This window comes from Spirosoma gilvum (assembly GCF_054776815.1).
Map to the genome: position 1 here is coordinate 288,358 of NZ_BAAHBH010000004.1, position 57,671 is coordinate 346,028.

Annotated in this window: 46 protein-coding genes (2 of these 46 only partly in view); 29 read left to right on the plus strand and 17 right to left on the minus strand. The window is 49.0% G+C overall.

Going from position 1 to position 57,671, the window contains the following annotated elements; genetic code table 11:
• Both ACYVFD_RS12630 and nfi read left to right on the plus strand, forming a co-directional pair.
• Positions 1-5: the end of a S41 family peptidase gene (locus ACYVFD_RS12630; protein ID WP_461090451.1), read on the plus strand. 1,516 nt of this gene lie to the left of the window's left edge; 5 of the gene's 1,521 nt are visible here — the last part of the coding sequence; its start codon lies off the left edge, out of view; it ends in the stop codon at positions 3-5.
• Positions 6-122: 117 nt separating this feature from the next.
• Positions 123-812 (plus strand): deoxyribonuclease V, encoded by a 690-nt coding sequence (nfi, locus tag ACYVFD_RS12635; RefSeq protein WP_461090452.1) that lies wholly within the window; start codon positions 123-125, stop codon positions 810-812.
• On the opposite strand, the gene cydB is transcribed toward nfi, so the two are convergent.
• Both cydB and ACYVFD_RS12645 read right to left on the minus strand, forming a co-directional pair.
• Positions 809-1,843: a cytochrome d ubiquinol oxidase subunit II gene (cydB, locus tag ACYVFD_RS12640; RefSeq protein ID WP_461090453.1), complete on the minus strand. Its 1,035-nt coding sequence runs from the start codon at positions 1,841-1,843 to the stop codon at positions 809-811. The genes nfi and cydB overlap by 4 nt on opposite strands.
• A gap of 79 nt (positions 1,844-1,922) precedes the next feature.
• Positions 1,923-3,305 (minus strand): cytochrome ubiquinol oxidase subunit I, encoded by a 1,383-nt coding sequence (locus tag ACYVFD_RS12645; RefSeq protein WP_461090454.1) that lies wholly within the window; start codon positions 3,303-3,305, stop codon positions 1,923-1,925.
• 179 nt (positions 3,306-3,484) lie between these two features.
• Between ACYVFD_RS12645 and ACYVFD_RS12650 the strand changes: the two genes are divergently transcribed.
• Together ACYVFD_RS12650 and ACYVFD_RS12655 are read left to right on the plus strand one after the other, a co-directional pair.
• A complete protein-coding gene (locus ACYVFD_RS12650; protein WP_461090455.1) occupies positions 3,485-5,530 on the plus strand; it encodes a hypothetical protein in 2,046 nt (681 codons plus the stop codon).
• A gap of 110 nt (positions 5,531-5,640) precedes the next feature.
• Complete coding sequence (locus tag ACYVFD_RS12655) at positions 5,641-5,988, plus strand: winged helix-turn-helix domain-containing protein (RefSeq protein ID WP_461090456.1); 348 nt, start codon at positions 5,641-5,643, stop codon at positions 5,986-5,988.
• 15 nt (positions 5,989-6,003) lie between these two features.
• On the opposite strand, the gene ACYVFD_RS12660 is transcribed toward ACYVFD_RS12655, so the two are convergent.
• From ACYVFD_RS12660 to ACYVFD_RS12670, 3 genes are all read right to left on the minus strand, one after another.
• Positions 6,004-7,212, minus strand: a complete 1,209-nt coding sequence (locus ACYVFD_RS12660) for a rhomboid family intramembrane serine protease (protein ID WP_461090457.1) — start codon at positions 7,210-7,212, stop codon at positions 6,004-6,006.
• A gap of 240 nt (positions 7,213-7,452) precedes the next feature.
• Positions 7,453-8,817 carry a PQQ-dependent sugar dehydrogenase gene (locus ACYVFD_RS12665; protein WP_461090458.1) on the minus strand — a complete coding sequence of 455 codons (1,365 nt, stop codon included), beginning with the start codon at positions 8,815-8,817 and terminating at the stop codon, positions 7,453-7,455.
• A gap of 508 nt (positions 8,818-9,325) precedes the next feature.
• Positions 9,326-9,535 carry a hypothetical protein gene (locus tag ACYVFD_RS12670; protein WP_461090459.1) on the minus strand — a complete coding sequence of 70 codons (210 nt, stop codon included), beginning with the start codon at positions 9,533-9,535 and terminating at the stop codon, positions 9,326-9,328.
• 596 nt (positions 9,536-10,131) lie between these two features.
• Between ACYVFD_RS12670 and ACYVFD_RS12675 the strand changes: the two genes are divergently transcribed.
• The 7 genes from ACYVFD_RS12675 (at position 10,132) to ACYVFD_RS12705 (ending at position 18,410) form a co-directional block, all read left to right on the plus strand.
• Entirely contained in the window at positions 10,132-11,838 is a 1,707-nt protein-coding gene (locus ACYVFD_RS12675) for a PA14 domain-containing protein (RefSeq protein WP_461090460.1), read from the plus strand.
• Between the two features lie 106 nt (positions 11,839-11,944).
• On the plus strand, positions 11,945-12,286 hold the full coding sequence (locus ACYVFD_RS12680) for a tRNA-binding protein (protein WP_461090817.1): 342 nt from the start codon (positions 11,945-11,947) through the stop codon (positions 12,284-12,286).
• An 83-nt stretch (positions 12,287-12,369) separates the two neighbouring features.
• Positions 12,370-12,651 carry a GIY-YIG nuclease family protein gene (locus tag ACYVFD_RS12685; protein WP_461090461.1) on the plus strand — a complete coding sequence of 94 codons (282 nt, stop codon included), beginning with the start codon at positions 12,370-12,372 and terminating at the stop codon, positions 12,649-12,651.
• A 70-nt stretch (positions 12,652-12,721) separates the two neighbouring features.
• Positions 12,722-14,746 (plus strand): plastocyanin/azurin family copper-binding protein, encoded by a 2,025-nt coding sequence (locus tag ACYVFD_RS12690; RefSeq protein WP_461090462.1) that lies wholly within the window; start codon positions 12,722-12,724, stop codon positions 14,744-14,746.
• Positions 14,747-14,895: 149 nt separating this feature from the next.
• Positions 14,896-15,429 carry a hypothetical protein gene (locus tag ACYVFD_RS12695; protein ID WP_461090463.1) on the plus strand — a complete coding sequence of 178 codons (534 nt, stop codon included), beginning with the start codon at positions 14,896-14,898 and terminating at the stop codon, positions 15,427-15,429.
• A 156-nt stretch (positions 15,430-15,585) separates the two neighbouring features.
• Positions 15,586-16,989, plus strand: coding sequence for a M28 family metallopeptidase (locus ACYVFD_RS12700; RefSeq protein WP_461090464.1), 1,404 nt, complete (start codon positions 15,586-15,588; stop codon positions 16,987-16,989).
• Positions 16,990-17,129: 140 nt separating this feature from the next.
• Positions 17,130-18,410 (plus strand): aminotransferase class V-fold PLP-dependent enzyme, encoded by a 1,281-nt coding sequence (locus ACYVFD_RS12705; RefSeq protein ID WP_461090465.1) that lies wholly within the window; start codon positions 17,130-17,132, stop codon positions 18,408-18,410.
• 24 nt (positions 18,411-18,434) lie between these two features.
• Here the strand turns inward: ACYVFD_RS12705 and ACYVFD_RS12710 are convergent, their stop codons facing one another.
• Positions 18,435-19,727 (minus strand): caspase family protein, encoded by a 1,293-nt coding sequence (locus tag ACYVFD_RS12710; protein ID WP_461090466.1) that lies wholly within the window; start codon positions 19,725-19,727, stop codon positions 18,435-18,437.
• A gap of 267 nt (positions 19,728-19,994) precedes the next feature.
• Between ACYVFD_RS12710 and ACYVFD_RS12715 the strand changes: the two genes are divergently transcribed.
• The 3 genes from ACYVFD_RS12715 (at position 19,995) to ACYVFD_RS12725 (ending at position 23,221) form a co-directional block, all read left to right on the plus strand.
• A complete protein-coding gene (locus ACYVFD_RS12715) occupies positions 19,995-21,989 on the plus strand; it encodes a S9 family peptidase (protein ID WP_461090467.1) in 1,995 nt (664 codons plus the stop codon).
• Between the two features lie 138 nt (positions 21,990-22,127).
• The gene (locus ACYVFD_RS12720) at positions 22,128-22,580 is read left to right on the plus strand and encodes a hypothetical protein (protein WP_461090468.1); all 453 of its coding nucleotides are present in this window, start codon (positions 22,128-22,130) and stop codon (positions 22,578-22,580) included.
• A gap of 158 nt (positions 22,581-22,738) precedes the next feature.
• Positions 22,739-23,221 (plus strand): response regulator, encoded by a 483-nt coding sequence (locus ACYVFD_RS12725; RefSeq protein ID WP_461090469.1) that lies wholly within the window; start codon positions 22,739-22,741, stop codon positions 23,219-23,221.
• Between the two features lie 19 nt (positions 23,222-23,240).
• Here ACYVFD_RS12725 and ACYVFD_RS12730 read toward each other — a convergent pair whose 3' ends face one another.
• On the minus strand, positions 23,241-24,056 hold the full coding sequence (locus ACYVFD_RS12730; RefSeq protein WP_461090470.1) for a response regulator transcription factor: 816 nt from the start codon (positions 24,054-24,056) through the stop codon (positions 23,241-23,243).
• 320 nt (positions 24,057-24,376) lie between these two features.
• Here ACYVFD_RS12730 and ACYVFD_RS12735 point away from each other — a divergent pair, with 320 nt between their 5' ends.
• From ACYVFD_RS12735 to ACYVFD_RS12755, 5 genes are all read left to right on the plus strand, one after another.
• The gene (locus ACYVFD_RS12735; RefSeq protein ID WP_461090472.1) at positions 24,377-24,529 is read left to right on the plus strand and encodes a hypothetical protein; all 153 of its coding nucleotides are present in this window, start codon (positions 24,377-24,379) and stop codon (positions 24,527-24,529) included.
• A 160-nt stretch (positions 24,530-24,689) separates the two neighbouring features.
• On the plus strand, positions 24,690-25,070 hold the full coding sequence (locus tag ACYVFD_RS12740) for a response regulator (protein ID WP_461090474.1): 381 nt from the start codon (positions 24,690-24,692) through the stop codon (positions 25,068-25,070).
• The gene (locus tag ACYVFD_RS12745; protein WP_461090475.1) at positions 25,067-26,113 is read left to right on the plus strand and encodes an adenylate/guanylate cyclase domain-containing protein; all 1,047 of its coding nucleotides are present in this window, start codon (positions 25,067-25,069) and stop codon (positions 26,111-26,113) included. Before ACYVFD_RS12740 ends, ACYVFD_RS12745 begins: the two co-directional genes overlap by 4 nt.
• Positions 26,114-26,718: 605 nt before the next feature.
• A complete protein-coding gene (locus ACYVFD_RS12750) occupies positions 26,719-27,681 on the plus strand; it encodes an Ig-like domain-containing protein (RefSeq protein ID WP_461090476.1) in 963 nt (320 codons plus the stop codon).
• A 58-nt stretch (positions 27,682-27,739) separates the two neighbouring features.
• Complete coding sequence (locus ACYVFD_RS12755) at positions 27,740-28,315, plus strand: ribonuclease HII (RefSeq protein WP_461090477.1); 576 nt, start codon at positions 27,740-27,742, stop codon at positions 28,313-28,315.
• A 58-nt stretch (positions 28,316-28,373) separates the two neighbouring features.
• On the opposite strand, the gene ACYVFD_RS12760 is transcribed toward ACYVFD_RS12755, so the two are convergent.
• Positions 28,374-28,862: a nuclear transport factor 2 family protein gene (locus ACYVFD_RS12760; protein ID WP_461090478.1), complete on the minus strand. Its 489-nt coding sequence runs from the start codon at positions 28,860-28,862 to the stop codon at positions 28,374-28,376.
• A gap of 119 nt (positions 28,863-28,981) precedes the next feature.
• On the opposite strand from ACYVFD_RS12760, the gene ACYVFD_RS12765 reads away from it, so the two are divergent.
• On the plus strand, positions 28,982-30,034 hold the full coding sequence (locus tag ACYVFD_RS12765; protein ID WP_461090480.1) for an AraC family transcriptional regulator: 1,053 nt from the start codon (positions 28,982-28,984) through the stop codon (positions 30,032-30,034).
• A 31-nt stretch (positions 30,035-30,065) separates the two neighbouring features.
• Here ACYVFD_RS12765 and ACYVFD_RS12770 read toward each other — a convergent pair whose 3' ends face one another.
• The 5 genes from ACYVFD_RS12770 to ACYVFD_RS12790 all read right to left on the minus strand — a co-directional run bounded on the left by ACYVFD_RS12770 (position 30,066) and on the right by ACYVFD_RS12790 (position 37,755).
• On the minus strand, positions 30,066-32,249 hold the full coding sequence (locus ACYVFD_RS12770; protein WP_461090481.1) for a 3-hydroxyacyl-CoA dehydrogenase NAD-binding domain-containing protein: 2,184 nt from the start codon (positions 32,247-32,249) through the stop codon (positions 30,066-30,068).
• A 131-nt stretch (positions 32,250-32,380) separates the two neighbouring features.
• Positions 32,381-33,589, minus strand: a complete 1,209-nt coding sequence (locus tag ACYVFD_RS12775) for an acetyl-CoA C-acetyltransferase (RefSeq protein ID WP_461090482.1) — start codon at positions 33,587-33,589, stop codon at positions 32,381-32,383.
• A 216-nt stretch (positions 33,590-33,805) separates the two neighbouring features.
• Positions 33,806-34,807: a hypothetical protein gene (locus tag ACYVFD_RS12780; protein WP_461090483.1), complete on the minus strand. Its 1,002-nt coding sequence runs from the start codon at positions 34,805-34,807 to the stop codon at positions 33,806-33,808.
• An 83-nt stretch (positions 34,808-34,890) separates the two neighbouring features.
• Entirely contained in the window at positions 34,891-36,465 is a 1,575-nt protein-coding gene (locus ACYVFD_RS12785) for a flavin monoamine oxidase family protein (protein ID WP_461090484.1), read from the minus strand.
• Positions 36,466-36,582: 117 nt separating this feature from the next.
• The gene (locus ACYVFD_RS12790) at positions 36,583-37,755 is read right to left on the minus strand and encodes a pyridoxal phosphate-dependent aminotransferase (protein ID WP_461090485.1); all 1,173 of its coding nucleotides are present in this window, start codon (positions 37,753-37,755) and stop codon (positions 36,583-36,585) included.
• 440 nt (positions 37,756-38,195) lie between these two features.
• Here ACYVFD_RS12790 and ACYVFD_RS12795 point away from each other — a divergent pair, with 440 nt between their 5' ends.
• From ACYVFD_RS12795 to ACYVFD_RS12820, 6 genes are all read left to right on the plus strand, one after another.
• Entirely contained in the window at positions 38,196-39,128 is a 933-nt protein-coding gene (locus ACYVFD_RS12795; RefSeq protein ID WP_461090486.1) for a metallophosphoesterase family protein, read from the plus strand.
• Between the two features lie 175 nt (positions 39,129-39,303).
• Positions 39,304-40,614 (plus strand): esterase-like activity of phytase family protein, encoded by a 1,311-nt coding sequence (locus tag ACYVFD_RS12800; RefSeq protein ID WP_461090487.1) that lies wholly within the window; start codon positions 39,304-39,306, stop codon positions 40,612-40,614.
• Positions 40,615-40,747: 133 nt separating this feature from the next.
• The gene (locus ACYVFD_RS12805) at positions 40,748-42,385 is read left to right on the plus strand and encodes a tetratricopeptide repeat protein (RefSeq protein WP_461090488.1); all 1,638 of its coding nucleotides are present in this window, start codon (positions 40,748-40,750) and stop codon (positions 42,383-42,385) included.
• Between the two features lie 277 nt (positions 42,386-42,662).
• Positions 42,663-45,437, plus strand: coding sequence for a TonB-dependent receptor (locus ACYVFD_RS12810; protein ID WP_461090489.1), 2,775 nt, complete (start codon positions 42,663-42,665; stop codon positions 45,435-45,437).
• Positions 45,438-45,501: 64 nt separating this feature from the next.
• Positions 45,502-46,767 carry a right-handed parallel beta-helix repeat-containing protein gene (locus tag ACYVFD_RS12815; RefSeq protein WP_461090490.1) on the plus strand — a complete coding sequence of 422 codons (1,266 nt, stop codon included), beginning with the start codon at positions 45,502-45,504 and terminating at the stop codon, positions 46,765-46,767.
• 121 nt (positions 46,768-46,888) lie between these two features.
• Positions 46,889-47,926 (plus strand): phytase, encoded by a 1,038-nt coding sequence (locus tag ACYVFD_RS12820; RefSeq protein WP_461090491.1) that lies wholly within the window; start codon positions 46,889-46,891, stop codon positions 47,924-47,926.
• 90 nt (positions 47,927-48,016) lie between these two features.
• On the opposite strand, the gene ACYVFD_RS12825 is transcribed toward ACYVFD_RS12820, so the two are convergent.
• Positions 48,017-48,250 carry a hypothetical protein gene (locus ACYVFD_RS12825; protein ID WP_461090492.1) on the minus strand — a complete coding sequence of 78 codons (234 nt, stop codon included), beginning with the start codon at positions 48,248-48,250 and terminating at the stop codon, positions 48,017-48,019.
• A 163-nt stretch (positions 48,251-48,413) separates the two neighbouring features.
• Complete coding sequence (locus tag ACYVFD_RS12830) at positions 48,414-49,598, minus strand: glycoside hydrolase family 1 protein (RefSeq protein WP_461090493.1); 1,185 nt, start codon at positions 49,596-49,598, stop codon at positions 48,414-48,416.
• 275 nt (positions 49,599-49,873) lie between these two features.
• Between ACYVFD_RS12830 and ACYVFD_RS12835 the strand changes: the two genes are divergently transcribed.
• Positions 49,874-51,070: a glycosyltransferase family 1 protein gene (locus ACYVFD_RS12835; RefSeq protein ID WP_461090494.1), complete on the plus strand. Its 1,197-nt coding sequence runs from the start codon at positions 49,874-49,876 to the stop codon at positions 51,068-51,070.
• A gap of 82 nt (positions 51,071-51,152) precedes the next feature.
• Positions 51,153-52,310: a zinc-dependent alcohol dehydrogenase gene (locus tag ACYVFD_RS12840; RefSeq protein ID WP_461090495.1), complete on the plus strand. Its 1,158-nt coding sequence runs from the start codon at positions 51,153-51,155 to the stop codon at positions 52,308-52,310.
• 88 nt (positions 52,311-52,398) lie between these two features.
• On the opposite strand, the gene ACYVFD_RS12845 is transcribed toward ACYVFD_RS12840, so the two are convergent.
• Together ACYVFD_RS12845 and ACYVFD_RS12850 are read right to left on the minus strand one after the other, a co-directional pair.
• Positions 52,399-53,769, minus strand: a complete 1,371-nt coding sequence (locus tag ACYVFD_RS12845) for a sensor histidine kinase (protein ID WP_461090496.1) — start codon at positions 53,767-53,769, stop codon at positions 52,399-52,401.
• 76 nt (positions 53,770-53,845) lie between these two features.
• Positions 53,846-57,001 carry a cyclic nucleotide-binding domain-containing protein gene (locus ACYVFD_RS12850; RefSeq protein ID WP_461090497.1) on the minus strand — a complete coding sequence of 1,052 codons (3,156 nt, stop codon included), beginning with the start codon at positions 56,999-57,001 and terminating at the stop codon, positions 53,846-53,848.
• Positions 57,002-57,549: 548 nt separating this feature from the next.
• Here ACYVFD_RS12850 and ACYVFD_RS12855 point away from each other — a divergent pair.
• Positions 57,550-57,671 carry the beginning of a 2-oxoglutarate dehydrogenase E1 component gene (locus tag ACYVFD_RS12855; protein WP_461090498.1) on the plus strand. It continues 2,659 nt past the right edge of the window, so the window shows 122 of its 2,781 coding nt (coding positions 1-122); the start codon lies at positions 57,550-57,552; its stop codon lies beyond the right edge, outside the window.

The window sequence follows — 57,671 nt, forward strand, 5'->3', positions numbered from 1 at the left end:
ACTAGCCCATTTTTCTGCCAGGATTTGCAAGATGGAAGCGATAGACAATCTTGCAAATCCTGGCAGAAAAATAACTCTTTAGGCTTTTTAAGCGTTATCCTATTACACAAACTTACCCCAGCATGGCTACCTACCAACCCCTTCATGACTGGAATGTAACGCCTGCCGAAGCCGTCGCTTTACAACAGCAATTGCGCTCTCAGATACGGATTGAACCGTTATCGACCCCGCCCAAAACCATTGCTGGCTGCGACATCTCGTTCAATAAATTTGAAGAAACTGTGTATGCTGGTATCGTCGTATTACGGCTCGACACCCTGGAAACTATTGACGAAGCAGGCGTAGTCGGAACAGCTCCATTTCCCTATATTCCTGGATTGCTGTCTTTCCGCGAAATACCGGCCCTACTCAAAGCCTGGCAAACCTTACAGACCGAACCCGATGTGGTGATGTTCGACGGTCACGGTACGGCCCACCCCCGCCGAATTGGCATTGCCTCCCATGCGGGTCTTTTTCTGAACCGACCGACATTCGGCTGTGGCAAATCGGTGCTGGTGGGTAAGTACGAAGAGCCTGCGCTCGAGCGCGGTGCCTGGTCGCCCATGAGACATTACAACGAAGTAATTGGCGCTGCCCTGCGAACGAAAAACAAAGTCAACCCGGTCTATGTATCGCCCGGCCATCTGATCGATCTTGAAACAGCCATTGCCCTAACCCTTCAATGTGATGGGGGCTACCGTATTCCTGAACCGACCCGCCGGGCGCATAATCTGGTAAATGCTTTACGAAGAGGTGAACGGGTAATGGGTTAGTAACTGTGTTCTTCCAGCTTAACTTTCCCCCGGAAGGTCCAGAACATAAATACGGTATACGTGCCCACTAATGGCATCCCAATAGTGGCAAATAAGAGCATCGTTCGTAGCGAGCTGTCGGAGGAAGCGGCTTCGTAAATACTGATATTGCCTTTTGGATCAATGTTCGACAGGACCAGGTTCGGATATAAACCCATAGCAAAGAGAATCAGCAGTAGGGCCGTCGTAATGGAAGACGAGATAAATCCACGTCGATATTGCCGCTTTTCGATGCTCCTGCGAATGTTAAGCACGATCAGCACGGCCGCCATTGGCAGTACAAATAGCTCAGGATGCGCTTTGAAAATACTGGTCATGTGCGGCACATAAATCAGGGTCGCGTTGGATGTAGCGATGAAGCACAGAATGAAAAACTTGCTGGTGTTATTGGCAATGATCGTCAGTCGGGCATAGAGTCGATCTTCGGTTTTCATGAGTAGATACATGGCCCCATGCATCATAAACAGCGACAAAACGGTGATGGCGATCAGTCCGGCATACGGATTGAAAAAGTCGCGCAAACGCCCAACAAACTCATGATTCGCGTTTAATGGCAATCCCTGAATAAGATTACCCAGAACAAGCCCAAGCAGCAACGAAATGACAATGCTGGAGACGCAGTAGCTAGTATCCCAGAGCTGGTGCCACCAACGCATGGTTTCCTTACTCCGAAATTCGATGGAAATAGCCCGGAAAATCAGCGCGACCAAAAACAGAATAAATGGCAGATAAAACACCGACAGAATGGTGCCATACACCAGCGGAAAGGCAGCAAACAAAGCACCGGCGCCAATTACCAGCCACACCTCATTGCCATCCCAGACCGGTCCAATGGCATTAAGCGCAATCCGGCGGCTCTGCTCCTTCCGGAAGAATAAATGCAAAGCCCCAGCTCCTAAATCGAAGCCATCCAAAATTCCATAGCCAGTGATCAGTGCCCCTATCAGCAAAAACCACCAGGTAGGAAGGTCTATTCCGAGAACGGTATCCATAGGCTTAATTTTGAATGAGTGAATGATAGAATGATTGAATAGGCTGACGCCAGCAAAACTTATTCGATCATTCTATCATTCACTCATTGAGAATTGGAGAAAACGACGGGTTCATGCGTGACGAGGTTTCGCCATTATGGGCTACATCGGGTCCGTGTTGTATTTTTTTATTGAGTAAGTACAGAAACAGGCCAAACAGCATGATGTAGATCAGCGTGAACAGGATGAGGGAGGCCAGTACATGTTCGGCTTTTACGGCCTGCGACAGTGCATCCGATGTTCGAAGCAATCCATACACGACCCAAGGTTGCCGACCAACTTCGGCCGTATACCAGCCCACCTGATTCGCGATCTGAGGCAGCAACACCGCAACGACAAAGACCTGCATGAGCCAACGGGTTTCGAACAACTTTTTTCGGTATAGCATGAACAGACCAAAAAGCGTCAGAGCTATGAGCGTCATACCAATGGCAACCATCAGGTGATAGGTTTGAAAGACGAAATTGATAGCCGTCGGACGGTTTTCGGGTTTGAAACTGTTCAGGCCGGGGATGGGCGCTTTAAAATCCTGATGCACCAGAAACGAAAGGCCACCCGGAATTTTCAGGCCGGTTGTTTTCTGCTCTTTAGCGTTTACCCAGCCCAGCAAGTACATGTCGGCCGGGGCCGATTTGTCAAAGTGCCCTTCCATCGTTGCCAGCTTAGCCGGTTGGTATTTTGTAACGACCTCCGCTGACCTGTGCCCGGTAAATAACTGCCCCAGAGCCGATACTCCCGCAACCCAGAGGGCAATACGAAAAGCCGCCTGTGCATGTTCCTTGTATTTATTTTTCAGAATATACCAGGCGCTGACACTCAACACCAGAAACGAACCTGCTAATAACGCCCCAATCAGCACATGCGAATACCGTTCGATGGACGAAGGGTTCAAAACCATATCCCAGAAGTTGGTCACGATGGCGCGAGCCCGCATACCTTCACCCTCAATCCGATAACCCGACGGCGTTTGCTGCCAGGAATTCGCGACGACAATCCAGAGCGCCGAAAAAATGGACCCCAGCGCCACCAGAACCGTAGCCATGAAGTGAACGCGAGGACTTACTTTGTTCCAGCCAAACAACAGGATTCCCAGAAAAGCCGATTCCAGCGCAAAGGCAAAGATTCCCTCGGCAGCCAGTGCCGACCCGAAAATGTCGCCCACATAGCGGGAATAGACAGCCCAGTTGGTGCCAAACTCAAATTCCATGACGATGCCGGTCGCTACGCCAATGCCAAAAATCAGGGCAAAAATGCGAACCCAGAAGCGGGTCAATTCTTCGTAAACTTTATCCTTTGTTTTCAGAAAAAGCCCTTCCATTATGACCAGGCAAACGCCTAACCCAATACTCAGAGGAGGGTATATGTAATGAAACGCAATGGTGAAGGCAAACTGAATGCGGGAGAGTAATTCAACGTTGTCCATAACCATAATGATAGCGGGGACAAATCGCCGTGGTCGCAGACAGGCCGTGCGATTAAGGGCGAACAGGGCGAGAGAACTATCGGCCGAAAGGTACAACCCACAGCGCAAAACAGCCAGATATACAGGAGATTTTTTGATAAATAGTTCTTTACGCTACAATCTGCCGTATCATTCCTTTCATGAAACCTGTACCCAATTCACAAAACATCCGGCACCGCTTCCGCAACTACCTGGTGGCCTTCTACCAAACGCAGCGAAATGCGTTTGTGGTCCTGCTCACCCTGCTGCTGGCGCTTTATATTCTGACAGGTCCCGACCAGGCCACCGACATGATCAATGCGGTAATTTATACGGGCGTATTCAGTCGACTTTTTCAGTTTATTCTCTTTAGCGCTTTCATCTGGAGTTGGGTGGTTTATACCAGTACCCGTTTGATTCTATACATTTCACCGGTTGGGCTTCAACTTACCGACGAATGCATCTGGCTCCTCCGCTGGCTTCCAAAAATTGGGGGCCTGGTACCTACGCTGATTCTGGCCTATGCCTTTCGGCAGCCCGACCAATGGCAACCGTATCTACTATTGCTGGAAAGTGGTTTGTTACTGTTTCTGTTCCTGAAAGCGGAACAAAACATCCCGATTTTTGCCTTGCCCGCCCATTGGGAAACCTCTGATGCGTATACGTCGCTGAAGCACGACATTCAGGTGCTGTGGCAACATCGCTTTAGCCGATATGTACTCCTAACCAACTTCGGCCTGACCGTTTTTTTACTCTTCCTGTTCAGCCTACCCGTCGAACTGGGTATTGCCCGGCAATTGCGCCCTACCGCCGTTATCATCTTTGGTATTACCGTAATTACTTTTTGGGGAAGCTTACTGGTTTACCTAAACGATTACCGCTACCGACCGCTTATTTTAGTGGTGATCGTATATAGTGTACTGGCCAGCATTCTTAACGACAATACTGCCGTTCGACGGTCGATTGGCAGATCAATACCGCCTATCAGTCAACGCCCAACCGTCGACGCGCATTTTCGGCAATGGGTAGAAGCCCGTAAGCAGGAAGATCGGGATACAATTCCGCTGGTATTGGTTGCGGCCGAAGGTGGGGGCATCCGAGCCTTAAACTGGACAGCCGAAACCCTTATTCGGCTCGACTCCATCATTCCGGGCTTTAGTCGTCATGTGTATGCACTGAGTGGTGTGTCGGGCGGTGGAGTTGGTACGGTATTTTACACGGCCTTTCTGCGCGATTTCATCGAAACCCAGCGCGTTGGTCAGTTCGAGCAGTTTCGGAAAGTGATCCGCGATGATTATTTGTCGCCTGTATCCGTAGCCTTGCTTTTCCCGGATGCCGTTCAGCGATTGTTACCCTTTCCCGTCGCCCCCCTGGAACGGGCCAAATGGCTCGAAGATTCCTGGGCGGTTTCATATCGCAACAACCTCAACATAAACACACTGGACTCTTCCTTAACGGCTCTCTACCAGACGAAAACTGGTTACAATTACAACCTACCTTCGCTATTACTGAACGGAACAATGGCCGAATCGGGCCAGAAAATTATCACGTCGAACCTGAAACTCGATCCGCACTATTTTACCGATGTGGTATCGACGCTGGATGTACTGGGTTCGGATGTACCGCTCAAAACAGCGGCATCGCTCTGTAGCCGCTTTCCGATCGTTACTAATGGTGCACTGATCCAGCGAGATTCGGTCGATAGGGATGGCAGGAAACAACGGTACGGCGGGCATGTGGTGGATGGTGGCTACTTCGACAATTCGGGCGTTGAAACCTGCATTCAATTGCTCAATAACCTGGTCCCTTCGATTCGGAAGCTGGATACTATCGACCATGTTATCGTGGTTCCCTATATTCTCTTCATCAAAAATAGCAGCACCGACAGTCAGCTTCCGCATAAAAAATCGGTATTGCAGGAAGTGCAGGTGCCCTTACTGGCCTTTTTCAACGCCTGGGACAACGGTTCCAATACCCGTGATAAAATGTTCGGCTCATTCATGGATCGATTTGCTAATCCGAAAACCAATTACCTGACGCTCCGGCTGGCCTATAACGATAAGTATCCGTTAGGCTGGTTTCTTTCCGACAGTATGGCCCGTAGCCTAAGTCGACAGGCCAAAGACTCAATCAGTTTGAAGAATAAAGAGCTGGTCCGATTGAAAAGTACGTTCCGCCGATTGGGCGTCGTACGCATGGCGAAGTAGACGATTAGATAATGCTCAGGGCATTGTGCTGTATTGTGCTGCCAGACGAGAGCATCTGACAGCACAAATAAGAAACTAGCGTATTTTTGCTCTGCACTGTCAACTCTGTAATGAACATTCGCATTAACGGCCGCATCTGGCTCGAAACGACATCGGCTGATTCGGTCGACCGGTTTATGGGTATTGGTCGGCTCGAACTGCTGGAGCACATTCGACAAACCGGCTCTATCAATCAGGCGGCCAAAGCCATGAATATGTCGTATAAACGCGCCTGGGATCTGGTTCAGTCCATGAACACACAGGCTGAATCCCCCTTGGTATCGACGCAGACGGGTGGTGAAAAAGGGGGCGGCACGATCATAACTGAAACGGGTCAGAAATACCTCACTTACTATCGTGGTCTTCACGAACGATTTCAAACATTCATAGAGGCCGAATTGGCTAAGCTGCCGGTATGATCATCGCTTCTTTTTTCACTTGGACTTCGGGTTCTTTTTCAACTGGTTCAGAACCGTTTCGATGCGTCGATCAATATCTTCGATCTGTTTGTCGTATATATGGGTTGTATCGGTAAGCGACCGTCCTATAAGGTTGAAACTATTGATTCGCAGCGTGCTATACTGACGTAACAGCTTATTTCGATCACGATATTTATCAGGCAATTCGAGTTTATCGACCTCATCCAGCACAGTAGCGGCCTGTTTCCAGGCAACAATTCCTTTCTCATTTATGGCTTTGGCCACACCCGATGCAGGTGTGTTGCGGGGCAATTGAAAAATTGACATGGCTTCTTTTTCCAACTCGCCAAATCGGGTCATGAGCCGATCATACTCAGCATAGGGATTTGAGGTAGTTTTGTACACAACTCCGGCCACAACAAGTATTATGGCTGTTGGAATCAGCATAGGCCACAAAACCGGGCTACCCCTTCGACTGGGATGTAGTGCAGCAAAATAGAACGCATAGCCAAACATCACCCCTGCCAATAGACCACCTATATGGGCCGCATTGTCGATACCAGACTGTAGGCCAAACAGCAGGTTATAGCCCATAAAAATCAGAACACTTCTCAGTAAGGAACGACGGGTTTCGGCCTCGAGCCAATTGGTTGTTAATAGTGCAAAGAATACGCCATATAACCCGAATATAGCGCCCGAAGCTCCGGCTCCCAGGACAATATCGTGCCACCAAAGACTTACCACACTACCCAGCAACCCGGCCATCAAATACACACCAATGAACAGACGGCTACCCAGCACCGATTCGATAACCATCCCAATCTGAGTCAGTGCGTACATGTTGAACAGCAGGTGAAGAATACCAATATGCAGAAAACAACTGCTCAGCAATCGCCAGGGCTGCCCGTCAAGCGTTAGTGGGGTATAGTTGGCTCCCCATCGAATAAGCGCATCACCGGCCGGTTGCAGAATATTGACGCCCGTTACCGCCATCAGTAAAAAGACGCCCACATTCAGCCAGATCAGCACAGGGGTTACTGTATATCCTGGAGCAGGTTTGAGCAGATCAAGTGGATTAGCCTTTTCATCTTGTAGAGGTTCCTGACTGAAAGCCTGCTCACGTTGATAAGCGGCCTCTGGCGAATCAGTCTGATCAGACGGAAAACCTTCTTCTGTAGGCTTAGGCTTCTCTGGGTTAGGCGACTCAGGAAATTCGTTGGTCATACTCGTTGGTGGGATTAGCGAGAAAGATTATGCTGGCAATATAGTAACGCAAAACGACCTGCTTAGCGCACAATTCCAGCCCAGCTCGTCCGCGATTGCATCGCGGATGCATGAGGTTCGCGTCTGCGACGCGATTACAAGAATACTGAATGGTTCGTGAACTAGAAATCCTGTTGTTCGCGTCGCAGACGCGGTCCTCGCTCGTCCGCGATGCAATTGCGGACGAGCGAGGACTCTACCTTACCGCTTTGCTGAATACATGACCCGCCAGACTTTTCCTTTTACCGAATCGCTAATGTACAGCGAGCCATCGGGGCCCTGCGCTAAGCCAACCGGACGGGCAACAGCATCGCCGGGGCTGGCAAGATCGAGTTTACCAGCGTTGACACTGGTACCGGGCGTACCCTGTTCCGCCACGCCGGCAAAATTCTCCGCAAACACTTCGTATTTACCCGACGGACGCCCATCGCTCCCGAAGGGAATAAAAGCGACGAAATACCCACCCTGTTTCAGCGGAGCTCGGTTCCAGGAGCCGTGGAAACAGACGAACGCGCCGTTTTTATAGCGAGCCGGAAATTGCGTACCCGTATAAAACAATAAATCATTGGGAGCCCAATGGCCTGGAAAAGCCATTATGGGTTTGTCTTTTCCGGCGCAACGGTCCTGCTTGGTCCCATCGCCACCATACTCAGGAGCCAGGAATTTTTTACCCCTGCCATTGTCATAATAGCAGTAAGGCCAGCCAAAATCTGAGCCTTCTTTTACCATCAGAAACTCTTCAGAAGGCAGTTCGGCACTTACTTCATCGGTAAATACACCACCCCAGTTGTTCAGATTGTCGCGGCCATGCTGTAAGGCGTAGAGCGTATTGGTTGCCTTATTCCAGTCGAGGGCCACAGCATTCCGAATGCCGGTCGCATACCGCTTGCCATCGGCCTTATGTTGATTCATTTTATTGGCATCGAACTGCCAGATGCCACCATATTCTTCCAGAATGGGGCAAGGGTCCATGCCCATCGAGCCTTTCTGACGATCTTTCTCCTGGCAGGCATTAGACGGGGCACCGAAGTTGACAAACAACTTACCATCGGGCGAAATGGTCAGGGATTTACTGGCGTGCTGGCGCTGTAAGGTCAGACCCGTGACAATGGGTTCGGCCGGGCTGGTTTCCATCACCTTACCATTGGTCAGTTTGTAGCGGTATACCGACGTATCGGACGACGCATACAGGTAGCCATTGTAGATGTCCATGCCGGTACCGGTATTATTCCCAAACATAGCCGTTTGGTCGGCTACGCCATCGCCATTCGTATCGCTGAGCTGAACAATACCTTTGCCGCTATTGAGCTTTTCCAGCTTCACAAACACTGTTCCGGTATTGCTCACAATGACGTGACGGGCTTTGCCCAGATTATCGGCAAAAACCGTTGCCCGAAAGCCATTTTCCAGTTTAATACCTCCATTTTCAGGGGGAGTAACTGGTCGGGCCGAGACGGACTTCCTGCCCGAAACAGGTCTGGATTTTACTGGATTGCCTGGAAAGGCACTCACTGCTCCGGCGGAGGCTATGGTTATACAGGAGACCAGTAACAAGGTCGATTTCATAAGGGTAGTTTTTGTTGACAGGATGTATTGATGATGTCCACAGCTAAACGGCCTGCTTATGCAGAAAGTTTGAGCCGTACCCAAAACAGGAAAGACCTTCTTGGATACAGGCTACTCATTAAAATACAAGCAAAAGGTCAGGGTAAATTTGTTATCGGCAGTTGTATAAGCCGCTCATTTCCTGCGTCAATTTAGTTAGCTCTAACTATTTCTGATGGGGGCAAACTTCCGGAATTTCAGTTTACTATTCCTTGGAAGCATTGCTCAGTTAGTGAATCGAACCGTCGTAAAAGTTAACCTGTCGGGAGTTGTTTTAAAAATTATCAGGTTCAGTACGAACGAATTCTGACACCCCGCAGCACGATTAGGTTGACAGCTGGAGCTTCGATCAAAGCACCATTGCGTTTAAACAGGCTTTACTGGATCAGTATGGTGAAAATAACGATGCGGTAAGAGCCATTGACCAGACGCTGTTCAACAAATACACCGGTACGCTCGAATACCGGTTTTACTTTAGCGGAAGTGCACCAAGAGTGAGGTTGATAAGCGAATCTTTAATGACATAAAATTTCTCCTGTGCTATGGCATAGCCGGAGTAGTCGCCTTTCGCTTTCAGAAGATCGGCATAGTATTGGTAAAAATACAGTCTCGAAGCTGTGTACTCCCTATTTTTCAGCTTAGGCTTGTACTGACTGAATACCTGATCTGCTTGCGCCAATCACCTGCTTAGCTATTGTATTTGGCCGTAAACAACGTATTTCCCTCCCGAAGGCCAGTAGAGTCGAAGAGCTCGTTCGAAACACTGGCGCATAATCGTGGTATCGCCCTGCAACGAAATCGCCCGAAAGGTATTGATAAATGACAGGTTCTCCCGGTCATTTGCCCTTAGATACTTCTGTTCACCCCATCAGTAATACGTGTACCCATGCCCGATTACCCGTCTTTTTTACTAGCGGCACATATTCGGCCAGCATTTCGTAACTACGATTGATGTTGGTACGGCCAGTTTTCTGCATCAGGTCGCAGGCGGCCCGGAAAGTTTGTTCGCTAATGGGCTGGCGTTTCAGTCAATTCCACGCTGCCTGCCCTTCCTGATTGGTCCTCGCTGCCACGCCGAACAGCAGGCAGCACACTGCTCCTAGAATCCGTAGCATGGTACTTAATGAGGATATGGGTTGACTGTCAGGCAGCTAATCAAATGTAACGAGAATTTCGACGTAAAAACGACTGCATTTAGCCAACGTCATCGATAAACCCTCGACTTTACGTAATTTTGATGGGTACAATCGATGCCTTTACATCTTTTGCTCTTGTATGCATACATTCTTTCCTTCCGTCGTACGCCGAACAGCCCTACTGCTACTTATCTGTTTGTCGTCGAAATCGCTTCAGGCTCAGAGTGATTTACCGCCTGTATCCCTTGCTCAACTCGCCCGACCCAATAGCTGGCAACTCGTTGGCTCTGTATCGCCCACGGCCGATGCTTCGTCAATGCGTACCCAATCCGGCAGCAATGTACTGGTAGGCTCAAACGAACCGCTCACCTTATTGACACCCACCGACGATTTCCGGCTACGCTTCGAGGTCATGCTCTCGGCCGGGGCCGATGCCGTATTGACGCTGCCAACGGGTCAACAGATCAGCTTTGCCAATTCGCGTGAATCGGCACGGTTAGTTAAAGCGCCGGGCTTATGGCAAACCATCGATGTCTGGTATAAAACCAAAGGGCCCAAAAGCTCCTCAACGCTGGAGAAACTAGCTCTGAATGGCGTTACCGTTCGCGAAAGCCAGACCCTGGCCAATAATAAACTAGGCCCACTGACGGTAATGACACGAAAAGGGACAATAGCCCTGCGCAAGGTGGGTTACCGGGTTATGTCGCCCCGAATGGTAGCCCAGTGGAGCAGCCCGCTGAGTTATACCATTGTTGAGGGTGGGTATATTCAGAACCCACAGGATGCCATGCGCCGAAAAGTACTAAAGCAAGATACAACCAGCCAGCTCACTTACGAAGTGTCCTATGGCCAGTCTCGCCAGTACACCATCTTTTTTGCCGGTAAGCTGAACGCGCTACAAACGGGCGATTACCAGTTTGATCTGAACCAGGGTGGTCTGGCTGCTCTCTGGATCGACGGCAAAGAAGTTATCCCCATCAATCACCTGGAGTTGGGTATGCCCAATCCTGGCACGGTTTCGCTAACGGCTGGTCCACACGACGTGAAGGTTTACTTCTCCCGCTCCTGGTTCCGGCCGGGTTTGGGGCTGTTCGTTTCGCAGGCCGGTACACGTCCGCAACCTCTTCATGCTCAGTCGTCATTACCCGAACCTGACCCCGTCGCTGTTGTCAGCATCAACCCCGACTATAGCGACCCTATGAATCAAGTGCAGCGGATACGGTCGTTTGTGCAGATGCCGGGCGAGAAAACCAAGCGTACCCACAGCCTGTCGGTTGGTTCGCCAACGGGTATCCACTACACTATTGACCTGAATCAGATGGCGCTGTTGCAGGTCTGGAAAGGTGATTTTGCCAATACAACCGAAATGTGGTATGAGCGCGGTGAGCCCCAGTTGCTAAGTCCATTGGGAGCCGTAGTTCATCTGCCCGGCCAAACACCCTTGATGGTACTCACGAACGACTCGGCTACCTGGCCCGACAGCGTCAGTGAAAATACGTTACAATACAAAGGTCTTACCATCGATAAACAGGGCAAACCCACGCTTCAGTACATGCTGGCTGGTGCAATTGTTACCGATGATCTTCGCCCGGAAGGCGATGCGCTGGTTCGAACGTTAACCCTTATAGGCTCGCCAAACGGAACACCGTATTGCCGGGTAGCGGCTGGCACATCCGTCGAAGAGGTCGGTAAAGGGCTGTACGCTATCAACGATCGCAGCTACTACGTCCGATTCGACCCTAAAGCCAAAGTTAAGCTGCGTCAAAGCAATGGCAAGCAGGAACTACTGTTGCCGGTCGAGTTGAAAAATGGCGCAGGTTCGGTGCAATATTCGATTGTATTCTAAATAACTCTGTGAATCTCCGTGTTGACTCTGTGTATCTCTGTGGAATAATAAATTGTAGCACAGAGATACACAGAGTCAACACGGAGATTCACAGAGCTAATTTATGATGAGTAATAACGATTTAGCCTGGCAGGACTTCGAGAAAGTGGTAATTCGTACGGCTACCGTTGTAGCTGTCGAAGCGTTTCCACAGGCCCGAAAACCTGCTTACAAACTAACCCTTGATTTTGGTGAGTTTGGGATGAAGCGTACGTCGGCCCAATTGACCAAGCTCTATCAGGCAGATGAACTGATCGGTAAACAGGTCGTAGCTGTCGTCAATTTTCCACCGAAGCAGATTGCTACATTTATGAGTGAATGTCTGGTACTGGGAGCCGTTGCCGATGATGGCACAGTAACCCTGCTCCAGACTGAACGCCCAACCCAAAATGGTTTACGAATTGCCTGATTTTTTTGTCATTCCGACCAACGGGAGGAATCTCAAGTTACCTAATAAGTAGTGTCTCTTTTATGAAGAAGTTAAACTAGTATGTGTATATCACAACTAACGACACTTGTAACGTACTCTACATTGGAATGACTAATGACCTAATTAGACGAATGCAGGAACACTTTGAGAATAAAGGCAAACCAGAAACGTTCGCAGGAAAATATTGCTGCTACAATTTGGTCTACTGGGAACCTCATCAATATGTATTAAATGCTATTGACCGCGAAAAAGAGATTAAAAAATGGAGACGAGAAAAGAAAGAGGCTCTTATTCGAGAATTCAACCCCGAAATGAGATTCCTGAACAAAGAAATTATGGGCTAAATACCCACAATCACTTGATTAATCTATGATGCTTGAGATTCCTCCTATCGTCGGAATGACAATCGTAAACATGAAAAAATTACTTTATTTAATCATCACTCTTTCACTCTTTCACTCTTTCACCTTTGCTCAACGTCCGGCGAGTGAAGAGGATTATTACCGGATTGTCACTTTACCCATTCCCGAAGACATTAAGCTGGAAGTTGGGGGACTGGCTCCGCTGCCCGACGGTCGACTGGCAGTTTGTACACGTCGGGGTGATGTCTGGATTATCAGCAACCCATATATGCAGGGAAGCCGCGTGCCTACTTACAAAAAGTTTGCATCGGGGCTGCATGAACCGCTGGGCTTGATGTGGCATCCTAAAGGTTATTTCCTGTGTACCCAACGGGGCGAAGTGACCAAGCTGGTCGACAAAGACGGTGATGACGTAGCCGACGAATACAGTTCATTTTATAAGTGGCCCCTTTCGGGAAACTACCACGAGTATAGCTATGGCCCGGTTCTGCTGCCTGATGGCGAAATGATCATTACGCTCAACCTCGACTGGATTGGCTATGGAGCTAGTCTGGCCAAATGGCGCGGCTGGATGCTGAAATTACGGGAAACGGCACCTGGTCAGGTTGAAATGACCCCCTGGGCTACGGGCCTCCGCTCACCAGCCGGATTTGGTGTGTTGACCGACGGCAGCATTTTTTATACCGAAAATCAGGGCGACTGGGTTGGCTCGGGTCGGATGACACATCTGGAAAAAGGCTCATTTGCCGGTAATCCTGCCGGTCTGCGCTGGAGCAGCGAACCGGGTTCCCCTCTGACCCTGAAACCAGAAGATGTGCCTAGCACGGGTAAGCCGATGTTTGAAGTGGCCAAAACCATCAAAAACCTGAAAGTGCCCTCGGTCTGGTTCCCGCATACGCTGATGGGAATTTCAACTTCCGATTTTCGGCAGGATACTACCAAAGGCGCGTTTGGTCCCTTTGAAGGCCAGTTGTTTGTTGGCGATCAGGGTCATAGCAAAATCATGCGGGTGGCGATGGAAAAGGTTGGCGGTGAGTGGCAGGGCGCTTGTTTCCCGTTCCGCGAAGGCTTTTCGTCGGGTATCATTCGCACAACTTGGGGACAAGACGGTTCTCTGTTTGTGGGTATGACGAGCCGGGGTTGGGCCGCAACGGGGAAAGAACCCTATGGCGTTCAACGGCTCGTCTGGACGGGTAAAACTCCTTTTGAGATCAAAACCATTACCTCAAAACCCGATGGCTTCGAGGTGTCGTTCACGCTCCCCGTCGATCGTAAAACTGCCGAGGATCCTGAAAGCTACAGCCTGAACAGTTTCACCTATCGGTACCATCGAACCTACGGCAGCCCAATTGAAGATGCCCGTCCGGTACCCATCCGGGGCGTTGTAGTCGCTCCCGACGGGCTTAGCGCCCGCATCGTGGCCGATACAGCCTTGCGTGAAGGCTATATACATGAAGTGAAGGCCGAAGGTATTCGCTCATCTTCAGGTAATGCCCCCTTACTGCATTCGGTGGGGTATTACACACTTAACGCCATTGCACCGGGCGAGAAACTGAACCTGCCAGCACGCGCTGTGGCTATGGCCAAACATGAACATGCCGAGATGATGGCAACGGAGAAAAAAGCCGCTACCACAGCCGCTAAAAATGTGAAAGCTGTCAATGCCAAACGGACAGTTACCATGCCTGCTGACTGGACAAACGGCCCCGACCAGACGCTTACTATTGGCACCAAACCGGGTCTTAAATTCGACGTTGAGAAACTGGAAGTGAAAGCCGGTAGCCGCATCAAACTCGTATTCAATAACAACGACGATATGCTGCATAACTGTGTCATTACCAAACCCGGTGCCGCCAATGCGGTTGGCGAAGCGGCTCTACGACTGAACCTGAACGGCCCGAAGATGAACTACGTTCCGAACTCACCCAACGTACTGTATCACACGAACATTCTTCAGCCCGAAACCTCCGAAACCATCTATTTCATGGCACCAACCGAAGCGGGCGATTACCAGTTCGTCTGTTCCTTCCCTGGCCACTACTCTGTGATGCAGGGAACCCTGAAAGTAGTGAAGTAGTGTAGCGCGGACATCCTGTCCGCACTGCTAAAAGAAAATATAGTTAGTTAAGGAAGTATACTATCAATACTCAATGACGCCCATAAACAAGGCGTCATTGTTTTTTAAGCCGTTAACCGCTAAATCGTGTTGTTTTTCGTTCTATCCCTATGCGAAATATTATTTGGCTCATCTTACTTGGTATACTTTCTTTTTCGGCCCAAGCCCAACGTCGACGCGATGACGACACCTCACACTATCGCTCAGTTCCCATACCCGCCCATCTGCTCCCGATTGAGCGGGCCTATGGTTCATCGTCGCTGGGGAGTGTTTACTTCTATGGCGGAAAAAAGCTTTCATCGCCCTATTCGCTGGAAATACCGTTCTATGAACTGAACGATCCGGAAGTGAGCCATCGATTTCAGGCGTTCCGCACCTTAACTACTTTAGGTCGATTGACGGCACTCGTACCGTTGGCGTACATCATTTTAAGCAGCAACAAAAGCAACGGCACCTACTGGACCGTTTACGGGGGTTCTATTGCGGCTACCCTTACGTTCACCATTATTGGAAACGGGCAGATCAACAAAGCCGTGACCCGGTATAATACACTGCTTCGCCAACCTCGGATCGGTATGTCACTTGCCCCTATTCCCCTTACGGGTTTGCGTGCTGTGGGAGCCGGAGCGGCCTGGACGTTTTAAATCGTTTACGATCCACTGTTTCAAGTTCCAGGTTTCAGGTTGGCTGACGCATCAATTCTTTGCGCATCAGCCAACCTGAAGCCTGGAACTTGAAACAGTAAACTCATTTCTTCTGCTTTTTTGCTAGTTTAGCTAGCTCAATCATCAATCAAACTCATGCGCACAACTACCTTAGTGTCCTTCCTCCTTTTTTCATTTTTTATCGCTCCATCAGTCAATGCCCAAACCGCTATCGTTAATCGAGATCAGCAAATTGCCGATCTAGTAGCACAGATTTCAGCCGATAGTTTACGGGCGCACATCAATGGGCTGGTTAGTTTCGGTACGCGTCATACGCTGAGTGTACCTGCCGATGCATCAGCTCAGGTAGGGAAGAAAGGGCTTGGCGCGGCCCGGCAATGGATTCTGGGCAAATTCAATCAATATGCTAAACAGTCGAACGGGCGCATGACCGCTACGCTCGACACATGGACACTCCAGCCCGATGGTCGGCGGGTAGATAAACCGGCTAATATGGGGAATGTAATGGCAACCTTAAAGGGAACCGACCCAAACGACAACCGGATTTTCATTGTACAGGGGCACATGGACAGCCGGGTTACCAATGTCATGAACCGAGAATCGGACGCTCCGGGTGCGAACGACGATGGTTCCGGTACGGCTGCCGTGATCGAACTGTGCCGGGTCATGAGCAAGTCGTCGTTTCCGGCTACGGTTATCTTCGTAACCCTAACCGGTGAAGAGCAGGGTTTATTGGGAGCCGAACACCTCTCGGAACGAGCGCTGAAAGAAAAGTGGAACGTAGAAGCCGTGCTGAACAACGACATTATGGGCAGCAACAACAGCAGCGATACCCGCATTATCGACAACACCCGTCTGCGCGTATTTAGCGAGGGCCTGCCATCGAGCTTACTAAAGGACACAACGGGGCGCATCGGACAGATTCAACGGTTTGGTAATGAGAACGACGGCAAAGCCCGCACACTGGCTCGCTACCTGAAAGAAATTGGCGAGCGCTATGTCGAAAATATGGAAGTTGTAATGGTATATCGTAACGACCGGTACCTACGTGGTGGCGACCACACGCCTTACGTTCAGCGTGGCTTTGCGGCCGTTCGGATTACCGAAATGAACGAGAATTACGAGCACCAGCATCAGGACCTACGCACCGAAAACGGTGTCGAATACGGTGATTATCCAAAGTTTATGGATTTCGAATACCTCCGCAAAAACACGGCTATAAACCTCGCAACGCTGGCCAATCTGGCGAAAGCTCCGGCTGTTCCTCAAAAGGTAACCGTCGATGTTCGGAATCTGACCAATTCGACGGTGCTGTACTGGCAGGCCCCGCAAGCGGCCGGGATTGCGTCCAACAAAGTAAAAGGGTATTATGTACTGATGCGCGAAACGTACTGGCCCTTCTGGCAAAAGAAGTTTTTCACCACCAAACTCGGCATGACGCTTCCCTACTCGAAAGACAATTACTATTTCGCGGTGCAGGCGGTGAGCGAAGATGGCAACGAGAGTTTACCCGTATTGCCAGTACCGAACCTGCGGTAAGCAATAAGTCTGGTTATTAGTCTAGGTATGACCCCGATGGGGTCACAGGTCTATAGACATCACGGTTTCTATAAACATGTGACCCCATCGGGGTCATACTGAATTATTAAACTGCTCCTTAATAAACCCATTCCGCTCTCATGCCTAAGCTCTCCAAACGTCAGTTTCTAAAATCTCTTACCGGAGCTACAACCTTATTGACTGGTGAATGGGCGGCAGTGGGCGAAACCCTGGCAGGCTCAACTCATGTAGCACCCGAAACAGTAGCAAGTGACGAAGATTTCTGGGCGAAGATCCGGGCGGCTTACCCTGTCACCAAAGACTTTATCCAGCTTGAAAACGGCTACTATTCGCTGGCCGCCCAGCCCGTTCTCGACAGTTACCTGAAGCATATTCAACAAATCAACTCGGTATCGTCATACTATATGCGAACGCGTCAGTTCGACGATAAACGGGAATCGCAAACGCAACTGGCCAATCTACTGGGCTGTACCGCCGACGAATTGATCATTACCCGAAATACGACTGAGTCGCTGGATACCGTCATTGCGGGTTTGACCTGGAAAGTCGGGGATGAAGTGGTGATGGCCCAACAGGATTACGGCGCTATGCTCGATATGTTCAAACTTCAGGCACGTCGACATGGCATCGTAAACCGGATAATCTCGATTCCGGCCCACCCAAAATCCGACGAAGAGATTGTGCAGGTGTATGAAAAAGCCATTACACCGAAAACTCGATTGCTGATGGTTTGCCACATGGTCAACATTACGGGGCATATTCTACCGATCCGAAAAATTACCGAGATGGCCCACCGACATGGCGTGGAAGTGATGGTCGATGGAGCCCATGCGTTTGCCCAGTTGACTTTCAAAATCGGCGATCTGGGCGGTTGCGATTATTACGCCAGTAGTCTGCACAAGTGGCTGGGTACTCCGCTGGGCGCAGGTATTTTGTACGTCCGTAAAGATAAGATCAAAGGAATCTGGCCGATGTTTGCGGATAGCAGTTTTGCCGACGAAGACATTCGGAAGCTCAATCACACGGGCACACATCCGGTAGCCACCGACTTAGCCATTCAGGATGCCATTCGCTTTCACCAAAGCATTGGCCCTGAGCGAAAAGAGGCCCGACTAGGCTATTTACAACGTTACTGGACCGATCAGGTACGCCAGCATCCGGGTATTGTGCTGAACACGCCCGACGATCCAGCCCGGTCCTGCGCCATTGCCAATGTAGGCATTGCCAAACTGGCTCCTGCCGATCTGGCTAAAACCTTACTCAGCAAATACCGGATTTTTACCGTCGCCATCGATAGCCCCGCTGCCAGCGTACGAGGTGTTCGGGTGACGCCACACGTTTACACGACTACAGCTGAGCTGGATACGTTTGTAACAGCCTTAAAGGAACTGGCTGGCTAAATAGCTATTCATTTGTAGGCTGTTTCACTTAATATCCATCCAGTAAACAGGTGTTTGGAGGATAGATACAGCCACTTTGGCGTTCACTGTGTCGTCAACGGTTTGCTGTTTGGCTTTATCCATGATTGTTTTCCAGCTAGCTGGCCCGCTATGATCGACAGCCACTTCACTCAAAAAAGCGCCTAAGAAGTTGGCTCGCCAGACCCCTCCGACCAGTTGATAATACCAAGAACTCTGATTCCGCGCAGCGGTGGCCACAATACCGCTTCCGTGCTGGCAAAACAACCCTTTTAAAGCCCCTACGTTGAATACATTTCCAGCCGATGGCAGCGAACCCCGGTCGGGTCGTAAGGGTGTATTCTTGTTAATATCTTCGTTGCAACATTCACCAATGACCAGCGTAAGTCGACTCCCTTTTTTAATCAATGGCTGATAGATGTCGTAATTCAGATTCAGGGTATTATCATCAATACTCGCATACATACTGGGTCGTAAAATCAGTTGCGGGTAATCAGTTACACTATTTGAATAGCGGAAACCATGGCCTGAGTAATAAAAGATGACGACATCATTAGCCATCGGCCTTACCTCCTGAACGGCATTCTGTACGCTAAGTTTGCCAAATTTATCGCCGGTCACTTCAATTGGACGAAACTGCATACCGCATGATAGAGCTACGTCCTTGAAAAATGCATACAGCGTCGTATGGTTGTTCTGAAAACTCGGCCCGAGCGTATAATCGTTCGTATTCGAAACCAGAATCAGGTGTAGGGTCGATGCGTCCAGATTACATACCGTCGATGTATTTTCTTTCCATCGCCAGCACCATTTTGCCAGATAGGAGTCGGTCACGTCGGCCTGGCTTAGCGACCTGAACGAAACCACTTTGGCAATAGCTCCTCCAGCATCGTCTATATCAACGGGCTTATAATCCGTTTCACCGAGTGCTTTTTTAAAATAGAATGAGTCGGGTTGATAATCACCGCCCGTTGGATTGCCGCAAATAGTAACATATCGCGGGTTAAGGCCTGTCAGTCGCCAGTTGAATTTGCCGTCGGTACCTACCCAGTATTGACTTTTCACCTTCTGTTCAACAACCGGCTTACCCGAACTGGTTTGATAGGTGCAACGAATAACGTTATCGGGCGAATTGTCGGAATAGTAAAACAACAGCGCTTCGTAGAAAAAGCCCTTTTGCCATTGACCACTCTTATCTTTTACGTAAAACTGGTAGCTCAGTTCATACATCTTCTGGGCTGTACAAACCCGGATTAGAACGAGCTGCCCCAAAAGCAACCACAAAAGACATCGTTTCATAATCTGTAAATCGCCCCGAGGAAGGCAGGAATTTCTGTGATAGAAACATGATAGTCAGACAGTTTCGAACTTAATGAAAAGTATCGACATCTCCTCGCCTTTGTTTGCAATCGTTTTCCCGAAAATTGTCTACGTTATAGCATCGGGTCTGTATTATTCGTAAAAAAAGGGCATTAACCATCGGGAATCGGTCCGAAGATTTTATCTTCAAAGCTTCATAGATTATACAACTCGAAATACTCTTATAATCCATCAACATACTCAAGCATGATCTTCCGATCGTTACTCTGCTTATCCATGCTAGCCAGCCTTACCGGCACCGCGCAAACACCGGTCAAAAAACGGCCGATCTCTCCTAAAGACATGTACCGACTGCAAACCGTCAGCGATCCGCAGGTGTCGCCCGATGGGAAGTGGATTAGTTACGGACTGGCCACCATCGACACGACCAAGGATAAACGCAATTCCGACTTATGGATGGTCAGTTGGGATGGTAAAGAAACCGTTCAACTCACCAACAGCCCCGATGGAGAATCGAGAGCCCGATTTAGTCCCGATGGTAAGTACCTGTCGTTTGTATCGGCCCGGCAGGGAGCTACTAAAGGCCAAATCTGGCTGATGGACCGGCGGGGTGGTGAAGCGAAAAAATTAACCGATCTGAAAACCGACCTGGAAGACTACGAATGGTCGCCGGATGGCAAAAAGATCGCCTTTGTACTGCGCGACCCCGACTATGCCGATTCAGCCAAAACCAAAGTTCGGAAACCTTACGTACTGGATCGCTACCACTTTAAAGCCGACATAAAAGGGTATCTGGAACGTAGCCCGGTCCATTTGTACGTCTTCGACCTGGCCACTAAAAAGCTGGATACACTCACGACTGGCGCTTATGATGAAACCTCGCCCGTCTGGTCGCCGGATGGGCAATACCTGGCGTTCGTCAGCAACCGGACCGAAGACCCCGACCGGAATGAGAACACCGATATTTATGTGATCGCGGCTCATAAAGGCGCCACCATGAAGCAATTGACCACCTGGACCGGTACGGACAACAACCCAGCCTGGAGTCCCGATGGCAAACGGATTGCTTACTTACGCTCTACGTCTTCGAGTAACTTCATTATGTACGACCAACCCGTTCTGTGCGTCATTGGCCAGGAAGGGGGCGAACCCAGGCTGTTATCGAAAGCGCTGGATCGCCCGGTTCGAACGCCGGTCTGGGCAAAAGATGGGCAAAGTATTGGTGTTATTGTACAGGACGACCGCCAGGCCTATATTGGTCAGTACACACTGGCCGATGGCAAATTCAGCAAAGTGACCAGTGGCAATCGGGTATTCAGCAACCTCAGCGCCAGCACTGCCGGAAATTGGGTAGCGCTTGTCAGCGAACCACAAATCCCCGGCGAAGTGTACGCCATTGAAGTCGGAAACACCCGCCGACTCACGCATGTACAGGACGCCTTTCTGGAACCGCTCGAACTGGCCACGGTAGAAGGGTTTACGTCGAAAAGCAAGGATGGTGCCCAGGTCTCGAACGTGTTATATCGACCCGCCAACACGCCAGCCGGAAAAAAACTGCCAACTATCTTCTACATTCACGGTGGACCGGTGTCGCAGGATGAGTTTTCCTTCGACCTGACCCGCCAACTCCTATCGGCTGGTGGGTATGCGGTGGTAGCCGTTAATTACCGGGGCAGCAACGGCCGGGGACTGGACTTCACCAAAGCCATTTATGCCGACTGGGGAAATAAGGAAGTGCAGGATATTCTGGGAGCAGCCGATTACCTGGTTGAGAAAGGCATTGCCGACCCTGACCGACTGGGTATTGGTGGCTGGAGTTACGGGGGCATTCTGACAAACTATACGATTGCGACGGATACACGTTTCAAAGCTGCTGCCAGTGGGGCCGGAAGCTCACTGCAACTGACCATGTACGGCATTGATCAGTATACCAATCAATACGAAAACGAATTGGGTGCTCCCTGGAAAAATCCTGAGAAATGGCTGAAGTTGTCGTACCCATTCCTGAAAGCGGATCGAATCAAAACACCAACGCTGTTTATGGCCGGAGAGAAAGACTTTAACGTACCCGCAGCCGGTAGTGAGCAAATGTTTCAGGCACTTCGTTCGTTGGGTATTCCGACGCAGTTGATCATTTATCCGGGTCAGTTCCATGGAATCACAGTGCCCAGCTACCAGAAAGATCGGGTTGATCGGTATTTGCAGTGGTTCGATAAGTACCTAAAGCCGAAAAATCTGTAGTTTCCGTATACCTATACAGAGAACCGTGCATCAAAAAGTCTGGTTTGTGCGTATCAATTCATGTTGCATTATTCGTTTTTTTTGTAGTTTACGGTTCCTTGTTCTGTTTTAACTCAGAATCCCTAAAATCAACTGATTATGAAGCGTTACGTTTATCACGTGTATGTGCTCTTCCTGGTGGTGTCCTTCGCGGGCCTAGTTTCCTGTAGTAAAAGCGATCCCGCGCCTGCCTCACCTGTTGTAGGACGCTGGGAATTAAACAGAGGGTTATTAAGTGGTTTCCCAACTTCGGCCACCTCGAATATTAATGGAGCTGGCGTCGATCTCTATTACCTTGAATCCTACGCATCAACCATCGATATTTATTCCGATAATACATTCAATGAAAACTATCGCCAGTTGCAAGTAGTTGATGCCTCTGGTACCTGGGATTTTTCCAACAATACGCTCACGCTGAAATATGACGCGGGCGGTCAGGATACGTATACGTATGCTAAAAATAAAAATATTGAAGAACTGACGATAAGCGCACCGACTCCTTATACCATAGGTACATCGGTGGGTAAAATTCAGATAGTTTACAGGAAATAATTTTCTTTCATCCAGATTGTTGGAAGCCGGTGACTAGTCACCGGCTTTTTTGTTGCTGTCCCATTCCCTCACAATCCTGGGGAATTTTGTTAGCCTTTTTGTTTGACAATGGTTGGATGAGGGAGAACTCTTCCTTGAATTACTCGTTTCCTGAACCCATGTTACCAACTACGTATTACGAACAAATACGCTCTAATTTTAAACAGCCTAAACTACTGATTATTGAAAACAGCGCTCATCATTGGACGCTTATCAGAAAGGCTATGCAGCAGTGCCTGCCCGAAGTAACGCTCGTTCACGTCAATACCCCTGGTCAGGCAGTCGGGTTGCTTCGGGACTGGAGTACACAGGAATGGGAATTGCCGAAGTTGATTTTACAGGATGTGTTTCTGCCTACCCGCGAAGACGGCTGGAATTTGCTACGGCAGATAAAAGCGATGCCTTCTGCCTGCAATCGTATTCCGGTTGTCATTCTGAGTTCATCGAGCCATCCGGCTGATGTCGAGGAAGCTTATCAGCAGGGCATTGCCTCTTACCTTATCAAACCCGTTGACCTGCGAGGCTGGCTAACTTATTTCATGGCCCTGCGGTCTTACTGGTGGGAAACGGCCACCTTACCACCCATTCAATTTTCCGTTTAGTATAGCTCCAGATATAACCTTATCTGGCCATACTTGGCAGGGTGACGATTTGCAGCCAATACTGCAGCATACGCTCAAAGATAGCGTCGATAAAGCCTGTTCCAGGTGGTATTGCCACCACCGAATTGGCTTTATACTGGTATCCATTCACAATAGCCTGATCGGTTGCCGAGGTTAGCAGAATAACGGGAATCCGCCCAAGCGCTTTGTTATTTTTTAGCCGTTGAAGGGTATTTAAACGCTCCATGGTAATGGTTCTGGCGTCGAGCAACAGTAAGGTTGGATGTTCAGTGGATGGCATCTGACCCAATATATCAGGTAAGATGACACTGCTTTGACTGGTCTGGAATAAATAATCAGGCCATTTTTTCTGAATCACATGCTCTACTGAAGAAGCCATTTCCTTATCCTGCGTAATCAGGAAAATAGAACGTGTTGCCTGCGCTCTGGGTTGCGTAGATACCGGTCCATCATCTCCCGCAAGCGCATCCTGAATGGCATCAGAGGCATTAATCGCCAGGGTACGACTCTGCAAAGCCTCGACCACCTGTTGCCACCGACGACGGCTAACCGGAAAGACATCGCCACTATCCAGATGTACTTTACCCGACATTTTCCGATGTGGTGGTTCATAAAGATGCTTGATGTATGCGGGATTAATTAAGGCCGTTTTATGTACCCGTATAAAATCTGGGAGCTTGCCTTCCAGATAGCTGATTGGTTTGGCCAGCAGCTTTTTCTCACCATCCTGAAAACAGATCCAGCTATAGTTATTAGCACCCGAAAGGTAGATGATCCGCTCGGGATACGATAGGGCAGGTTTTATGACACTCATAGAATAATATTACTGGGAAAGCCAATGTTCTACAGAAAGGAAGTCATAAACGTAACCCGGCGATACCAACGAAAGTTATTCCAAGATAATATGAAGAAGTGTTTATATTGAATTAGTGAGCGAATGGTCCTCAGGGGATGATAATGCTTTAAGTAAGTTAGAAGTTAATGTCTGAATATCAATAAATTACTCAATACTACCTCAGCAAACGCTTCGATACGTACGTTTATGCTGAACTTTCCTTCAATACCGAAAAGAGTGGATTGCCCATTGCTTTCTGGCAAAACTCAACGGGTTTATCGGCCGATGTTATCAAGCGCATGTCGATAACCGTTTATTACATCTGGCAACCCGAGTTGCAGATCAAACATGCCCAAACCAAACATATTGTAGGTCTAAGTCTCAATTTCGAACTCAAACCGGGCGCTGGTAACCAGAAGGATAAAAAGCTAAACGTCATTCCAGAGTTTTAGAAGCTGTAGCTTTTTAGTCGCCGGTGGCCCTATTTTCTGTAGACATCCGTTTGGGTGACCCTGGACAACCAGGGCTAAATTTGTTATTATCCAGCCATCATTCCAACTGATTACATTCGTAATACAGCAAAATGCTTATCTTTGGCTAACACCTTAGCTAATGATGAAAATTTTAGTCGTTGATGACGAGATCGACGTAAAAGATCTTTTTGAACAGCGATTTCGGCGCGAAATCCGTAATGGCGAATTTTTGCTGGATTTTGCAAACTCTGGCGAGGAGGCTTTAAGCTATCTGAATGGTCATTCGTCGGAAGTCATTCTGATTTTATCCGATATTAACATGCCGGGGATGAGCGGTTTCGAACTTTTACGACACATTCGGGAAGATTTCAAGACGCCCCCTCCCCCCGTTGTGATGATGATCACGGCCTATGGTGACCCCAATTCACAGCAGGAAGCCATTTCGCTGGGAGCGAATGATTTTCTCACAAAACCGCTTGATTTTGCACTTCTGAAACAAAAACTTCGTGAGTTGGAATGAAGGCTAAAATATTAGTGGTTGACGACGAAACTGATCTTGAGTTACTCATAAAACAGAAATTTCGACGGCAGATTCGGGAAAAACAGTACGAGTTTATATTTGCCCATGACGGTGCCGAAGCCCTCGAAACCCTCGCTCAGGAGCCCGACACAGACATGGTGCTGACGGATATTAACATGCCGGGCATGGATGGTCTGACGTTACTCGTTAAGCTCCACGAAACCAACCCTATGCTAAAAGCCGTCATCGTATCGGCTTACGGCGATATGGATAATATCCGAACGGCCATGAACCGGGGTGCTTTCGACTTTGTAACGAAACCTGTCAATTTTGAGGATCTGGAAGTGACCATGCGAAAGACCATGGACTATGTGGCTCAGATTCGGCAAACACTGCAGGCTATTAAAGAAAATAACATCCTACGGATGTATGTCGATGAATCGGTGCTGACCTTCATGAATCGGCCTGAGTTTGAAACAGCCTTGTCGGCCAGCGAAACCGTAGTAGCTACTGTTCTTTTCATCGACATTTGCGGATTTACAGCTATTTCCGAACGCGAATCGCCCGATACCGTCGTGAAAATGGTGAACAACTATTTTGATGTGATGGTCAAAGAAATCATAGCGCAGTCTGGTCTGGTAGACAAATTCATGGGTGATGCCATTATGGCTGTTTTTCGGGGAGAGTACCATCTTGACCGGGCTATTGAAGCGGCTCTGGCCGTACGAGCGCAGATCGCCAGGATTGAAGAAAACCTGTTAAGCAATCCGGGTTACCACCCTGAAGTGTCCATCGGTATCAACAGTGGCGAAATGGTATCGGGCAATATTGGCTCAACGACCCTCCGTCGGCTAGACTATACGGTTATTGGCGATGCTGTTAACACAGCACAGCGGCTTCAGTCTGTGGCCAAACCGGGCCAAATTGTTATTGTTGAGTCGGCACAGCAGCAAATTGCCGAATCCTTTTCCTGTGAGCGCATCGGCGAAGTAACGCTGAAGAATAAAGCTGAGCCGGTGATCATTTACAATGTACTCGGCTAACGACATCAGCTACCAATTGCCCCTCCATATCCCAGCCAGACCGATTGCATAGGAATACAAAAAGCATGCTAGACTAAAAAATCCTATATAATACAAAGCTATACTATTCAATAACCACACCTATAACTAACTAAAAAACAATCTATTACCAGTAAGAAAGTATTCTAAATAAGCTATCTTTTTACTATTCAATTGGCGGCAAATCTGCTGGCACAATAGTTGCCATTTAAAAACAAACGAAAACAAATAAGGAACTATAGAACAGGTTTCATTACATAGTAAGTTATTCTTCGGCTGTAGTTTTCCTTGTTATCAATGCTTTAGCCAACTCAGTTTCATGTATGTTATGTGTGCGAAATCCACCTTAGGTGGGCCAGCTCAGCAATAAAGGCATATTCCATAAATGTAACTGGAGTTTTTCTAAACTCACATCTGATTGGCAACAGGCCGTTGATTTCAGGTAACCATGAGCCTGTCGTCAACGGCTTGTTGTTTGATTTCGGTCATCTCAACAGCAGCTCAGAAGCTATTCTACACCACCAACTCAATCGTATTTATGTCGTAATGCTTCTGGAGATCGAATCTCCGTAATGTACCAATGTGATATGGACAGAGAACGATCACTCCCTTCACCTGCTTACTTGCGAGGATCACTATTCCGTGTACGCTTATCGATTGTTCTCATCGGGCTAATGCCATTTCTGGCCAATGCAGCGCATACACGGCAGCTTCAGGCCCCAGCCAACCCTGCTGATAGCCTTGCCTTTACCCTGACGACCTGCGCACAAAATTTTAGTGTTTTATCCTCTTTTTCGGCCATCGGATCGGGGCAGATTGATCCGGCCACACTGCAATTACTCACACAACCTCCAACCGGAAAAGTAAGCCTAAATCCAGATGGAACCATTCATTTTCAACGGACTACTTCCGTAGCCGGAACAGCCACGTTTACGATCACGGCGGCTTCAACCATGACGGATTCAATTACGCAGCGTTTTTTAACAACGTCCGGTTTAACCGTCAGCAATAACCTGGCTTGCGAGCCAATTCCACTGGCTACATTCTGTCCGATTGTTGATCGCAACAACATCACCTCTCCTGACCTGACCGATTTTGCCCACCTCGAACAATCAGCGCTTTTGGGGGAAACCACGCTCAAAGCAAACCTTTCTGGAACAGGGCAGCCGGGCGATCTGGTCGGTTTTCTCATTCATAATCCTAGCCTGACATCAACAACCGCGATCCCAACCTATACTATCAATACTTATTTAAGTACCGATCCAACATCTACTGTTCGGGATTCAAAAACATTCACGAACCTGACTGATATTCAGCTACGTCCCGACGGGCTACAGGAGCTAAGCTTTCCAACCACGCAGCCGTTCGATCAGGTAGAGTTGGTCATCACGACTGCCGATGGTGCGCTGCTTGTCAACAACATCTATTACGGTTTCAGTAAACCCGCCACAACCCTCGTCCAGAAAGTCGTAACGATCAGCTTTGGCGTCGATTGTACCTGTGTAGCATCGCCCTGTTTACCCATACAAGTAACGATCATTCGCCGATGATACGTAGTGCTCAGGTAATCGGCTATTTTTGCGGCTAGTTTATCTGAATTGTAATCACTTGTTACGATCTTATTATAACGCCAACGTCATTGAGGCCGGATTAGATGAAGTGGGACGGGGTTGTCTGGCAGGGCCGGTTGTAGCCGCTGCGGTTATTTTACCGAAAGACTATACGCATCCGATCCTGAACGATTCGAAGCAACTGTCACGCTCAAAACGCGAAACCTTACGTACGCATATCGAGCGTGACGCGCTAGCCTGGGCCATCGCGGAGGTATCGCCCGAAGACATAGACCGAATCAATATTCTGAAAGCCAGCTTTTTGGCGATGCATCGCGCTGTTGATGCCCTGAACATACGCCCGGAGCACCTGCTGGTCGATGGAAATCGGTTTGTTCCCTACCCAATGATCCCACACACTTGCCTGGTTAAAGGCGATGCGCACTTTCTGTCGATTGCGGCTGCTTCGGTTTTAGCCAAAACCTACCGGGATGATTTAATGGAAAAGCTAGGCAACGAATTTCCGGCCTATGGCTGGGCACAAAACGTAGGTTACCCAACCTCTATCCACCGCGAAGCCATCCGGCAATTTGGCCTCACGAAACACCATCGAATGAGCTTTCGGCTGGTATAGTTCAAAAGAAATGCGTGACACGGTTTAGAACCGTGTCACGCATTCGCTCCAACTGGGACTATTTCAACCAGAAATTATCTTCCTGCGCAATATCGGCTGAGTATACTTTAGCTTGTACAATTTGTCCATTTTCGACCGTATACACATCGATATTATCCACATCCAAAACCCCACCGTTGGGTTGAACGGCTTTCCAGTGAACCAGGCAGGCTACGCTATTGCCATTCGCCGTCAGTGTCTTTATATCGGTCAACCTGAGGCTATTTCCCGATACCTGAAACATCCCTCCTACCATCTGGAAAACTTCGGCACTTGATTTTTTCAGGCCAGAAAAGCGATTACTCCCCGGTTGGCTCCATTGGATATTAGGGTGAATGAGCGAGGCTAATTTCGCCTGATTGCCCTGCTGAACAGCAGTGAGAAAATCGTGGATAACCTGAATCGATTGCGTTTCCATGGTGATTGTATTAGCGTTTTTTACGTTAATTACCTGGGGGTTTTCGAGCTGGTTCATAGCGAACATAAGGGTGATAATGATTGCGTTCATGGCGTTTTTTTGACAAAATTACCGGACACCCGTCGGCTGGCCTTTACCATCTTCCGCCAACTCATTACCACTTGACGCCAGCAAAAATCCGGGACCGAATCGTTCATTACCTTTACGGTATGCAAGCCTATCAGAAACAGTTAGTGACCAATTTGCTGGCCTACGCCGTCCAGAAAAATATATCGGTGGAGGTTCTTTGTGCCCGTTCAGGAGTTGAACTAGCCCAATTGAAACAGAATGGGACTACTCCGGTAAGTACAGAACAGATTGGTGCGCTTTGGCTGAACGCTACGGATTTAAGTCATGACAACTTATTTGGGCTACACTTTGGCGAGTCACTGCAAATTGCCGCGTTAGGAGTTGTCGGGGAGCTTATTCGGAATAGCCAAACGGTGGGCGAAGGCCTGACACATGCCGTTGCGTTTGTTCATCTAATTACGGATGTCGTCGAAATGAACATAATCCATACCGATCAAACATTTACCATCCAATTGGTACCAAACGCAGTTTACCAGACCAATGCACCGGACGTAACCCGGCAGATGATGGATTTTTTTATGGCCTTTACGCTACACGAACTGGATGGGATGGTTCTCAAGAAAATTCGACCCGTTTCTGCAAAACTTCCGTTCATCGAAGCCGATCAGCCTGAATACGAACGCGTTTTCCGGTGCCAGCATATGGTCAATAGTGCTAGTTATGAGCTATCGTTTGAGCAAGACTATTGGAGCGAGCCCATCCTGACGGCCGATTATGAATTACAGCGTGTGTTTTTGCGGAAAGTGGCTACGCTGGATGAAGCCTTTGGACAGACAAAGAGCATAGCCGAACGGATTACCAATTATTTACTGGCCAATGCGTACCTGGGCATTCCTACGCTCGATGCCATTGCTGCTAATCTGAATGTCAGCAGTCGAAGTTTACAGCGCCGGTTGCAACAAGAAGGAGTAACGTATCAACAACTCGCCGACTCCATTCGCAAATCACTGGCCATTCATTACCTGACCTCAGGACAACATCCCGTCAAAGAAATCTCCTACATTCTGGGCTACAATGAGTTGAGCGCTTTCAATCGGGCCTTCCGTCGCTGGACAGGCACCACACCCGTGAGCTATCAAAATAAGGAGTTAGGACCGGGCCGCCGGTGCGGTGAGAATGCTGGCGCAAATTAATAACTGGCGTCCGCATTCTCTCTGCTCACTCTTAACTCCTAGCCCCCTGCCCCATGCTCCCTGCTCCTTGTTCACGTAGGCGAGTTGTCGGCCGGAAGCGTTCACCGTAGGTATCAGCCAATCTATCAAGCGTTTTTACGAAGGTTTCGAGCCCTACAAAATTGACGAAGGAGAGCGCACCACCGGTATAAGCCGGGAATCCCCAACCTAAAATAGAACCGAGGTCAGCGTCTAACTTTGTGCGTAGAACACCTTCTTCAAAACAACGTACAGCTTCGATAGCCTGACGATAAAGCAGCCGGGTCTTCACTTCATCGAGCGTCGGCTGCACTTCGGCCAGCGGGAATAAATCCTGTAAGCCCGGCCATAATTTCTTGCTGCGGTCGTCGGCATATTCATAAAATCCAGCTTTTGCTTTCTTGCCCAATCGGCCGAGGTTAACGAACTGGTTGGCAATCTGATAGCTGGTATCATCTTCGGGGAGAGCTCCATCCTGAATACCCTGGCCCGAAATTTTGTACACCAGATCCAGCGACACTTCATCGGTTACGGCTAATGGCCCTACCGGCATACCGGCATCTTTGCCCCCATTTTCAATCAGTATTGGATTGACACCTTCTTTGAGCAACTCCATACCTTCGGCTGTGTACGTACTGAAGCAGCGTGACGTATAAAATCCGCGTGAGTCATTGACAACGATTGGGGTTTTACGAATTTTCCGAACATAGTCGATCGCTACCGCCAGCGCGTAGTCAGATGTTTGGCGGCCCATAATGATTTCGACCAGCGCCATTTTATCAACGGGCGAAAAGAAATGAATGCCGATAAAATTCGCTGGTTTCTTCACTGTCCGCGCCAGGCCACTGATGGGTAAGGTAGACGTGTTCGACGCGAATACATTCAGGCCGGTGTCAGCCAGCATAGGCTCGGCTTCCTGCGTTACCTGCGCTTTTAGCTCCCGATTTTCAAATACCGCTTCAATAATCAGGTCGCAGCCTTGCAAATCTTTGGTATCGGCTGTCGGTTTGATCAGGTTAAGCACCCGTTCAACCGTTGCCTGATTTACTTTTCCCCGTTCCAAGCCTTTCTGAAGCAAACTTTGCGAATACGCTTTCCCTTTCTCAGCCGCTTCAATCGATACATCTTTCAGGATGACTTCGATTCCGGCCTGTGCCGACACGTAAGCGATTCCGGCTCCCATCATACCCGCTCCCAGAATCCCCAGCTTTTTTACGTCTGTTTTCGGAATGTCTTTTGGTCGGCTAACTCCTTTATTGGCTTCGTTCAGCCCCAGAAACATCGTCTGGATTAGGTTTTTAGCCACTTTTGAGGTAGCCACCTCGGCAAAATAACGGGATTCAATGACCAGCGCCCGGTCGATGTTTACCTGCAAGCCTTCATACACACAAGCCATTATAGCCAGTGGAGCCGGGTAATTACCCTTTGTTTTATCCATGAGCATGGCCGTTCCAGCACTAAAGGTCTGCGCACCAACCGCACTCTGCACCGTACCACCCGGCACGTTGAAATTATCTTTTCCGACAATCTTCCCGGTTTTTCGATCGATTTCATCCCAGGGTTTTACCGGTTTGGGCCGGGCGGACGTTCCGTTCGCTTCAATCCAGGCCCGTGCCTGTGCCAGCATATCGGCGGGTGTATCGGCAATGGCATCGACCATACCCAGACTTTTCGCTTCCTGAACACCTACTTTTTTGCCTTCCAGAATCAAAGGCAAAGCCGCCTGGATTCCGATCATACGAGGCAGACGTTGTGTGCCACCCGCTCCTGGCAGCAATCCAATCGTTACCTCGACTAAGCCAATTAATGTTTTAGGATTATTTAATGCGATTCGATGGTGACAGGCCAGGCAGATTTCGTATCCACCGCCCAACGCAGTCCCATTGATGGCCGCTACAGTTGGCTTGCCGGATGTTTCGATGCTACGAAATACCCGGTTCAACTCCAACGAAACCTTCTGCATCTCTGCGGGGTCTTTGTCGTTGTTCCTCAGGATCATTTTCAGATCGGCACCGGCTACAAATTCGGGTTTATTGGAGCTGATGATGACGCCTTTGACCGACTCGTCGCTGTAGGCGCGTTGCAGAGAAGCCTCAAATTCGGGTATCGACTCATCATTGAGCACATTCATCGGGCTGGATGTCATTTCCCAAATGATGTGTGCTATAGTATCGTTGACAGAATAGTGAATTGCCATTGCTTAGATAGTATTAGTCAATACGTTATATAGAACCGTACGGGCGGCCCCGACGGATTTTTATGATGATCATGATTCACACAGATCTTTAATAAATCATAATCATCATAAAAATCTGCGTTCTATTATTTTCAGCTTACCCGTTCAAAAATGGTGGCGATACCCATACCTCCACCAATGCAGAGGGTTGTCAAGCCAACCTGCTTGTCGGTACGCTCCAGTTCGTCGAGCAGCGTGGCAGAAAGAATGGCGCCGGTGGCACCTAAGGGATGCCCCAACGCGATGGACCCTCCATTGACGTTTAACTGGCTATGCGAAACTCCAAGCTCATCCATGAATAATAAGGGCACAGCGGCAAAGGCTTCGTTGACCTCAAACAGGTCAATATCACTGATTTGCATCCCAGCTCGTTTGAGCACTTTGCGGGTAGCCGGAACGGGCCCTGTGAGCATAATGGTTGGTTCAGAGCCAACAACGGCGAAGGATTTGATCCGGGCACGTGGCTTTAGCCCCGTTTTTTCGCCAAATTCCTTACTGCCAATCAGCAAACCAGCCGCTCCATCCACAATTTGCGAGGAGTTTCCAGCGTGGTGAACGTGGTTTATTTTGTCGTATTGGGCGTATTTGAGCAATGCAAGCGCATCCAGGCCCATCTGGCCTATTCCTTCAAAAGCAGGTTTGAGTTTGCTTAAGCTCTCAACCGTTGTACCGGGCCGCACACCTTCGTCACGATCAAGTAGGGTCGTCCCCACTACATCTTTAATGGGAATTAACGTTTTCTGAAACCGATTAGCCGCCTGTGCCTCTACGGCTCTTCGGTACGACTCAGCCGCAAAGGTATCCACGTCCTGCCGGGAATAGCCGTATTTTGTAGCAATCAAGTCGGCCGAAATTCCCTGAGGAACAATATTATGCCGGGCTACAATCTGCGGATTCATAAACAAAGCGCCCCCATCGGACCCCATCGGCACCCGTGACATTGACTCCACTCCACCCGCGACAATAGCATCAACCTGGCCTGACATCACATAGGCAGCAGCCATGTTAATCGCTTCCAGACCTGATGAGCAAAATCGATTGAGTTGAACGCCAGCAACTGATTCGGCATAACCTGCCTCAATGGCTCCAGTCCGGGCAATATCGGCCCCCTGTTCGCCAATAGGCGTTACGCAACCCATAATCACGTCATCGACCAACGACGTATCGAGGTCGTTACGGTCCCGAAGTTCGCGCAGAACGGTGGTCAGGAGTTGAATGGGCTGCACGTCATGCAATGAACCGTCGCTTTTGCCCCGCCCTCGCGGTGTGCGAACTGCATCATAAATGAAAGCTTCTGCCATGATTTTGTTGCCTGAATTAGTATGCGAGCATACAAGTTTATCAAGCAAATGTACAGGCAAAAGCAGAATAGGGCAATGGGAATCACGGAGTATTTAGTGAGCCCGTATAATTTGATGTCTCCCTCTATTCCTGTTTTATAGCTATACCAGAACGGGTATAAATCTGGTATAATTTACCAAATCTATACCCGTTCTGGTATAATTTAACTATTTATTTTACTTGTCGAGCACTACTGTCTCACCAATAAGGTAAGCTCCCGACTCGGTAGCCAGATTGAATACTTTTTCAACAGAACGAACAGACGTTTCGAGCCGGACAACTTTGTAGGCGACTACGCCCTGAGCCGTGGCATCATAGCGATATAACACCTCACTTGCCTTTACATCACCCAATGCTTTCCGGCCAGTAGCGGTCAACACGGGATGGTTTGCTGTAGCCTCGAGCAACACGGGGGCGGTAAGTATAGTGCGGGTATCGGCCGTTACTTCCTGAATAGGGGCTAGCCATACACCAGCTAACGCGAATGAGCCGGTATGTACGTCGACGCGGGTAACATGCGTTGGTGTAAGGGTTTTCGTTTGAGCATCGTAGCCCATCACCACATCGTTTACGGCAATGTCCTGAATTGCTTTGGTAGAACCGTCAGCCAGGGACACCGGAGCGCCAGCGGCAAAGCAGAAGTTATATTCTTCTTTCTTCTTACCGCTTCCTTCATCCGATTTACCGGCCCCGCCCGACAACAAGCCAGCCATTTCACGGGAAAGAACAAATGTTAAGGTCGACATCAGGCCCGGTTCTTTTTCACCGACGTATTTTAAGTCATCAATATAGGCATCCCAGGCTTTGCGGTCGGCCGAGGCTCCGGGAATAACAAACGGTTTTACCGCTCCCGACTTCTCGTTTTTATAAATCGCCAGCAATCCCAGTTCTTTGGTGTCTTCGGCCGAGAACACTTTATAGAGGTAAATTTTTCGGGTTATACCATCGCTGTAGGCAAATACATAAGCCGGACGTTCTTCGTATCGGTCGAGGATAAAGCCCCCCGATTTGAAATAGGTATCCTTATCAAGGTTCGCGATTTTAATGCCTTTGATAGCATTCAACTGCTCAACAGTCATGCTGGCAGAAGTCGTTTGCGCCCATACACGCTGACTGATCAACTGCGTGGCGATGGCGCAACAAACGAACAATAAAATAGAGAGCAGGTTGTTTTTCATAGTTTTAGTCTTAGCCAGGTTAACACCAGACTTTTGTTTTAAGCTATTATTCACTGACCAGGCTCTTGCCTGGTCAAGGCAGATTACTTCTTTGTGTATTCGCCCACGCGAGCGTGGATAGATTCAACGACGCGACGGGCCGATGTAAATGCACCTGCCATCCAGGCCGTTAGGTACGTGGTGTGCTCACCCGCAAAGTAGATATTCCCATCAGGTTCGAGCAAAGCCGGGTAATATTTCTTCCGGGTCGTATCATCATAATTGGCCCAGCCGCCGTTGCTATACGGAATCCGATGCCAGGCCAGTGAGAACGAATTTTCGAACTCAGCCGAATACTGGGGGTGAATCCTCCCACCCTCTTCCAGTGCTAACTTCTCACGTCCAACTACGGGTAAAGCGCCTACAGCCTCCGCCCGGCTATAAAAGTTGTAATAGCCAATCAGCACTCCTTTCTTCTCCTGTAAGCCAAATGATGGGTACCAGATCTGATTGATGTCCATATTGGTTCGGGAAATGCCTCCGTAAATACCGTCATCTTCCTCCCAGAACCGGCGCTTGAATTGCAGGCCAATTTTGCCGGTTTTCATGTACGGAACAAAATCGGCTGCCCGTTGAACCGTAGCCGAAAGATCCGATTCCAGGTTTTTGAGCATCGGCAAGGGCAGCGTGCAAACACAAAATTCGCCGGTCAGCTCAACGGGTTTACCGTCTTTCTGATAAATTATCCGTACTCCATTTTCGGTTTTCCGAAGCTCTTTTACCGGCGCATTGAACAGAATCTTACCAGCCAGCTTCTTCTCAAAAGCTTTCGGGATCATGTCCATGCCGCCAACAGGTTGCAGCAACGTAGCCTGTTGCTCATAGGCATAATCGCCCACGTTGTAGAACACCGGCTGCATAAATCCAGACCGGAGCAAGTCGGTAAGACCATAGGGATCGGTTAATACACCCGGATTATGTCCAGCGCCTGGATGGCTTTTGTCTTTATACCCTCGGCGGTTTGTGCCTTTGTAGAGATGTGCCGTGTTCAGGTCGCCTTCGTTTTTCAGGAAGTCGATGAGCTTTTCAACGTCTTCCTTCGTCAACTGTTGATCCAGCGATGATTGGTCGAGGGCTTTAGCCAGCAATTCAGACGTATAGCCACGCATGTCATGGTGGTAATCGCTAATACGCATGCGACGATTGGCAAAATTGCCGGTCCCACCGTGATTATACAGGTAAGCCGATTCATTGGCCCCGTTGAAAATTTGTAATGGAACCCCTAACTCCCGGCAATAATGAAGGGTAATGTGGTGACGATGCGGAATACGGGCGGCTCCGCCATTGAAATACAATCCATCTTCGAACGAGCAGGTTTGCGGTGTCCCGCCACCCAGTTCGGTCTCTTTGGTACCACCCCGTATGGTCCATACCCGTCCACCTGAGCGAGATCGAGCTTCCAGTATGGTACAATCGTAACCAAGTTTACCAAGCTCATAAGCGGCTGTCAGGCCAGCCAGTCCTGCACCCAGAATTATTACTTTTCGCCCTTTACCATCCTGCTTCTGTCCATTGGCGGGTAAATCAAATGCCGACGCTGGAGCCGGATGAATCATTTCCCACGCCATCAAACTGGCATAACTGGCACTGGTAGCATTAATAAAATCGCGTCTTGTCATATTTTTTAGGAGTGAGGAGTTAGGAGCGAGGAGTGAGAAGGCTGACGCCTATTTTTTCTTGATGCGCCAGCCTTCTCACTCCTCGCTCCTAACTCCTCACTACTTTATCCAACTACTTTATCCAACCACTTTTTTAAACCCATCTATGAAAATGGCCATTTCGTCCATGGTGCCGACGCTGACCCGGCAATAGGGCTGTCCATTGAAGTCGCGGGTTTGGATACCGATGCCCTGGGCAAACATCTGATTGCTGAACGGACCGGTTTTCATGCGAATTGGGAATAGGATAAAGTTGGTCGACGAGGGAATAACTTCGTAACCCATGCCGGTCAGGGCTTTGGTTGTATAGGCCCGCGCTTTGGCGTTTTCGGCCCGGCAGTGGTTTTGCCAGTCTTTGTCCTGATAGCTGGCGATACCGGCCATCAGCGTAGTGATACTAACCGCAAAATCAGCGTTGGTATAATCGCGCAGGGTTCTGAGCATGGCGGGCTGCCCTATGGCATACCCCAGACGCAAGCCAGCAAATCCGTGAATTTTCGAGAACGTCCGGGCCAGAATTACGTTCAGCCCTTCCGACACCAGTTTACCCAGTTTCGGGCGGTCGGCAGGTTCGAAGAAATCAATATAAGCTTCGTCGATGAATACAGGAACTTTAGGCGCTACTTCGCGACAGAAGGCTTCCAGTTCAGCCGTTGGCACGATGGTACCCGTTGGATTGTTCGGATTGACGATGTAGACCATTTTCACATCGGGCGTAATAGCCGCCTTGATAGCAGGCAAGTCATACTTATAATCCTTCGTCATCGGAAGCGCCTTGATCTTTGCCCCAAACTTTTCGGCCCGTTGAAGCAGGTCATCGTAGGTCAACACGCTAGTCAGGATGGTACCGCCCCCTTTGGCAAAGTAATCGGCAGCCGCCATCAGCACATCCGACGATCCTGGCGACATCATGATGTGTTCGGGTTTTACGCCTTCGTCGGGTGCAATCAGTTTTTTCAATTGACCGAACTCTATAAAGGCATACCGATTCCCAATTTCGGCCGCTTTCACCAACGCTTGCTTCGCATTCGGTGATATACCCAGCGGATTTTCATTCGCCAGCAACCGGGCTCGTAGACTACCCATTTTTTCGAATGGGTCATCGGCAAATGCAAATTCATTTGTAAACCCCGACACCAGTGGAGCAGCAGGGTAAGCCGCTTCAACGGGAGCAAATTTACTTAAGCTTACGCTGGCAGTCAGAAGGCCACTGGCACGAAGCCAATCCCGGCGGGTTAGTTGTGATGACATGAGTTTTTGTATTTATCCCGGATAAAATTAGAGTAAAGTCAAATATAACTCCTTAGTAGATAGGGTGTTGTGAAAGTACGAATTAATACTCACAAAAAAAGTATCCTATAGACTAAAGTTCTTAGAAATAATTTTGTAGTGATAACAAACCACGAAATTATTATACAACAACTCGCAACTTATCAAAATAATTTTCTAGGATTTCATGAATTACTCATCATCAAGTGCTATTTAGGAAACGGCCATTTCGCTACTATTGAACCGGATCGCTATAGGCTGATTCGGTTCATTCTTCAACCAATCTTACTTCCTTCTTTTTAACAGGGCCAGAAATTATGAAATCGTTAGTCATCAGCCTATTACCTAATACAAGCGTAACCCTGATTTAATCAACAGTTCATAGTCAGGCACTTATTTTGCGTAAACCAATACATGCCTGCATGAATCGTCGTCAGCTTGTTAGACGAATGGGTATGGGCCTTGCGGCTCTTTCTGTAAATGAACTCGCTACCGCTCAGGTGGCTCCCCTCGCCAAACAACGGGTCTTACGCATCGCTCACGTCACCGACGTACATATGCAACCGCTCATCGGTGCCGCCAAGGGGTTTGAAAAGTGCCTGCATCATCTACAAAACCTCCCCGAAAAGCCTGATTTGTTGATCAACGGGGGCGATGCCATCATGGAAGCGCATGGCCGTAGCCAAGATAGTGTCCATCGGCAATGGAAACTTTATCAGGAGGTGATGACCGGGGAGAATGCACTACCCATCCTGAGTTGTGTTGGTAATCACGACATCTGGTGTAAGCAGGAAACACAAACCGCCTTCAACGACGGTAAAAAGTGGGCGATGGACGAATTGCAACTGGCGCGCCGTTATTACAGCCTGACCCGCAACGGCTGGCATATTGTTGTGCTGGATAGTGTACAACCCAAGGCAGACGGAAGCTGGTATACCGCCCATCTCGACGACGAACAATTCGACTGGCTGGAAGCAGACCTGAAAGCCACTCCAGCCAACATACCTGTTTTAATTGTCTCACATGTTCCTATTCTGGCAGCCTGTGTCTTTTTCGATGGGCCACGCTACGCCAACGAAAACTGGACTATACCCGCCCGCTGGATGCATAGCGATACCGTTCGCCTTACCGGCTTATTCAATCGTCACCCGAACGTAAAGGCAGCTCTGAGTGGCCATATTCATTTAGTGGACCGGGTCGATTATAATAATGTGAGCTACTTCTGTAACGGAGCCGTAAGCGGTGCCTGGTGGTTTGGCAACTATCATCATACGCCAGCCGGGTATGCACTAGTCGATTTATTTGACGATGGCTCAGTCGTTAATACGTATATGCCCTACACCGACCAGATCTAACCTATCCCAATACTTCTTCGCCACTAATTGAACCGCTTTCCATCAAAACATAAACTACTATTAATCAATTAGTTAAAATTTAATTTTCCGTTAACAGTAAACGCTATTTTATCATATTCAGGTAATGTAGCACGCTATAGCTTTGTGCATTTTCCAATCGCTAGTTTTCTCCTTTATGAAACCACTTTCTATAGCCTCTTTCGTAACTACTACTGTTGTCGCCAGCTTATTAGTGGCAGGCTGCGATGATCACCGCATCCCTTCGCTGACCAGCTACCCAACATTCTCCGAAGCCTCTAATCCTAAAACCCTGGCTATTTCACCCAATGGGACCACTATTTACAACGGCGGCTTTGGATCGGCCCTCGCCCCTGACCCGAACGATCCGTATGCATTTTACCTCATGACCGACCGGGGCCCTAACGCTGCCGGAGCTGCCGCCAACTCGATCATTTTCGGAAAAGCTGATTTCACTCCACAAATTGGCCGGTTCCGTGTCGTTGGTAACCAACTGGTTTTGGAGAAAACGATCCTGATGAAAAACGCGGCTGGTCAGTTACTGACTGGGCTACCTAACCCGTCGGGTCAGGGCAGCACTGGCGAAACAGCACTTGACCTCAACGGCCAACCTATTGCCCCGAATGCTGACGGTATTGACTCTGAAGGTCTGGTACTGGCTTCTGACGGTACGTTTTGGGTGAGTGACGAGTATGGCCCCCACATTGTTCACTTCGATGCCACTGGCAAAACCATTGAACGGATCAATCCATTTGGTACCGGTACGGGCGGCCGTACATTACCCAAAGTACTGGCTACGCGTCGGCCCAACCGGGGTATGGAAGGACTGACCATTACACCCGATGGCAAAACGCTGGTCGGTTTGATGCAATCACCTTTGTATAATCCCAACTCGGGCGCGGTAACGGGTTCAGTAGTACTGCGTGTGGTAACGTTCGACATTGCTACCGGCGCTACCAAACAATATGTGTATCTGATGGAAAATGCCAGCCTGACAGGTTGCAGCGAAATTGCCGCCATTACCAATACAACCTTCCTGGCTCTCGAACGCGATGGCGACTACGGCGGCAACCCAACCAAACCAGCTACCTTCAAGCGAGTCTTTAAATTTGACCTGGCGGGGGCAACCGATATTTCGGACCCAACCAATGGAACCAACGGCAAGCTATTTAGCGGGCTGACGGTGGAACAGTTAAAAGACAAAACTGGATTGCAAAACGCGGGTATTACGCCAGTCGCCAAGACGCTGGTCTTTGACATTCTGACCGGTTTCAACCCTGTCTACCCCCACGACAAAGCGGAAGGTATTGCCCTGATTGGTACTAACATTCTGGCGATTTCGAATGACGACGACTTTGGTGTCGTTGATAACGGACAGAACGGATTCACCACTAAAACTTTACCAGCTACGGGTAAAGTCGATGTCAATCGAATCTATTTTGTGACGTTACCTACGCCACTCCGATAATGACTTCTGTTCATATAGTAAAAGCCACTTCTGATAGGAGTGGCTTTTTTGGCTCTGATCGGTTCCTGACAAAAAATAATACTATCTGGCCAGGGAGTGCCTATTTTTTATGTATCCATTGAACACATACAGCATGTGTCTACGTATATTTTTTTTATTACTCTGCGCAGTCACGAGCAGTTTTGCGCAGAGCCTCAGCACCGCCGAACAGTTATCTCGACAATATCCGGATTCGGCTTATCGCCTTAGCAAAGCTAAGCTTGACCAGGCCATCCTGCAACATAACAAACTATCCGAAGGCGATTATCTCCAGCATATTGGATTACTATTTTACCATCAGAGTAGTTATGTGCAGGCAATCGATTTTCTGTTGCAGGCACAAAAAATCTTTATCGCCGAGAAGGATGCCAACCGGCTGGCTCGTAACCAGAATGAACTCGGTACGGTTTATTATTACAATGAACAGGTTGATCAGGCGTTGGTTCAGTTTAACGAAGCCCTGGCTTTCTACCAACAGCAACGTAACCGGGGTGGCCTGGCCCAGACCTATGCTAATATTGGGCATATCTACGAAAAACGTCAGTCGCCTAATCTGGCTTACCAATACCAGAAATTAGCCCTGGCCAACAGCCTGGCAGCTCGGGACACCAATAGTCTTGCCAAAATTTACGAGAACCTGGGCAGTATTTTTGAAGATGAGGCCCGGTACGATTCGGCTCATTATTATTACCAAAACGCATTAACGCTCGCCCAACAAACGCACGATGAAATTGGGCAACTGGAAATTCTCAACAATCTGGGTGATGTTTTCCGGAAGACTGGCAACTATCAGCAAGGGTTAGCCTACTCCCGAAAGGCGCTTCGGATGTCGCGGGAAAAACGAGAGTTGTATCAGGTAAGTGCAGCCCTCAGAGACATCGCCAAAACCTATCGGCTAATGAACCAGCCCGACAGTGCTTACGCATACATTGAGCGGAGCCGGGATTTGACCGATGAAATCTATGGTATTGAAAACAACCGACAGATTACCTTACTCCAGACGCTGTACGAAGTTGAACGGAAAGATAGCGAGATAGACCAGCTCAATGCCCAGAAACGAACCGACCTTATCATCATCATTGCCACCGTTGTTGTCTTATTGCTCATTGGTGTTTTAGGGGTTGTTATCATTAGTCGGCAGCGGCTGAAGCTCCGAAACCAGCAGGCGCTCCATCAGCAAAATCAGGCGATATTCCGAACCCAGCATGAACTCATCCAAGCCGAACTAAAGAACAAGCAACTGGAAGAAGAAAACCTAAAAAGTCAACTAGAGCTGAAAAGCAAAGAGTTAACAGCCCATACACTACAGATCATTCAGAAAAATCAGGTGCTGGAAGAATTGAAAAACGACCTGACGGCTATCCTGAAAGATGATAAGCGGGATCAGAAAAAACTCCTCCGCCAACTCGCCCAGAAAATCGATCTGAGTTTCAATCAGGATAAATACTGGGATGATTTTCGAAACATTTTCGATCAGGTACATCCCAACTTCTTCCATACACTGACGCAGCAATTCCCGGAATTAACAGCAACCGATCTACGGCTTATTGCCCTGCTCAAGATGAATATCAACTCAACGGATGTGGCTACCTTGCTGGGAATTTCGCCCGATAGTTTACGCGTTGCCCGCTACCGATTGCGCAAAAAAATTGGTCTCGCCGAAGGCGAATCACTGTCTGCCTTCATCCAACGGTTCTCATCGCCCATACAATCTTCTCCCGAAAAAATATAACATTCCATAGGCTCTATTGCGGCTTCACAATTAGGAAACACATTGTTAACAATAAGATAATGGCGTTTCCCCAACATAACAATGCACTGAAAATCAACAATATAATTCCTCGCCATTCATAATGTTGCCTGGTTGTTCACGGCCCGAAAGAGGCTGTTGCCTTTTTGTTCACGGGTATAATTTGTCTGGTTCTCTTTCCTGATTCCACCTTTGCGGCATCAATCACCAACGCAATCGAGTGATCGCAACGCAGGGAATATTTTTTTCAGGAAACCGAATGAATCGACTTGTACTTATTACTGGTTTTTATCTGCTGATAGTGCTGCACGCATGGGCTGGCAATATCCGGGGTAGGGCAATCGACGCAGCTACTGGCCAGCCGGTCATTGGCGCTACGTTAATCATAGAAAACACGAAGCTCTATAACGTTTCGGGACTGGACGGGTCTTACCTCATAAAGAATGTACCGACGGGCACGCATACAATCCGAATCAGCTACGTATCGTACCGGACGATGAGCCGCGACGTAATTATCCAATCTGATGATCAAACCGTTACACTCGACTTGCCCCTCGAAACGGATACCGATCGCCAACTAACTGAAGTAACCGTAACCGCCAAGCGGGATGGTTCCAGCGATCGCACGGCCCGCGATCTGGAACGGAATGCGTTGCAGGTCACCAACATCGTGTCGGGCCGTACCATCGAACTCTCACCCGACCTTACGGTTGCGAATGTTATCCAGCGGGTTTCTGGTATTTCGATTGAGCGCAACAGTAACGGCGATGGCCAATACGCCATTCTGCGGGGCATGGACAAACGCTACAACTACACCCTCGTCAATGGCGTCAAAATTCCCAGTCCTGATAACCGCTACCGTTACGTTCCGCTCGACATTTTCCCCGCCGAACTCCTTGATCGACTGGAAGTTTACAAAGCCCTGACACCCAGTATGGAAGGCGATGCAGTTGGCGGAGCCATTAATATGGTGATGAAAGATGCGCCTAACCATCTGACCATTCTGGCGAACGTATCAACCGGTTACAGTGAACTGTTTTTCAACCGTCCGTTTGTCAGCTTCGATACAAAGCATATCAACGCTCAATCGCCATATGAGCAGTTTGGGAGCCAGTACAGCGCTAAATTCACCGATTTCAATAAAGCCTCGGCAAGCTATACCCGACAAGCACCACCACCGAATTTGCTTGGTAGTTTCGCCATTGGCAATCGGTTCTTCAACCAACGCTTTGGGGTAATCCTGGCGGGTAGTCTTCAGAATACGTATCGCGGTAATAACAGCTTGTTCTTCAACGGCGATGTGGTGGATACCCTTCGGGGTGTTACGCTCACGAAGCAAAGTGAACGCCAATACTCCGAACGGCAAACCCGCTATGGGGTGCATGCCAAGATGGATTTTCGGGTGAATGAATCAAACAAAATCCAGTGGTTCAACGCACTCATCAGCCTGACAAACGAGCAAATCCGCGAAACCAAATCAACCGAACTCGGCATTGGCGGCTTCGATCCTGTACTGGGAAACGCAACCCTCGGTTACGAAACCCGATCGCGACTGACGAAGCAGAAAATCTACAACAGCACACTTCAGGGCACACACCAGCTAAACTCCAAGCTGGGGCTTAACTGGTCGGCTGTTTATTCGACAGCCACCAACGAAGTACCCGACCAAACCTACGTGCCGTTGTTGGGCATTCGGCAGAATTTTGTTGAAAAACGCACAACGGTTCAGGATGGACAGCGTCGATGGGAGCATAATTCAGATACCGATCTGGCTGGTTACCTCAACCTAACCCTGAAAACAAACCTAATCGGTGTAGCCGTCGAATGGATGGCAGGCGGACTGTACCGGGACAAACAGCGCACCAATTTTTACAACAATTACACCCTTCGCCCGAGCAATCCGTTTGCGCAGTACGGCGTCGATTTTACGGACTATACGCAAATCGTCTGGACCATTCAGAACCCGCTTGGTTCCGTAGCTTCGGCCCTGAATTATGATGCCAGCGAGAAAACGGCAGCGGGCTATCTCCAATTCCGCACGACCGACCAACCGCTCGAAATCACGGGTGGTGTACGGGTTGAACATACGGATCAGGGCTACGCCATGAAATTCCCGATTGGTGAAGACAATCCAACCGGCAGCCAGATTTACACCGATATTTTACCTAGCCTGCACTTCCGGTATCGCCCTACCGAGCAGACCAACTGGCGGCTATCATACTTCCGGTCGCTGAACCGACCCGGTTTTTTCGAAATTGTCCCCTATCGGATTGTCAACGAAGAATACCAGGAACGGGGTAACCCGAACCTGAAGCGGGCTGTTGCCGACAATGTAGATCTTCGCTATGAGTTTTTCCCGCGCCCGCTGGAGCAGTTTATGGTCGGTCTGTTCTATAAGCACATTCAGGACCCAATCGAATACACGCTGAAAAAAGATGCCATTCGGGGTCAGGATTTGTACTATGGTCCTGGCAACTTCGGCAACGCCACCAACTTTGGTCTTGAACTGGACGCTATCAAATATTTCCGCCAGTGGGGCCTTAAAGCCAATTATACCTATACCAACTCCAGCATTACTACGCCCAAATCGAAGCGAATTCGCAATACCCAGGGCGATCTGGAAACCATTACGGTCAACCAAACACGAGCGCTGTATGGGCAGTCGGCACACGTAGCCAATTTATCACTGCTCTACAAAGACACCGAACATGGCTTCGATGGCCAGCTTGCCGCCAGCTATACGGGGAGCCGCATCAATACCGTATCGCAGTTTGTCGATAACGACTTGTACCAGCGGGGCTTTGTTCAGATGGATGCCTCGATCGAAAAGCGGCTCAGCCGGGCCAGTTCAGGCCGGGGATTCCTCCTTTTTGCCAAAGCGAATAACCTACTGAATACACCCACGGAGATTTTCATCAAGAACGTCAACAGCAAAAATTCAGACGTACCGAATCAGGATATATCGGGCAAAACGCTCATCCGTCGTGACTTCTATCAACGCTCTTATGTGCTAGGGATTCGCTACAAACTATAACCCTACTCGCAGACTCTACTGCGCTCAACCAAAGAGAGAAAACAGATTCATAACCAAAATAACTATGAAACAAGTATTCATCCTGGCCGCGCTATCAGCGGCTGTATTGATCGGCTGTTCGAAGAGCGACGATACAACGACAACGGTAACCCCAACGCCGGTAGTGAAAGATGCCGTTTCGGGCGATGTATCGGGTACCTGGACCAAAGGAAGTACCTACAAAATCACCGGCCATTTGCAGGTTCCGGCCAGCCAGTCGCTGGTCATTGAAGAAGGGGTTAGTGTTATCTTCAGCGATTCAACCGTAAAGCCTGAGTTTATTATCAAAGGGAATCTGTACGTGATGGGTACGTCGGCCAACCCGGTCAAGTTTACCGTGCCCGATGCCTGGAAAACGACGGCCAATCAGTGGGGTAGCCTGTGGGGTGGACTTATTGCAGCGCCTACCTGTGCTGAACTGCTGCTCGATAACGCCATCCTTGAATACGGTGGAGCCGTAACAACCGAAAGTTCGCCTTCGGTGAAAGCTGGCTTGTATAAGGCCGCTGCCGGTAACCACGTTCCGGCCATCAACTACTCTAATGTAAACGGTAAGCTGGTCATCGTCAATAGCCGTTTGAACAACCAGAACGAAGATGGTTTTTACATTGAAGGTGGTAAAGTGATCATTGCCAACAACAAGATTTACACGCAGGGCGTATCAGGTGGCGATGCCATCAATATCAAGTCGGGTGTTCAGGCCGATGTAGCGTTTAACCTGGTTTACAGTCCAAACACCAACGCGCTCAAGCTCTCCAACACGGGCGACCGCACTCCACAGACTTATGTCATTGCGTATAACAACACGATTGTGAATGCGGGCTGGCGTCGTCCGACTATCAAAGGGGGCTCCATTTGGGTAGAAGTAGGCGTTCGGGCTGAACTCTACAATAACCTGCTGGCCAATGACCGGTTTGGGGTAAAACGTGACCCGAAAAACCCCGAAGACAGCCGAACCAAAGTAAGCAACAACCTGTACTATGGCTATACGCAGGATGGCGTAACGGGTTTCCAGCCGACCACCGAAATTCTGACTGGTACCAGCGACATCATCAGTAAAACCGTTGGCGACAATGATCCGAAATTTGTAAGTTATCCGCTCAATACGGCTTCTTCGAATGCGATCTACAATACAGCCTGGGATTTCCGTCTGCAAAGTGGTTCACCGGCCATTGGTAAAGGCACCACGAGCTTCACCCGGCTGTATGCCGATGGCATCTCGTTTGCCAACGGTACGCTCTATAAATCACCGGCTCCATCAACAACGATCGGCGCTTTCGGAACGAACTAGGCTTTTACCATTGTGACACAGAGATGCACAAAGAATAGGGAGATACACAGAGTAGCTTTTTACGTTCTCCGTGAATCTCTTTTTTCTCTGTGCATCTCTGTGTTATAACTTTTGCATATCCATGAAGTATTATTTAATCATAAGTCTGTCCCTGATAGCCTGCCAGCCAACGCAATCAACGGCGCAGCAGGTCGTGCAGCCGGTCGTAATTACCGATACCGTCCGTCACGATACCGACGATCCGGCCATTTGGATTAACCCTGCTGATCCGGCAAAAAGTCTGGTGATCGGTACCGATAAAGATCAGGATGGTGGTTTGTATGTATTCGACCTCAACGGAAAAATCGTACAGGAAGTCCATAACCTGAAGCGCCCTAATAATGTCGATATTGCCTACGGTCTGAAATTAGCCAGTAAGCCTACCGACATTGCTGTAACCACCGAACGGTTTACGCATAAGCTTCGCGTTTTTTCCCTGCCCTATATGCAACCCGTCGACAACGGCGGACTTGATATGTTTGTGGGCGATACAGCCGAAGGCTTCCGCGATTTGATGGGCATTGCCCTTTACAAATCACCGTCTGGCGTTTTGTACGCGATGGTTGGCCGCAAAACAGGGCCGACTCAGGGCGGGTACATTGGCCAGTACAAACTGGAGGACGATGGCTCGGGTCATGTAAAAGCCACGCTGGTGCGCAAATTCGGCAATTACAGTGGCAAAAAGGAAATAGAATCCATTGCCGTCGATAACGAATTAGGCTACGTCTATTACTCTGATGAAGGTGTTGGCGTCCGTAAATATTATGCTGACCCCGAGCGGGGCAATGCGGAATTAGCCCTGTTTGCTAAAACCGGCTTTGCTGAAGACCATGAAGGAATTTCGATCTACAAAACAGGCCCAAAAACGGGTTACCTGCTGGTATCGGACCAGGGTGCTAATCAATTTCACATTTTCCGACGCGAAGGCGAATCAGGCCACCCGAACGAACATAATCTTCTGAAGATCGTAAAAGTAGCTGCGCAGGTCAGCGATGGATCTGATGTCACGAATGTGTCGCTGGGCAAACAGTTTCCACATGGGTTGTTTGTCGCCATGTCGGAAGGGAAAACCTTTCACTATTACCGCTGGGAAGATATTGCCGGCAAAGACCTGAAATAGGGTAAATTGTCGATTACGGAAGTTTTTGTCATTCCGACCGGGACGCGTAGTCGAAGGCGGAATGACAAAAATCAACTTCCATAAATCATATTACGCTGTTGTCGCAGGAGCAGGTTTGGCTTTCTTTACTTTGGGTGTAGCCTTCGCTTTGGGTTTCGTTTTCTTTTCCGCTTTTTTGTACAGCTTCACCAACTTTTTCGCCAGTTTATCGGCCGATTTCTCAATGGCTTTTTTAAATTTCTTCGATGAAGCAGCAGATTCACTTAATTTTGCTTCGATAGACGTAGCAATCGAGTCGGCAAGGTCCTTTGTTTTAGCTTTCATTCCTTTGTTTTTGTAGTGCCAGAAGGTAATAAAAAAATCTACAAATAAATACGAAAAAAATAGCGTAAACAAAAGGCCAATATTAAGTTTTTGTTATCCTTCTGAGGTTTTTAAGCAAGCTGCACTCACCTGACTGCGGTCGAAAACGCACAAAAAAGATCGATCAAATTGAAACTCTGTCTGTCGGAATAAGTGGCGATCTGACAAGTTGCTGCGCCTTTACGAGTGCATCAGCATAGGGTTGATGAAGAACCCGGCCAGGAGGCTCCGTTGACAAATCAGCATCCCACAAACCCGACTGATGCCAGCGGTCGGGATAATCCCAATCGGGTCGGTCGATAATCGGATACAGACATACACCCCACAGCGGTACGCCGGTATTAAGAACGGCCGCGCATTCCTCACTAATCATCTGGATCCATTGTGACCGATGCTCACCCGCATGGCTTGTTTCGGCCATAACGATCGGCTTATGATACCGTCGGTAGGCTTTTATCAGCAATTGCCGAAGGGGTACCCAGCGCGGATCAGGTATAGCGTCGCCCCAGGGCAAAAAATCAGTAAAGCCCAGAACCCACTGATTATTATAATAGTAATTGAAGCCCAGTATATCCAGGTAATCGGGCGAACCGCCTAATTCGGGCATTACATAACCAGCCAGCATATCGACCGCCTGAAACTGGTTTTCATCGGCAATGGCAGCCTCGATAAGTTGCTCGGTACTGGCGTCGAAAGGTGGAACTATATGAACGAGTGGTTCAGTGGTCAGAATACGAACCGATGGGTCGAACTCACGCATAGCCGCAACGCCTTCGATATACGCCCGCATAAGTCCCTGCTTAACCTCCCAGCCATGATTCACACAATAAGGCGATGTCCCTCTGACATCGCCACCCAGCCAGGAGATAAAGTTAACCTCATTGATGGGTGTTACAATCAACTCATCGTCGGGATAGCGGTCGCGGTAGAATTGGACAAAAGCGCGGCATAAACCGGCAAACCGTCGGGCAAACATAGGATGCAGGGGTGTCAGATCGTCGGGATAGCCAAAATGGCAAAGATCCCAGATCTGCTGAATACCCAGCGTATGTCCTACATGCAGCATATGCTCCACAACGCGCCAGTCGTATTGGAAAGCCCTTTTCTCAACATAACTCCACCGAATTCCCTCCCGAACGGTTCGAATTCCAAATGGAGCCAGCCGGTTATAATCGGCGGCTAGTTCCTGTATATGACCAGTTGTGGTTACTAAATCGACCCGGTTTCCGAAGCAGTTGAGCTGGTCTGTACACTCGAATCCAGCCCACCAAAACGACTGAAACGGATTGGCAGATAGCACATTTTCCATAGGCAAAAATCAGGAAGAGAATAAACCCTTACTCTATAAGTCAACTGTGTACCCGATTGTTTATACGTCATCGAAAATCAATCGTTTTATCCTTCTTTTCTGACATATGAAGCTGCCGGAGGACCATGTGATAACTATTTACTAATAGCGCTTGTACGCCAACAGTTTTGTGCAACACCAGAATAACAAACGTACTGCCAACAAGTTGATACAGCTATAGATCGGTATGTCTTTGCCTACTATTTTTTTAGTTACTACCCTATTTAACTCAACGTATGCTTCAACATCACTCGACCCCTGCATCCGCTTTCATTACCAAGGAGTCAATCAACACCCCGGCAGGTGTTCATACCTCTGTAGGCCTATCGACCGACCGTGTAACAGATTTGATTTGTTTCTCCCATCTACGCTGGAATTTCGTTTATCAACGCCCGCAACACTTACTTAATCGGGCGAGTCGGCAATGGCGAGTCTGGTTTATCGAAGAACCTATTTATAGTGACAAACCCGGTCTGGAAATTCGACCGATCAATGATCGGCTGATGGTAGTCGTCCCCCATTTTCAACACGGAACCAGTCACAACGAGGCCATTGAAGGTCAACGAGAGTGCATTAATCAGCTTCTGGCGCAAAATGGCATCCGTGATTTTATCGCCTGGTACTACACGCCCATGGCCCTATCGTTTAGTCAACACCTTGCTCCCCGGCTGACCATCTATGATTGTATGGACGAGCTATCGGCATTTCTGGGAGCGCCAGCCAACTTACTGGAGCAGGAAAAAACGTTGCTGAAACGAGCTGATTTAGTTTTTACTGGAGGGTTAAGTTTATTTGAGGCCAAGCAGGCACGGCATCCCAATGTATTTGCCTTTCCGAGCAGCATCGAATATACACATTTCAAACCCGCTCGGTATGGACTACCGGAGCCAGCCGATCAGAAAGACATTCCATCGCCCCGCATTGGTTTCTGTGGTGTCATCGACGAGCGCATGAATCGGGATTTGCTTCGGGAGCTGGCAACACGTCGGCCTGACTGGCAATTCGTTCTGCTGGGCCCAATCGTGAAGATTGATCCCGCTACGCTCCCAAAAGGCCCCAATATCCATTATCTGGGAATGAAACAATACCATGAGCTACCCGCCTATTTTAGCCATTGGGATGCAGCGATTATGCCGTTTGCCATCAATGAAGCGACTCGATACATAAGTCCGACAAAAACACCTGAGTACCTGGCTGCTGGCTTACCGGTTGTATCGACACCTATTCATGACGTGGTCAGTACGTATGGTGGATGGGCGCCCGTGCAGATTGCGGAATGCGCCGAATCGTTTGACCAGGCAATTAGTAATGCTCTTGCCAGCAAGGGTGACTGGAACGCTATCGACAACTACCTGACAAGCCATTCGTGGGATACTACCTGGGACGATATGAACCGGCTTATCCAGGCGCAGTTGACGCTGGTGTTTGAGTAAGTTTCGGCCGTACTGACGTACCAACTTGCTGCAAATCTGACCGACTGTTTACCAACGTTTTCTTTTCACTCGTACAAACTACATGAGAGCAGCCGTATTCCACAAAATTGGCGACATCCGGGTTGAAAACACCGCCGATCCACGCATTGAAGATTCCCGCGACGCCCTGATTCGCGTAACGTCTACAGCCATCTGTGGCTCCGACCTACACATTTACGACGGATTTATTCCCCAACTCGAAAATGAAGTGATTGGCCATGAGTTTATGGGCATCGTCGAAGATGTTGGCGCGGGCGTAACGAACCTGAAAAAAGGCGATCGCGTTGTCGTTCCGTTTACGATTGCCTGTGGTCATTGCTTTTTCTGCCAGCACAATCTGCAAATGCAGTGCGAAAACTCAAATCATAAACACTATGGTCCCGATGGTGGGCTGCTCAGTGAAAAAGGGGGTGGGTTGTTTGGCTATACAGATCTGTACGGCGGCTACAATGGCGGGCAGGCAGAATATGTCCGCGTACCATATGCCGATTATGGATTGCGGCAGGTGCCGGAATCCCTGAAGGACGAGCAGGTGCTGTTTCTGACCGATATTTTCCCAACGGGCTGGAGCGCCATCGAATGGGGCGAACTGAAAGGGGGCGAAACAGTAGCTATTTTTGGGTCGGGTCCGGTGGGGCTCATGGCGCAAAAATCGGCATGGATACAGGGTGCAGGTCGGGTTATTGCCATTGATCCCCTCAACTACCGACTGGATCGAGCTCGTCGGGTCAACAAAGTCGAAACCTTAAATCCAGACGATGTTGATGTAGTGGAAGCCATCCGGTCGATGACCGAAGGTCGGGGAGCCGATGTGTGTGTCGATGCCGTAGGGATGGAAGCCAATCGCTCCCTACTCGAAAAAGCCAAAGCCGTTATCAATCTGGAAAAAGGAACCACCAAAGTATTGGAACTCTGCTTTCGGGCCGTCCGTCGTGGGGGGATTGTTTCGGTGGTTGGCGTCTATGGCAGTCCATCCGACAACTTCCCCATTGGCCGCGTATTCGACAAAGGCATCACCATCAAAACCGGGCAGTCGTTCGTCCATAAAAACATGGATCACCTATTGGATCTGGTCGTGCAGGGCAAGGTCGTACTGGAAGATATTATCTCGCATATTCTGCCTCTCTCCGAAGCGTCACGGGCGTATGAACTCTTCAAAAATAAAGAGGACGACTGCACTAAAGTCGTCCTAAAACCCTGACTACAAGTAATGGATAATGTAAAATGGATAATGAATAATGAGTGGACAAACCATTATTCATTATCCATTTTACATTATCCATTACCTATTAAGTTGGTAAGGCGATGGTAAAGGTGGTCCCTTTTCCTTCTTCGCTTTCTACCGTCATAGTACCACTGTGGCCTTTTGTGACAATATCATAAGCCAGCGACAGCCCAAGGCCGGTTCCCTCACCCGTAGGCTTGGTTGTAAAAAAAGGCTGGAAGATCTTTGATTGAAGCTCTTCGGGTATACCTGTGCCGTTGTCACTCACTGAAATAACTGCTTCACTATCAACACATCGGGTAGTCACCGTCACGGTTGGCTGATAGGCCTGGTCTCCGCCTTTTTTCTGGCGCTGCTGAACGGCATAGAAGGCATTGGTAAATAAGTTCAGCAGAACCCGGCCTATATCCTGCGGAATCACACTAACCGTGCCCAGCGACGCATCCAGCTCGGTTTTAAGCTGGGCATTGAACGTCTTGTCTTTGGCGCGTAAACCGTGGTAAGCCAGTCGTAAGTACTCGTCGGCCAGGGCATTCAGATCCGTTGGCTCGCGCTGCCCCGTACTTGCCCGCGAGTGCTGGAGCATTCCTTTCACGATCGAGGCTGCCCGGTTGCCATGCTGAGTGATTTTCTGAAGGTTTTGCTTCAGATCTGTCAGAATTTCGGTTTCCAGTTCGGTATCTCGGGCCTCTTTGGCTTGCTCTTCACTTAACTCATCAAGGAGTTCGATACTGACTTCGGAGAAATTATTGACAAAGTTGAGTGGGTTCTGAATTTCATGGGCAATCCCAGCGGTCAATTCACCCAGTGAAGCCATTTTTTCGCTATGAATCAGTTGGCTTTGTGTTGCTTTCAATTCAGCCAGTGCTACTTCAAGTTCTTCTTTTTGTCGGGTAATCTCGGCGGTTCGTTCGGCCACCAGATACTCAAGCTCGTTTTTCTTGGCTTCAATAATACGCCGTTGCTCCGCTTCCTTCTCACGTTCTACCTGTTCTTTGACCAACACCTTTTTCTGGCTGTTAGCAATATATAGAAAGGCGGCTAGCCAAATAAATGCAAAGGTTGATGCTGACTCAAAGTATTCGTTATTTGTTTTGTAAAATGTCCGGGCCAAATGCCTAAGCAAATCCTTAACAACAACAAGTATCGAATACGGGGCAATACCCAGGAGCAACATCCGCGCCGGTCGAAAAGCAGGTAATTGCCAAACGGTGTAGTAAATAGCCCCAATAATGATCAGTTGAAACCAGATGAGCCAGGGATCCGGAAATACCTCGCCAAGGGTCATCAGGACAAACCCGGTTATCCATATATTCTTAAAATAAATATCCCATTTAGGTAGACGCTTAGCGGTTTCCAGTAAAGTCTGAGTATACCGAATGACGGCCGCAGCAACGCCGACTGCAATATACGATTCACCATCTGACCAGTTCATATGGGCACTTTTTAACGATGAATTCCATGGCTAACGAATCGTAGCCAAGAGCCAAATCTATTAAATCAAATTGACTTTACTTAGCAGCCAGCAATTCATTCTGACGCCGAATTCGACTCGAGAGGCTACGAACGATACTCCGTAAGATTTCTCCCCGCTCTTCCATCAGGTCGTAAAAATCGTCCTGGTCGATTCGCAACAGACGCACATCGGTCACTGCTTCGACCGTTGCCGAACGCGCTTCTGTATCCAGCAAAGCCAGTTCACCAAAGAAATCGCCCCGACCGAAACGAGCTAGTTCAGTATCGCCATCCAGGACGACTACTTCACCCGTATAGATTACATACATGCCCGTGCCGAGGTCTCCTTTGTGAAAAATTGGTTCACTGGCGGCATATTGCTCTTCTTTCATGATGGGCGTAATGCTGGCCAGGACGTTTTCGGGCGTTTCGGCAAACAAACGGGTTTGCGACAAAAGCAGAACGCGATCATACGGAGCAATCTGTTCGGCCGAATTGGTTGAATGACTCATGAGCAAAGGAGATAAGGAAGTAGATTGAGCCTGAAGGGCTTCGCGAGCCGTCTGCGCTTCGGCCACTGGCAAACTCCGCAATACGTCATGGATGGTCCAGGCCGAAAAGGTTGTTTCACCCTTTCGAAGTATAAAGGCCCGAATGGATTCGGCACCGTCGAACGGTTCGAGTTCTTTATCAAGAATCAGCACCTTCTCTGACCGGGGCAGATCGTCGACCAGCACCTGTAAGGTCTGATAAGTAGCTCGGGGAATCAGATTATCCAGCATTTCGAGGGCGTTGGCCCGGCGTTCGCGCGCTGGGTGTCCAATACCCATGCGGGCTCCGGCAATGGTGTCAGAATCATACAGTTGAGTCAATATGTCAAACAGGCGCTGAAGCAGTACGCCTAGTTCGTAGTCGAGGGTTTTGGCCAGATCCGGTTCAGTCATACTTCCGTGTAATAACCGCTGCGCCAGCAAAATCTCCTCCTGCATCAGCGCTTTGAACACAGCATCGTCGGCAGGCTCGTTCGGAAAACGACGTAGTGCCCGCAGCGCAGCTCCTCGAATTTGTAAATCTGGCTCCTGAGCAAGTGCATTCAGCAACTGACGGCTTTCGGGGGTGTTGATAGACCCACCAATAGACGCGATTCGCTGCACGGCCAGCCGATCGACAACCGACCGCCGAACACGTCGTAACGCTGGAATTAATTCAGGACCGTGTGCTTTTAGCGATTGTACTACCGTTCGACCAATGGTTTCATCCGTCAGATGTTGAAGCAGATACTGGGTTAGCCCTTCATCGCTTAAACGACCAGCCGCTAAAATGGCGGCCCGGGCAATCGCCGGATAAGGACTTGCCAGGTGATCGCTGACTGTTGATGCAAAGTCATGTAGCCGTAATACCGCAATCAGATTCAGGGCTATTTCCTGATGAGCTGGATTTGCATCCGTTGCTAAACCTTTAAGACTATGCTGGGCCGAAGTATCATGTGGATTCAGTTCCAGAACCCCTTTAATGGCTCCCTGCCGGATGTTGACATCTGTATGATTGATCAACGGAGCGAGTTCGGCGGCTTCGGCATTGATCCGACGCCCAAGCAGGTAAGCTGCCTGCTGACGGAGCGTTGGTTCAGGATCGGCCAGCGCAATGTGCATGAGCTGATGCGGGGGCGTAGGCTGGTTTGAGTGGGCTAATGTAGCCAGCGCCCGTCGGCGTATTGCGGCATCCGTATGGGTCAACAAGGCCGGTATATGCGTAGCTAGTTCGGCAGGTTTATACAGATCGAGCCAGCTTATAGCCGTTAGTACATCATCGGTACGGTTGCTTTTCAATTGATCAACCAGGCTTTTCTGCGCTACGGTCGGCATTGCCAGTTGATCCCGTTCCAGAAATCGTCGGCCAATGGCATCGTTCAGTTCAAGCAGGTACCGGGTATAGGTGTGACGTAATAACCATACTGCTCCGGCCAGCAGGGCAATCCAGATCAGCGCTCCGCCCGATTCGAGGGTAGTATGCAAAATATAAAGCAACAGCCCGGCAAAACCGAGTCCGATGGGTTCATAAAGTCCTTTGACCAGCGTATGCCCTTTGAGCCGTTGAGGAGGTAGCAGCGGTTGAAATAAAACCAGAAAGACCGGATCGAACAACGCCCGACGTGCTACCTCAAACAGCAAATACAGCGCACAGAAATACACCAGCAATACGGTTTCGGTAGCAGCCGTCATTCGTAAAACGGTCAATCCGGCCAGTCCGATCAAGGCAACCCAGGGCAATACCAGCAACGACCGCTGAACCCCAAATCGGTCGAGAACTTTGCGCGACATAATCAACTTGACCAGCATGGCAATACCATAGGTAAGCGCCAATACATAACTTACGTACCGAATTACATCGGTCTGATCATGAAAGCGGTGCTTTACGTTGATGAAAAAATTGTACTCGATCTCGGTGGCTACCGATGCCAGGATGGCCAGACTCAGGCACATGTAAAAAATCAGCTCACTCCCGCCAAATCGTTTACCAATCAGCCGGGATGGCTCGCGCCCTACTGCCCGGTCCGACTTGTGGGGCGCATGGACATCGTGCGACTGGATTGTCAGGCGCAATACATACAGGGAGGCCATAAATGCACCGAAAGCTACTAACAACAGTCGCAGTACATCGGCATGAGCGTGTACCAGAGCCGCCAGAATAGCACCTAAGGCTTTGGCAGGCATATCGCCCGAACTGATTACCCCAAACAGTCGCTTACTCTGCCGAGTATCGAACACAACCGCCGACACACCCCAGAATTCAAGATTGGTCAGCAGATAAATAACTCGATACCCCGTCATGATAGCGACGGCAGCGGCTACTGAATGTCCAACGACCACCAGAACACCGACGACGATTGTCATAACAACCGCCGAAATCAGCACACGGGCGGCTAGGGTCTGCAACGTTAGGTGATGTTCGTAGTAGGCATAAACACGGCCAACCACAATCATGGCAGCAGCCGAAGCCAGATACGCGACCGGCAAACTTGTTTCGGGATGGTTTTCGAGCAGGATGGCATTGGCCGCTACGTATATCAGGATGGTGCCAATACCCAGCAGGAAATTATGTATAAAAAATAACCCTACTGTTCGACCTTCCTCCGGTCGAATGCCCAGCATACGCTGCCATCGTTGCGTTGAAGGAGGGAGTGGATACGTAGCGTCGGCACCAACGGTCATAAGCAAGCAAACAAGGCGATTTATGGCCAAATATAAGCATCAGTCCACGACATGCCGCCAATCGTCGGTTAGAATCCATCGGGAATCTGCCTATCCCCTCGTTATTTGGTGCCGACACATTAAAGCATTTTTAATGTGGGGTTAATGACAAATTAATAGAGTCTAACGATCCTTGTACTGCTTTCTCCATGAGTACGACATAGCGAACGAAAAGCAACACGACAGAAAACACCCTGTTCTTACCAAGACTGGGTACTTCTGCCCATGTAAACATGCCTTGTAGCCATCAATCTGGCTGTTCGTCAGCGCAAATCAAACCAATGAGGTATTTAGCTGTTCACTAAAAAAGCCACTCCGCTGGGGTGGCTCTTTTAGTGAAACAATCTCCACAAAATGTGTTTATATGCATGTCAACTAAAATTCATTTGCATCTGTTTCACGTACAAGCGCGTCTTTCTCAAAAACATAGGATAAAAACCATAAAATTTGGGCCAACTGTGTAACCGATACACTACCTTTGCAGGTCAAAACAACGACGCGTCCCCGTCATGGATCAGTATTCATATATTGCCAACTCTGATGCCGCTTACGTCGATCAACTCTATCAGTCTTATAAGCAAGACCCTCAATCAGTTGATGAAAGCTGGCAGCAATTTTTCAAAGGATTTGA

What these genes read in the sequence shown, in the direction of transcription:
- ACYVFD_RS12725 (WP_461090469.1), top strand. Translation starts at nt 22,739, where the DNA reads ATGTTACCAACTACGTATTACGAACAAATACGCTCTAATTTTAAACAG.
- ACYVFD_RS12770 (WP_461090481.1), bottom strand. Translation starts at nt 32,249, where the DNA reads ATGGCAATTCACTATTCTGTCAACGATACTATAGCACACATCATTTGG.
- ACYVFD_RS12645 (WP_461090454.1), bottom strand. Translation starts at nt 3,305, where the DNA reads ATGGACAACGTTGAATTACTCTCCCGCATTCAGTTTGCCTTCACCATT.
- ACYVFD_RS12820 (WP_461090491.1), top strand. Translation starts at nt 46,889, where the DNA reads ATGAAGTATTATTTAATCATAAGTCTGTCCCTGATAGCCTGCCAGCCA.
- ACYVFD_RS12795 (WP_461090486.1), top strand. Translation starts at nt 38,196, where the DNA reads ATGAATCGTCGTCAGCTTGTTAGACGAATGGGTATGGGCCTTGCGGCT.
- ACYVFD_RS12695 (WP_461090463.1), top strand. Translation starts at nt 14,896, where the DNA reads ATGCGAAATATTATTTGGCTCATCTTACTTGGTATACTTTCTTTTTCG.
- ACYVFD_RS12675 (WP_461090460.1), top strand. Translation starts at nt 10,132, where the DNA reads ATGCATACATTCTTTCCTTCCGTCGTACGCCGAACAGCCCTACTGCTA.
- ACYVFD_RS12800 (WP_461090487.1), top strand. Translation starts at nt 39,304, where the DNA reads ATGAAACCACTTTCTATAGCCTCTTTCGTAACTACTACTGTTGTCGCC.
- ACYVFD_RS12735 (WP_461090472.1), top strand. Translation starts at nt 24,377, where the DNA reads ATGTCGATAACCGTTTATTACATCTGGCAACCCGAGTTGCAGATCAAA.
- ACYVFD_RS12775 (WP_461090482.1), bottom strand. Translation starts at nt 33,589, where the DNA reads ATGGCAGAAGCTTTCATTTATGATGCAGTTCGCACACCGCGAGGGCGG.
- ACYVFD_RS12715 (WP_461090467.1), top strand. Translation starts at nt 19,995, where the DNA reads ATGATCTTCCGATCGTTACTCTGCTTATCCATGCTAGCCAGCCTTACC.
- ACYVFD_RS12730 (WP_461090470.1), bottom strand. Translation starts at nt 24,056, where the DNA reads ATGAGTGTCATAAAACCTGCCCTATCGTATCCCGAGCGGATCATCTAC.
- ACYVFD_RS12810 (WP_461090489.1), top strand. Translation starts at nt 42,663, where the DNA reads ATGAATCGACTTGTACTTATTACTGGTTTTTATCTGCTGATAGTGCTG.
- ACYVFD_RS12665 (WP_461090458.1), bottom strand. Translation starts at nt 8,817, where the DNA reads ATGAAATCGACCTTGTTACTGGTCTCCTGTATAACCATAGCCTCCGCC.
- ACYVFD_RS12790 (WP_461090485.1), bottom strand. Translation starts at nt 37,755, where the DNA reads ATGTCATCACAACTAACCCGCCGGGATTGGCTTCGTGCCAGTGGCCTT.
- ACYVFD_RS12850 (WP_461090497.1), bottom strand. Translation starts at nt 57,001, where the DNA reads ATGACCGTTGGTGCCGACGCTACGTATCCACTCCCTCCTTCAACGCAA.
- ACYVFD_RS12650 (WP_461090455.1), top strand. Translation starts at nt 3,485, where the DNA reads ATGAAACCTGTACCCAATTCACAAAACATCCGGCACCGCTTCCGCAAC.
- ACYVFD_RS12815 (WP_461090490.1), top strand. Translation starts at nt 45,502, where the DNA reads ATGAAACAAGTATTCATCCTGGCCGCGCTATCAGCGGCTGTATTGATC.
- nfi (WP_461090452.1), top strand. Translation starts at nt 123, where the DNA reads ATGGCTACCTACCAACCCCTTCATGACTGGAATGTAACGCCTGCCGAA.
- ACYVFD_RS12700 (WP_461090464.1), top strand. Translation starts at nt 15,586, where the DNA reads ATGCGCACAACTACCTTAGTGTCCTTCCTCCTTTTTTCATTTTTTATC.
- ACYVFD_RS12780 (WP_461090483.1), bottom strand. Translation starts at nt 34,807, where the DNA reads ATGAAAAACAACCTGCTCTCTATTTTATTGTTCGTTTGTTGCGCCATC.
- ACYVFD_RS12750 (WP_461090476.1), top strand. Translation starts at nt 26,719, where the DNA reads ATGGACAGAGAACGATCACTCCCTTCACCTGCTTACTTGCGAGGATCA.
- ACYVFD_RS12805 (WP_461090488.1), top strand. Translation starts at nt 40,748, where the DNA reads ATGTGTCTACGTATATTTTTTTTATTACTCTGCGCAGTCACGAGCAGT.
- ACYVFD_RS12740 (WP_461090474.1), top strand. Translation starts at nt 24,690, where the DNA reads ATGATGAAAATTTTAGTCGTTGATGACGAGATCGACGTAAAAGATCTT.
- ACYVFD_RS12660 (WP_461090457.1), bottom strand. Translation starts at nt 7,212, where the DNA reads ATGACCAACGAATTTCCTGAGTCGCCTAACCCAGAGAAGCCTAAGCCT.
- ACYVFD_RS12765 (WP_461090480.1), top strand. Translation starts at nt 28,982, where the DNA reads ATGCAAGCCTATCAGAAACAGTTAGTGACCAATTTGCTGGCCTACGCC.
- ACYVFD_RS12680 (WP_461090817.1), top strand. Translation starts at nt 11,945, where the DNA reads ATGAGTAATAACGATTTAGCCTGGCAGGACTTCGAGAAAGTGGTAATT.
- ACYVFD_RS12655 (WP_461090456.1), top strand. Translation starts at nt 5,641, where the DNA reads ATGAACATTCGCATTAACGGCCGCATCTGGCTCGAAACGACATCGGCT.
- ACYVFD_RS12785 (WP_461090484.1), bottom strand. Translation starts at nt 36,465, where the DNA reads ATGACAAGACGCGATTTTATTAATGCTACCAGTGCCAGTTATGCCAGT.
- ACYVFD_RS12840 (WP_461090495.1), top strand. Translation starts at nt 51,153, where the DNA reads ATGAGAGCAGCCGTATTCCACAAAATTGGCGACATCCGGGTTGAAAAC.
- cydB (WP_461090453.1), bottom strand. Translation starts at nt 1,843, where the DNA reads ATGGATACCGTTCTCGGAATAGACCTTCCTACCTGGTGGTTTTTGCTG.
- ACYVFD_RS12825 (WP_461090492.1), bottom strand. Translation starts at nt 48,250, where the DNA reads ATGAAAGCTAAAACAAAGGACCTTGCCGACTCGATTGCTACGTCTATC.
- ACYVFD_RS12845 (WP_461090496.1), bottom strand. Translation starts at nt 53,769, where the DNA reads ATGAACTGGTCAGATGGTGAATCGTATATTGCAGTCGGCGTTGCTGCG.
- ACYVFD_RS12745 (WP_461090475.1), top strand. Translation starts at nt 25,067, where the DNA reads ATGAAGGCTAAAATATTAGTGGTTGACGACGAAACTGATCTTGAGTTA.
- ACYVFD_RS12835 (WP_461090494.1), top strand. Translation starts at nt 49,874, where the DNA reads ATGCTTCAACATCACTCGACCCCTGCATCCGCTTTCATTACCAAGGAG.
- ACYVFD_RS12710 (WP_461090466.1), bottom strand. Translation starts at nt 19,727, where the DNA reads ATGAAACGATGTCTTTTGTGGTTGCTTTTGGGGCAGCTCGTTCTAATC.
- ACYVFD_RS12830 (WP_461090493.1), bottom strand. Translation starts at nt 49,598, where the DNA reads ATGGAAAATGTGCTATCTGCCAATCCGTTTCAGTCGTTTTGGTGGGCT.
- ACYVFD_RS12705 (WP_461090465.1), top strand. Translation starts at nt 17,130, where the DNA reads ATGCCTAAGCTCTCCAAACGTCAGTTTCTAAAATCTCTTACCGGAGCT.
- ACYVFD_RS12720 (WP_461090468.1), top strand. Translation starts at nt 22,128, where the DNA reads ATGAAGCGTTACGTTTATCACGTGTATGTGCTCTTCCTGGTGGTGTCC.
- ACYVFD_RS12690 (WP_461090462.1), top strand. Translation starts at nt 12,722, where the DNA reads ATGAAAAAATTACTTTATTTAATCATCACTCTTTCACTCTTTCACTCT.
- ACYVFD_RS12760 (WP_461090478.1), bottom strand. Translation starts at nt 28,862, where the DNA reads ATGAACGCAATCATTATCACCCTTATGTTCGCTATGAACCAGCTCGAA.